47 protein-coding genes and 1 pseudogene (1 of these 48 cut by a window edge) are annotated in these 57671 nt (G+C 44.2%); 24 read left to right on the plus strand and 24 right to left on the minus strand.

The genetic code is table 11. The features are described from left to right. Both R7M92_RS04965 and R7M92_RS04970 read left to right on the plus strand, forming a co-directional pair. A protein-coding gene (locus R7M92_RS04965) for an MBL fold metallo-hydrolase (RefSeq protein ID WP_175413494.1) crosses the window boundary here: on the plus strand, positions 1-360 show its 3' portion. 468 nt of this gene lie to the left of the window's left edge; the window shows 360 of its 828 coding nt (coding positions 469-828); the start codon falls outside the window, past its left edge; the stop codon is at positions 358-360. 250 nt (positions 361-610) lie between these two features. After that, positions 611-1012, plus strand: coding sequence for a VOC family protein (locus R7M92_RS04970; RefSeq protein ID WP_005388788.1), 402 nt, complete (start codon positions 611-613; stop codon positions 1010-1012). Between the two features lie 238 nt (positions 1013-1250). Here R7M92_RS04970 and gcvP read toward each other — a convergent pair whose 3' ends face one another. The 3 genes from gcvP to R7M92_RS04985 form a co-directional block, all read right to left on the minus strand. Next, positions 1251-4115 carry an aminomethyl-transferring glycine dehydrogenase gene (gene gcvP / locus R7M92_RS04975; RefSeq protein ID WP_017820968.1) on the minus strand — a complete coding sequence of 955 codons (2865 nt, stop codon included), beginning with the start codon at positions 4113-4115 and terminating at the stop codon, positions 1251-1253. 126 nt (positions 4116-4241) lie between these two features. Beyond that, the gene (gene gcvH, locus R7M92_RS04980; RefSeq protein WP_005376432.1) at positions 4242-4622 is read right to left on the minus strand and encodes a glycine cleavage system protein GcvH; all 381 of its coding nucleotides are present in this window, start codon (positions 4620-4622) and stop codon (positions 4242-4244) included. A 53-nt stretch (positions 4623-4675) separates the two neighbouring features. Next, positions 4676-5971 carry a serine hydroxymethyltransferase gene (locus R7M92_RS04985; RefSeq protein WP_005376430.1) on the minus strand — a complete coding sequence of 432 codons (1296 nt, stop codon included), beginning with the start codon at positions 5969-5971 and terminating at the stop codon, positions 4676-4678. A gap of 379 nt (positions 5972-6350) precedes the next feature. On the opposite strand from R7M92_RS04985, the gene R7M92_RS04990 reads away from it, so the two are divergent. Continuing rightward, complete coding sequence (locus tag R7M92_RS04990) at positions 6351-6974, plus strand: helix-turn-helix domain-containing protein (protein WP_005376429.1); 624 nt, start codon at positions 6351-6353, stop codon at positions 6972-6974. A gap of 260 nt (positions 6975-7234) precedes the next feature. Continuing rightward, on the plus strand, positions 7235-8353 hold the full coding sequence (gcvT, locus tag R7M92_RS04995) for a glycine cleavage system aminomethyltransferase GcvT (RefSeq protein ID WP_318132850.1): 1119 nt from the start codon (positions 7235-7237) through the stop codon (positions 8351-8353). Positions 8354-8423: 70 nt separating this feature from the next. Here the strand turns inward: gcvT and vdeR are convergent, their stop codons facing one another. Then, positions 8424-9152 (minus strand): efflux transporter transcriptional repressor VdeR, encoded by a 729-nt coding sequence (vdeR, locus tag R7M92_RS05000; RefSeq protein WP_005376423.1) that lies wholly within the window; start codon positions 9150-9152, stop codon positions 8424-8426. Positions 9153-9312: 160 nt separating this feature from the next. Between vdeR and R7M92_RS05005 the strand changes: the two genes are divergently transcribed. The 4 genes from R7M92_RS05005 to R7M92_RS05020 all read left to right on the plus strand — a co-directional run bounded on the left by R7M92_RS05005 (position 9313) and on the right by R7M92_RS05020 (position 15392). Next, a complete protein-coding gene (locus tag R7M92_RS05005; RefSeq protein WP_318132852.1) occupies positions 9313-10386 on the plus strand; it encodes an efflux RND transporter periplasmic adaptor subunit in 1074 nt (357 codons plus the stop codon). Continuing rightward, a complete protein-coding gene (locus R7M92_RS05010; protein ID WP_318132853.1) occupies positions 10386-11447 on the plus strand; it encodes an efflux RND transporter periplasmic adaptor subunit in 1062 nt (353 codons plus the stop codon). The genes R7M92_RS05005 and R7M92_RS05010 overlap by 1 nt, the downstream gene beginning before the upstream one ends. Continuing rightward, positions 11447-14506: an efflux RND transporter permease subunit gene (locus R7M92_RS05015; protein ID WP_238844351.1), complete on the plus strand. Its 3060-nt coding sequence runs from the start codon at positions 11447-11449 to the stop codon at positions 14504-14506. The genes R7M92_RS05010 and R7M92_RS05015 overlap by 1 nt, the downstream gene beginning before the upstream one ends. A gap of 175 nt (positions 14507-14681) precedes the next feature. Then, on the plus strand, positions 14682-15392 hold the full coding sequence (locus R7M92_RS05020) for a hypothetical protein (protein ID WP_062730997.1): 711 nt from the start codon (positions 14682-14684) through the stop codon (positions 15390-15392). A gap of 82 nt (positions 15393-15474) precedes the next feature. On the opposite strand, the gene fruA is transcribed toward R7M92_RS05020, so the two are convergent. The 3 genes from fruA to fruB are packed head-to-tail and all read right to left on the minus strand — an operon-like array spanning position 15475 to position 19347. After that, positions 15475-17214, minus strand: coding sequence for a PTS fructose transporter subunit IIBC (gene fruA / locus R7M92_RS05025; protein ID WP_318132856.1), 1740 nt, complete (start codon positions 17212-17214; stop codon positions 15475-15477). Between the two features lie 18 nt (positions 17215-17232). Then, entirely contained in the window at positions 17233-18204 is a 972-nt protein-coding gene (pfkB, locus tag R7M92_RS05030) for a 1-phosphofructokinase (RefSeq protein ID WP_213867694.1), read from the minus strand. A gap of 9 nt (positions 18205-18213) precedes the next feature. Then, positions 18214-19347 (minus strand): fused PTS fructose transporter subunit IIA/HPr protein, encoded by a 1134-nt coding sequence (gene fruB, locus R7M92_RS05035; RefSeq protein ID WP_318132858.1) that lies wholly within the window; start codon positions 19345-19347, stop codon positions 18214-18216. Between the two features lie 374 nt (positions 19348-19721). Here fruB and cra point away from each other — a divergent pair, with 374 nt between their 5' ends. Beyond that, the gene (gene cra / locus R7M92_RS05040) at positions 19722-20702 is read left to right on the plus strand and encodes a catabolite repressor/activator (RefSeq protein WP_213867696.1); all 981 of its coding nucleotides are present in this window, start codon (positions 19722-19724) and stop codon (positions 20700-20702) included. A gap of 17 nt (positions 20703-20719) precedes the next feature. On the opposite strand, the gene R7M92_RS05045 is transcribed toward cra, so the two are convergent. Further along, the gene (locus R7M92_RS05045; protein ID WP_170890110.1) at positions 20720-21673 is read right to left on the minus strand and encodes an endonuclease/exonuclease/phosphatase family protein; all 954 of its coding nucleotides are present in this window, start codon (positions 21671-21673) and stop codon (positions 20720-20722) included. Positions 21674-21899: 226 nt separating this feature from the next. On the opposite strand from R7M92_RS05045, the gene R7M92_RS05050 reads away from it, so the two are divergent. After that, on the plus strand, positions 21900-22433 hold the full coding sequence (locus tag R7M92_RS05050) for an RNA-binding S4 domain-containing protein (RefSeq protein WP_005376400.1): 534 nt from the start codon (positions 21900-21902) through the stop codon (positions 22431-22433). Positions 22434-22539: 106 nt separating this feature from the next. Here R7M92_RS05050 and R7M92_RS05055 read toward each other — a convergent pair whose 3' ends face one another. The 7 genes from R7M92_RS05055 to R7M92_RS05085 all read right to left on the minus strand — a co-directional run bounded on the left by R7M92_RS05055 (position 22540) and on the right by R7M92_RS05085 (position 29074). Continuing rightward, a complete protein-coding gene (locus R7M92_RS05055; RefSeq protein ID WP_054576009.1) occupies positions 22540-23358 on the minus strand; it encodes an EAL domain-containing protein in 819 nt (272 codons plus the stop codon). Between the two features lie 92 nt (positions 23359-23450). Then, the gene (locus R7M92_RS05060; RefSeq protein ID WP_213972744.1) at positions 23451-24371 is read right to left on the minus strand and encodes an amino acid ABC transporter permease; all 921 of its coding nucleotides are present in this window, start codon (positions 24369-24371) and stop codon (positions 23451-23453) included. A gap of 81 nt (positions 24372-24452) precedes the next feature. Continuing rightward, positions 24453-25271, minus strand: a complete 819-nt coding sequence (locus tag R7M92_RS05065) for a transporter substrate-binding domain-containing protein (protein WP_318132860.1) — start codon at positions 25269-25271, stop codon at positions 24453-24455. A 9-nt stretch (positions 25272-25280) separates the two neighbouring features. Then, entirely contained in the window at positions 25281-26078 is a 798-nt protein-coding gene (locus R7M92_RS05070) for an amino acid ABC transporter permease (protein WP_318132861.1), read from the minus strand. Beyond that, positions 26078-26812 (minus strand): amino acid ABC transporter ATP-binding protein, encoded by a 735-nt coding sequence (locus R7M92_RS05075; protein ID WP_053307675.1) that lies wholly within the window; start codon positions 26810-26812, stop codon positions 26078-26080. The genes R7M92_RS05070 and R7M92_RS05075 overlap by 1 nt, the downstream gene beginning before the upstream one ends. A 162-nt stretch (positions 26813-26974) precedes the next feature. Continuing rightward, positions 26975-27631, minus strand: coding sequence for a lysoplasmalogenase (locus tag R7M92_RS05080; RefSeq protein ID WP_005376394.1), 657 nt, complete (start codon positions 27629-27631; stop codon positions 26975-26977). Between the two features lie 294 nt (positions 27632-27925). Continuing rightward, positions 27926-29074, minus strand: a complete 1149-nt coding sequence (locus R7M92_RS05085; protein ID WP_318132863.1) for an iron-containing alcohol dehydrogenase — start codon at positions 29072-29074, stop codon at positions 27926-27928. Positions 29075-29280: 206 nt separating this feature from the next. On the opposite strand from R7M92_RS05085, the gene R7M92_RS05090 reads away from it, so the two are divergent. Then, the gene (locus tag R7M92_RS05090; RefSeq protein WP_064354760.1) at positions 29281-30162 is read left to right on the plus strand and encodes an AraC family transcriptional regulator; all 882 of its coding nucleotides are present in this window, start codon (positions 29281-29283) and stop codon (positions 30160-30162) included. A 277-nt stretch (positions 30163-30439) separates the two neighbouring features. Then, a complete protein-coding gene (locus tag R7M92_RS05095) occupies positions 30440-33601 on the plus strand; it encodes a chitinase C-terminal domain-containing protein (RefSeq protein ID WP_318132865.1) in 3162 nt (1053 codons plus the stop codon). A gap of 97 nt (positions 33602-33698) precedes the next feature. On the opposite strand, the gene glgC is transcribed toward R7M92_RS05095, so the two are convergent. From glgC to R7M92_RS05115, 4 genes are all read right to left on the minus strand, one after another. Beyond that, entirely contained in the window at positions 33699-34916 is a 1218-nt protein-coding gene (gene glgC / locus R7M92_RS05100) for a glucose-1-phosphate adenylyltransferase (protein ID WP_238967198.1), read from the minus strand. Positions 34917-35453: 537 nt separating this feature from the next. Beyond that, positions 35454-37202 carry a formate--tetrahydrofolate ligase gene (locus R7M92_RS05105; protein ID WP_151515605.1) on the minus strand — a complete coding sequence of 583 codons (1749 nt, stop codon included), beginning with the start codon at positions 37200-37202 and terminating at the stop codon, positions 35454-35456. 236 nt (positions 37203-37438) lie between these two features. Next, complete coding sequence (locus R7M92_RS05110) at positions 37439-38743, minus strand: inosine/guanosine kinase (protein ID WP_005376376.1); 1305 nt, start codon at positions 38741-38743, stop codon at positions 37439-37441. A gap of 233 nt (positions 38744-38976) precedes the next feature. Beyond that, positions 38977-39447 carry a CreA family protein gene (locus R7M92_RS05115; protein ID WP_005397614.1) on the minus strand — a complete coding sequence of 157 codons (471 nt, stop codon included), beginning with the start codon at positions 39445-39447 and terminating at the stop codon, positions 38977-38979. Between the two features lie 145 nt (positions 39448-39592). Between R7M92_RS05115 and R7M92_RS05120 the strand changes: the two genes are divergently transcribed. Continuing rightward, the gene (locus tag R7M92_RS05120; protein ID WP_318132868.1) at positions 39593-40102 is read left to right on the plus strand and encodes a flavodoxin; all 510 of its coding nucleotides are present in this window, start codon (positions 39593-39595) and stop codon (positions 40100-40102) included. Between the two features lie 195 nt (positions 40103-40297). After that, positions 40298-40966 (plus strand): HAD-IA family hydrolase, encoded by a 669-nt coding sequence (locus tag R7M92_RS05125; RefSeq protein ID WP_025767794.1) that lies wholly within the window; start codon positions 40298-40300, stop codon positions 40964-40966. A gap of 430 nt (positions 40967-41396) precedes the next feature. On the opposite strand, the gene R7M92_RS05130 is transcribed toward R7M92_RS05125, so the two are convergent. Further along, positions 41397-42827, minus strand: a complete 1431-nt coding sequence (locus R7M92_RS05130; protein WP_318132869.1) for a methyl-accepting chemotaxis protein — start codon at positions 42825-42827, stop codon at positions 41397-41399. A 314-nt stretch (positions 42828-43141) separates the two neighbouring features. Between R7M92_RS05130 and R7M92_RS05135 the strand changes: the two genes are divergently transcribed. The 3 genes from R7M92_RS05135 to R7M92_RS05145 all read left to right on the plus strand — a co-directional run bounded on the left by R7M92_RS05135 (position 43142) and on the right by R7M92_RS05145 (position 45326). Continuing rightward, a complete protein-coding gene (locus tag R7M92_RS05135) occupies positions 43142-43315 on the plus strand; it encodes a hypothetical protein (protein ID WP_213910708.1) in 174 nt (57 codons plus the stop codon). 81 nt (positions 43316-43396) lie between these two features. Beyond that, positions 43397-43999 carry an ACP phosphodiesterase gene (locus R7M92_RS05140; RefSeq protein ID WP_318132872.1) on the plus strand — a complete coding sequence of 201 codons (603 nt, stop codon included), beginning with the start codon at positions 43397-43399 and terminating at the stop codon, positions 43997-43999. A gap of 67 nt (positions 44000-44066) precedes the next feature. Beyond that, the gene (locus R7M92_RS05145) at positions 44067-45326 is read left to right on the plus strand and encodes a DEAD/DEAH box helicase (protein WP_165439108.1); all 1260 of its coding nucleotides are present in this window, start codon (positions 44067-44069) and stop codon (positions 45324-45326) included. Positions 45327-45353: 27 nt separating this feature from the next. Here the strand turns inward: R7M92_RS05145 and R7M92_RS05150 are convergent. Next, a pseudogene (locus tag R7M92_RS05150) lies at positions 45354-46141 on the minus strand (EAL domain-containing protein). 187 nt (positions 46142-46328) lie between these two features. Further along, the gene (locus R7M92_RS05155) at positions 46329-46961 is read right to left on the minus strand and encodes a hypothetical protein (RefSeq protein WP_005376385.1); all 633 of its coding nucleotides are present in this window, start codon (positions 46959-46961) and stop codon (positions 46329-46331) included. A gap of 183 nt (positions 46962-47144) precedes the next feature. On the opposite strand from R7M92_RS05155, the gene R7M92_RS05160 reads away from it, so the two are divergent. From R7M92_RS05160 to R7M92_RS05170, 3 genes are all read left to right on the plus strand, one after another. Continuing rightward, entirely contained in the window at positions 47145-47387 is a 243-nt protein-coding gene (locus tag R7M92_RS05160) for a DUF2164 domain-containing protein (RefSeq protein WP_042520836.1), read from the plus strand. Positions 47388-47561: 174 nt separating this feature from the next. After that, the gene (locus R7M92_RS05165; protein ID WP_005390157.1) at positions 47562-48101 is read left to right on the plus strand and encodes a cytochrome b; all 540 of its coding nucleotides are present in this window, start codon (positions 47562-47564) and stop codon (positions 48099-48101) included. Continuing rightward, a complete protein-coding gene (locus tag R7M92_RS05170; RefSeq protein ID WP_017634178.1) occupies positions 48098-48667 on the plus strand; it encodes a YceI family protein in 570 nt (189 codons plus the stop codon). Before R7M92_RS05165 ends, R7M92_RS05170 begins: the two co-directional genes overlap by 4 nt. 137 nt (positions 48668-48804) lie before the next feature. Here R7M92_RS05170 and focA read toward each other — a convergent pair whose 3' ends face one another. Next, entirely contained in the window at positions 48805-50256 is a 1452-nt protein-coding gene (gene focA / locus R7M92_RS05175; RefSeq protein WP_318132874.1) for a formate transporter FocA, read from the minus strand. Positions 50257-50557: 301 nt separating this feature from the next. Here focA and R7M92_RS05180 point away from each other — a divergent pair, with 301 nt between their 5' ends. Both R7M92_RS05180 and R7M92_RS05185 read left to right on the plus strand, forming a co-directional pair. Further along, the gene (locus R7M92_RS05180; protein WP_005376369.1) at positions 50558-51463 is read left to right on the plus strand and encodes a LysR substrate-binding domain-containing protein; all 906 of its coding nucleotides are present in this window, start codon (positions 50558-50560) and stop codon (positions 51461-51463) included. A 227-nt stretch (positions 51464-51690) separates the two neighbouring features. Next, entirely contained in the window at positions 51691-52173 is a 483-nt protein-coding gene (locus R7M92_RS05185) for a DUF1097 domain-containing protein (RefSeq protein WP_318132876.1), read from the plus strand. Positions 52174-52326: 153 nt separating this feature from the next. On the opposite strand, the gene R7M92_RS05190 is transcribed toward R7M92_RS05185, so the two are convergent. Further along, entirely contained in the window at positions 52327-53961 is a 1635-nt protein-coding gene (locus tag R7M92_RS05190) for an ATP-dependent endonuclease (RefSeq protein WP_132936453.1), read from the minus strand. A 268-nt stretch (positions 53962-54229) separates the two neighbouring features. Here R7M92_RS05190 and R7M92_RS05195 point away from each other — a divergent pair, with 268 nt between their 5' ends. Beyond that, positions 54230-55972, plus strand: coding sequence for a bifunctional metallophosphatase/5'-nucleotidase (locus tag R7M92_RS05195; protein ID WP_115386643.1), 1743 nt, complete (start codon positions 54230-54232; stop codon positions 55970-55972). A 622-nt stretch (positions 55973-56594) separates the two neighbouring features. Next, complete coding sequence (locus R7M92_RS05200; protein WP_062730983.1) at positions 56595-57614, plus strand: TerC/Alx family metal homeostasis membrane protein; 1020 nt, start codon at positions 56595-56597, stop codon at positions 57612-57614. The last annotated feature ends 57 nt before the right edge of the window (positions 57615-57671 follow it).

A 57671-nucleotide genomic window follows, 5' to 3' on the forward strand; every position in this document is an offset into this window, starting at 1 on the left:
GGACATGAGTTTAAGTTCTATCTCACACCTGGCCACACGGAAGGTGATTATTCCTTAGACTTCACTGTTGAAGATAATGGCGAACAATATCGTGCTTTTATCGTTGGTGGGCATAGCGTAAGTAGCAATGATCCAGAAGTTATTGGCCAGTTCCTGACTAGCATGGAGAAAATTCGAAAAATTTCACTACAGGCACCTATTGTGAACGTTAACCTTTCGAACCATCCACATAAAAATTTCCTTTTTGAAAATAGGAAGAAGCTCGGTACAAGCGGTAACCCGTTTATCAGTGAGGCAAACTTCTTCATGTTCCTTAAGCAACAAGAAGATTTAGCTAAGGGAAAACTAGAAGAACTATAATACCGTGGTATACGAGCAGCCTTCGTTATTAGGTTAGAGATTTGCTCTTGAGTTATAGCTAAGGCTTTGATGAGTTGCTCAATCAAGATTCGACACTTGTGGTAGCTGTATTGTTTGTAGGTTCTAGTGGCAAAGGCGCTGTGCGTAAACATTCGTATTGTGTGCCTTAAACATTTGCAAGGCGTTACGTGCTTTCTGGAAAAGTCTCAAAATAGCGTACAATTAGCGTTTTGACACAGCGGAAATCATCATGGCCAAAACTGTTCAGCAGCAAATCGGAAACATTGCTCTAGTCGTTGAAAATTACGACGATGCTATCGAGTTCTATACTCAAAAACTTCAATTCACTCTGGTTGAAGATACCAACCTAGGTGGTGGTAAACGCTGGGTTCAAGTTTCTCCTCCAAACTCCAATGGTACAAACCTACTTTTAGCTCAAGCGAGTACACCGGAACAAACGCATGCAGTAGGAAATCAAACAGGTGGTCGTGTTTTCCTGTTTCTGCAAACTAATGATTTTTGGCGTGACTACGAGTTGATGAAGAAAAATGGTGTTGTATTTAATGAAGAGCCTCGTGTGGAAGAATACGGGACAGTGGTGGTGTTCCAAGATCTCTATGGTAATAAATGGGACTTACTGCAACTGAACTAGAAACTATATAGCACCTGCATAACATAGGTTCATGAGGAGTTTCCAACAAGCTTTTAAGGCTCTGAGATATTAGTGCTAATTCAAAGGTTCCCAGAAGTCACTGTATTTCTAAATCACTTTTGTGCAAACAATAACTAGCCATCATTCCTTCTCGATGTATCAACAAATGTTAGGGCGGCACACCAAAAACAAAGGCGAACCAATCGGTTCGCCTTTGTTTATTTAGAGACTACAAAAATTAATCTTCGTAGTTATCGATGCTTGGGCATGAACAGATTAGGTTACGGTCGCCGTATACGTTATCCACGCGATTTACCGTTGGCCAGTACTTCCAAGATTTGGTCGCTTTAGACGGGAAGCAGCCAATCTCGCGAGAATAAGGGCGGTCCCAATCTTCAGCTGAAAGATCAACTTGTGTGTGTGGCGCGTTAACAAGTGGGTTGTTATCCAGTGGCCATTCACCGTTCTTCACTTTCTCCATTTCTTCGCGGATAGCGATCATCGCATCACAGAAGCGGTCCAGCTCTTCTAGATCTTCCGATTCCGTTGGCTCAACCATTAGCGTGCCCGCTACAGGGAACGACATAGTTGGTGCGTGGAAACCGTAGTCCATTAGACGCTTCGCGATGTCTTCTTCGCTGATACCTGTTTCTTCTTTCAGCGGACGAATGTCGATAATACATTCGTGCGCTACGCGGCCATTTTTGCCACGGTAAAGAACAGGGTAGTGTTGGCGAAGTGTTTCCATCACGTAGTTTGCGTTCAGAATAGCTACTTTTGTAGCATCTGTTAGGCCAGCTTCGCCCATCATTGCGATGTAAGCCCAAGAGATAGGCAGGATAGAAGCGCTACCCATATCTGCTGCTGATACTGCGAAATCTGCGCCTTCTACACCGTCTTCAATATGCCCTGGTAGGAAAGGAGCTAGGTGAGATTTCACACCGATAGGACCCATACCCGGACCGCCACCACCGTGCGGGATGCAGAAGGTTTTGTGTAGGTTTAGGTGAGAAACGTCTGAACCGATGAAGCCTGGTGATGTTAGACCAACCTGGGCGTTCATGTTAGCGCCGTCTAGGTAAACCTGACCGCCAGCGGCATGAACCATTTCACACACTTCTTTCACTTTCTCTTCGTAAACGCCGTGCGTAGAAGGGTAAGTGATCATAATGCTTGATAGGTTGTCTTTGTGTTTCTCGATTTTCGCTGCTAGGTCGTCGATGTCGATGTTGCCTTCTTCATCACACTTAACCACAACCACTTTCATTGACACCATAGATGCTGTCGCAGGGTTAGTACCGTGCGCAGAGCTTGGGATCAAACATACGTTGCGGTGACCTTCGCCACGGCTTTCGTGGTAGCGTTGAATCGCGATAAGGCCTGCGTACTCACCCGATGCACCAGAGTTTGGTTGTAGTGAGAATGCGTCATAGCCAGTGATTTCACATAGCTTTTCTTTAAGGTCTTTTGCGAGTGCAGCGTAACCAGCTGCTTGTTCTGCTGGTGCGAACGGGTGGATCGAACCAAACTCAGGCCAAGTTACTGGGATCATCTCTGCTGCTGCGTTCAGCTTCATCGTACAGCTGCCCAGTGGGATCATGCCGTGCGTGAGTGAGAAGTCTTTGTTCTCTAGCTGTTTTAGGTAACGCATCATCTGTGTTTCGCTGTGGTGCGTGTTAAACACAGGGTGTGTTAGATATTCTGTTGTGCGGCGCAATGCTTCTGGAATGGCTGCAAACTCGTTGCCTGCGATTTCAGTTGATAGTGCTGCGACTTCTTCTTTCACACCGAATACTGCGAATAGGGCTTCTACATCTGCCACGGTTGTGGTTTCGTCGAAGCTCACACCTAGCTGAGTACCCAACTTACGTAGGTTGATGTCTGCGGCTAGTGCTTTCGCGTATAGGTCTTCAGTTTGTGCACCTGTGTTGATAGTGATGGTGTCGAAGAAGCTGTTGTGAGCAAGCTCGAAGCCGCCTTTAGTTAGGCCAGCGGCTAGGATGGCTGTCATATGGTGCGTACGACGAGCAATCGTGCGTAGACCTTCTGCGCCGTGGTAAACCGCGTAGAAAGACGCCATGTTCGCTAGCAGTGCTTGAGCAGTACAGATGTTTGATGTCGCTTTTTCACGACGGATGTGCTGTTCACGCGTTTGCATTGCCATACGCAGTGCTTGGTTACCGTTGGTATCGATAGAAACACCGATAACACGACCAGGCATTGTACGCTTGTGCTTATCACGCGTTGCCATGAAAGCAGCGTGTGGACCGCCGTAACCCATCGGCACGCCAAAACGTTGTGCTGAACCGATTGCTACGTCTGCGCCCATTTCACCTGCAGGTTTAAGCAGGGTAGAAGCAAGAAGGTCCGTTGCTACAGTCACTAGTGTTTTGTTTGCTTGCGCTTTAGCGATGATGTCCGTTAGGTCACGAACTTCACCTGTTGTACTTGGGTATTGAACTAGTGCGCCGAACACGTCTTGCTCTGGTAGTGATTCTAAAGAACCAACCAAGACTTCAAAGCCGATGAATTTCGCACGAGTTTTTACCACTTCGATGGTTTGTGGGTGAACGTCGTCAGCAACGAAGAATACGTTGCTCTTGCTTTTACCCGCACGCTTACAAAGTGTCATCGCTTCTGCTGCTGCCGTTGCTTCATCAAGCAATGACGCGTTCGCGATTTCCATACCAGTAAGATCCATCACCATTTGTTGGTAGTTTAGAAGTGCTTCTAAACGACCTTGTGAGATCTCTGGTTGGTAAGGGGTGTAAGCAGTGTACCAGCCCGGGTTTTCCATCACGTTGCGTAGAATCACGTTCGGCGTGAAGGTGTTGTAGTAACCCTGACCAATGAATGTACGTTTAACTTGGTTCTGATCGGCGAACTTACGCATGGCTGCCAGCATGTCTGCTTCGCTTTTCGCTTCTGCCAAGCTCATTGGTTGCTCTAGGCGAATTTGTGCTGGTACGGTTTCGTCGATAAGCGAATCTAGGCTAACTGCGTTGATCGCTTCCAACATTTTCTGTTGGTCAGATTTGTTTGGTCCATTGTGGCGAGCAACGAACTCGTTTTGTGTGCTGAGGCTTTGAAGTAATTCAGTCATTGTCCTTTACCTACTCCTTGGTTCGGGTAACGGATTTGCGTTACTGATAAATTAAATTATACGTCCGAACCTAGAAAAAAAGCTGTTCTCTAAACAGGCTAGGGAACAGCTTTCGTCACATCCTAATTACTCTTCTTCGATAGAGTTTAGGTATTCGTCTGCGTCTTTCAGGTTATCTAGTTCAGATACATCAGACATCTTCACTTTTACGATCCAGCCACCTTCGTACGGCTCTTCGTTAATTAGCTCTGGGCTGTCTTCTAGTTCTTCATTGATTTCTACGATTTCACCAGTGATTGGTGCGTAGATGTCTGACGCTGCTTTTACAGATTCAACGAGAGAGAAGCTTTCACCTGCTTCAACTTCGTCTTCTACGTCTGGTAGGTCAACGAATACCACGTCACCTAGCATTTCTTGTGCATGCTCAGAAATACCAATTGTTACTGTGCCGTCACCGTTGTCACGTACCCACTCGTGGCTATCTGCAAACTTCAGTGTTTTGTCCATTGCTTAATCTCCGAATAACTTGTCAGGAATTATTATGATTTCAAAAAAATCGTTTACTGGTATAGAGGAAAGCGACTGCAAAGTTCTTTTACTTCTTTGCGAACGCGTTTTTCAACTTCTGCGTCACCTTCAGGGTTGTTCACTAAACCGTCCAGTACGTCACCAATCCAATTACCGATGAGTTTGAATTCTTCAGCGCCAAAGCCGCGGCTTGTACCCGCAGGCGTTCCTAAACGGATGCCCGATGTAATCATAGGCTTCTCTGTATCGAATGGGATGCCATTTTTGTTACATGTGATCCCAGCACGCTCTAGAGCTTCTTCTGCTTTATTGCCTTTCAACCCTTTCGGACGAAGGTCAACCAGCATTAGGTGCGTGTCTGTGCCACCAGTTACGATGTCGCAACCGCGAGTTTGCAATACTTCCGCTAGGACTTTTGCGTTATTGATCACCGAATCAATATAAGTTTTAAATTCAGGGCCAAGCGCCTCACCAAATGCGACCGCTTTGGCTGCGATAACGTGCATCAGTGGGCCGCCTTGTAGGCCAGGGAATACGGCTGAGTTGATTTTCTTAATGATGTCTTCGTGGTTAGTAAGAATCATACCGCCGCGAGGGCCACGCAATGTTTTGTGTGTTGTAGTCGTAACAACGTGTGCGTGTGGCAGTGGGCTAGGGTGTGCGCCTGTTGCGATAAGACCAGCGATGTGCGCCATGTCGACCATAAGAATTGCATTTACTTCGTCTGCGATTTCACGGAATTTTGCAAAGTCGATAGTACGTGGAATGGCGCTACCACCTGCGATGATCATTTTAGGTTGGTGCTCAAGTGCTAGCTCACGAACATCTTCGTAGTTGATTTCCAGTGTTTCGCGATCAACACCGTATTGAACTGCGTTAAACCATTTACCAGAAAGTGCAGGGCGTGCACCGTGCGTCAGGTGACCACCTGCGTCTAAAGACATACCAAGAATGGTGTCACCAGGTTGAAGCAGTGCCAGTTTTACTGCGCCGTTTGCTTGCGCGCCTGAGTGTGGTTGAACGTTTGCGTATTCACAATTAAAAAGTTTTTTTGCGCGTTCGATAGCAATGGCTTCCACTGTATCTACGTGCTCACAACCACCATAGTAACGGCGACCTGGGTAACCTTCAGCGTATTTGTTTGTTAGGCATGTGCCTTGAGCTTGCATTACCGCTTTAGAAACAATGTTCTCAGAAGCGATAAGTTCGATTTGTTCGTTTTGGCGAGCGGATTCCGCTTGAATTCCAGCAAAGACAGCATCATCTGTCGCAGAGAGGTTGGTAGAGAAAAAGTTTTCCAAGCTGTGGTTAGGGTAACTCTTATTCATGGTAGTTGACCTTCCAAATCTGAAAATGAACCCGCAATAGATGAGTTATGATTTGCGGTTGTGGTTCATTTGTCCTCAAAAACAGCTGAACTGCGTAGCAGAACAGAGTGAACATCCGGCCCTAAATTTGGGCAAAAACTCCGTTGGATTGCGTGTTTCCTTTACCAATCTCTTACGGAAATATGCATCTCTACATCTAACAAGTTGGTAACATAGCGCCTGTGACGGGAACAATCAACCAAAAATTTCCTATAGGAAACAAGATTTCAAAATTTGTTAACAAGAGCACGCTTTAATTCACTTGGTGGACTTCTATCCACTATGTGCTTCATGCACAATGCGAGTAAGACAAAAAATATGGATATCTATAGAGGGATTTATGGCAGAAAGTATTTACGATGAATACCCATCGATGACGTTGGCAAAAGAGCAACATGACCAAAATATCGAGCCGTTAAAACTGGGCCAGCGTATTAAGGATATCCGCTCGAAACTCGGTATCACATTAGAAGAGGCCAGTCAGCGAACCGGGCTTGCTCGATCTACACTGAGCAAAATAGAAAATGAGCAGATCTCCCCGACGTTTCAAGCGATGCAAAAATTGGCACTTGGCTTACAAATTGACATGCCGCAACTATTTGAGCCACCTAGAAAAAAGGTAGCGACAGGGCGTAGGGATGTTACCAAGAAGAATGAAGGTAAACCACACCCAACACAAACTTATGAACATGAACTGCTCGCGACACAACTTTCCAATAAGAAAATGATGCCGTTTAAGAGCCAAATTCGAGCTCGTAGTTTTGATGAATATAAAGACTGGGTTCGTCATGATGGCGAAGAATTTCTGCTTATCTTATCTGGTGAGGTCATGTTCTATTCTGAGTTTTACGAACCTGTTGTTTTAAGCGAGGGAGACAGCGTTTATTACGATGCAAATATGGGACATATGTTGACCAGTGTTAGCGAGGAAGATGCGCTCATTTTGTGGGTGACAGCCAAATAGTGATAAATACTTGTAAATTTCCTATAGTGAAAGCAAACGATTGCTGTTGGTGGTCGTTATGATGAAAAGGCGCTTTTTTGATGAGAACTTGCTCATTAAAGCGCTTTTTTTGTACGATTTGTTGTGATTAAAATGTTAAGAGTCACACTTTTGCAAGTCGATCTACGTCTTGTTCGTGCAAAATAGAATGAGCCATGTTTATTATTGGAAACACATCGAATGCCGATAGCATTCTCGGGTCTATCTAAATGGAGACGAAAATGACTCAAGAACTACTGAAAACACCACTACACGCACTTCACGTTGAAGTTGGTGCCAAAATGGTCCCGTTCGCGGGTTACGATATGCCTGTTCAGTATCCTCTAGGCGTAAAGAAGGAACACTTACATACTCGTGATGCGGCAGGTCTGTTTGATGTTTCTCACATGGGACAGCTTCGCCTAATTGGTGACGGTGCAGCTGCGTTCCTAGAAACATTAGTCCCAGTGGATATTGTGGCTCTTGAGTCTGGTAAACAGCGTTACGCTTTTTTCACTAATGAAGAGGGCGGCATCATGGACGACTTGATGGTGGCTAACCTAGGCGATCATCTGTTTGTGGTTGTGAACGCAGCATGTAAAGCGCAAGATATCGCACACCTACAAGCGCATTTACCATCTGGTGTTGAGCTAGAAATTATCGAAGACCGAGCTCTACTTGCAATCCAAGGCCCTAAAGCGGCGGCTGTATTGGCGCGTTTTGCACCAGAAGTTTCTGAAATGCTGTTCATGGATATTCGTAAAGTCGATATTTTAGGCGCCGAGTGCATTGTTTCTCGTAGTGGTTATACAGGCGAAGACGGTTACGAAATCTCGGTTCCTGCTGACAAAGCGGAAGAGCTAGCACGTAAACTGACTGCGGAAGATGAAGTTGAATGGATTGGCCTTGGTGCTCGTGATTCACTTCGTCTTGAGTGTGGCCTTTGTCTATACGGTCATGACCTAGACACAACAACAACACCTGTTGAAGCGAGCTTGCTATGGGGTATCCAAAAAGTTCGTCGTATTGGTGGTGAACGTGAAGGTGGTTTCCCTGGCGCAGACATTATTCTTAAGCAGATTGAGACTAAAGATGTGGCGCGTAAGCGTGTGGGTCTAGTAGGTCAAACCAAAGCGCCAGTGCGTGAAGGTGTTGAACTGTTTGATGCTGACGGCGTTAAAATTGGCGTTGTAACCAGCGGTACGGCGGGCCCGAATGCAGGTAAGCCAGTCTCAATGGGGTATGTTCGTGCGGATTTGGCGGCGATTGGTACTGAAGTGTTCGCTGAAGTGCGTGGCAAAATGCTACCAATGACAGTTGAAAAAATGCCGTTCGTACCACAACGCTACTACCGTGGTTAAAACGAATTGAAACAAAAATGCCGAGCTTTGTAGCTCGGCATTTTTATGTCTTCTTTTCGCTTGTTTGCTTTTAGTTTACTGCTTCATCAATAGTACAGCACATATCAATAACGATATCTTCAAGCTTTTCCGGATGAATCATCTCTTCTTTTGGGATCCCAAATTGAGAGGCCATAATGGTATTAAACAATTCCCAATGCTTGATCAGCAGTTTTTCGCGATTATCTGCAATATCCGGCCATGTTTCTTGCATCATTGGTGCGAGACTGACAGCACCATGTGCGAAGATCAACATTTGCCACTTTGATTCCCACTGATCAAACTGTGCATTAGGGTTTTCGCTGTTGTACTGCTCGAAAATTCCGGTAAATATCGCAGCGAACTCATCTTTTGACTTTAAGAAATACTGCAGCAGAGCACCGTCATCGCCTTGTCGAATGGCATCGGCGATCATCTGTACTGGATGAGGATTGACGAGAGCAAATGCTAGCATGCGAACCATAAACAGATAAATTTTTCTATTCGAAGGTGTGTTCTCCGGCATTTCATTGATGAGTTCAGCCATATAGCACTGCATGAACTCGTCCATTGCATCGCTAACCGCTTGCCAGATTTTCTCTTTGCTGCCGAAGTGGTGACGGATCAAACTATGTGAAACACCAGCCTTTTCACTGATATTGCGCAGCGAGACACGCTCGTAACCAAGTTCACAAAACATATCTGCTGCCACTTTAAGGATCAGACACTTAGTTTGTTCTGCTGCTTCAGCACTTCTACGCCCCTGCTTTCTTTCATTCATAGTTCGAATTTTCCCGAATATTAATCACGCGCTTACTTTTACCAGAAACCGAACGCTTTGACTAATTAATTTGCTATCCACCTGGAAAATATGTTGATCAATTTCAAATTCTGCTTATACTGCACGGTTGTGTAATATATAAAACCTACGGAGAAAGCGGGTGCGAAAACAATATTTAAGGCGCACTTTAGTTGGCGCAGTGGTGACATTAAGTCTTTCTGGGATGCTAACTGGGTGTAATAAAGCCATTTCTGAGCCGTCTGAACCTTTAATCAAACCTGTAAAATTACTGGCGGTGAAAGACCTAGAACTTGAAGACTCGCACGCCTTTTTAGCGCGTATTGATGCAACACATCGCGCGCAGCTTTCTTTTCAGGTTGGTGGAGAGGTAGATGAATTACGTGTACGCATGGGTCAAAAGGTCCAAAAAGGTGAAGTGCTCGCAACGTTAGACCCTAAAGATCTTCAGCTTGCGTCAGATGCCGCTCAAGCGCAGTACGCGTTAGCGAAAACACAATGGGACCGCGCGAAAAACCTTTACGGAAAAAAACTCATTAGTACTGATGAGTACGATCAGAAAGAAACTCAATATAAAGCGGCATTGGCGAACTACGAACAAGCTAAAACCGATTTGAGCTATACCAAAATTCATGCACCGTTTGATGGCATTGTGTCATATACCTATGTCAACCCGTTTCAGGTAGTAGCAGAGAAGCAGGAGATCTTGAATCTCATTGATAACACGACGTTGGATGTGTCGTTCACCTTGCCAGTAAGTTATGCGGAATCTGTATCACTTGAGTCACTGCAAAACTCCGATATGTGGGTGACGATGGATAGCGAGCCAAGAAAACGTATTCCTGGGCAATTTAAAGAAATTTCGACGCAGCCAAACATCGATACCAATAGTTATGAGGCGATCGTGACCATCACTCGACCAGAAGATCGCAATTTGCTGACAGGTATGACAGGGCAGGTACACATTGCTAAACAACATGTATCGGACGCGATGACGTTACCTCAGTCTGCTTGGGTCAACAAAAATGGGACGCAAGGTGAAGTTTGGGTAATGGACAGAAGCACGCAGCAGGTCAATAAAGTCACTGTGTCACTTGACGCAGCAGGTGGTGTGAAAGCCGGGCTTGATAACAATGATTACGTTGTTATTGCTGGTGTTGAGAGACTGGTTGAAGGACAAGTGGTGAAAGCTTGGGTTCGTGAGGGAGGCATTTAATGAAACGTTCTCTACTTACGATCTCTGCGATTGCACTTGCAGTTTTAACAGGGTGCAAAAATGAAAACCAAGCTATAGTCGAGCAGTCACTTTTTGTGTCGACTATCTCGGTGGATGCACCAGTACAAAGTCAACATCGCGCGTTCAAAGGCATAGTAGTGCCTGCAGAGCAAACGCCAATGGCATTTCGCCGCGCTGGGGAAGTTCAGCACGTATTGGTTAAAGCGGGTGACGTTGTGAAGCAGGGGCAAATGATCGCAAAGCTAGATGATAGCAAAGAGAAGCAAGCCGTGAATGACGCAGAAGCACAATACACACTTGCAATTCGTCAGCTTAAACGCGGTGAAGACTTGCATGCACGTCAAATGATTTCAAAAGCGGAACTTGATGAGCTAACCGCCAATAAAGAGCTAGCTGAGGCTACTTTCTATAACGCGACCAATCAATTGAATTACACCCGTTTATTCGCCCCGTTCGCCGGTAAAGTATCCGATGTTTTCAAAGAACGCTTTGAGCGTGTGGCAATTGGTGAACCCGTGTTAAACCTATACCAAAACGATTTGGTTTACGTGCGTATTGAGCTTTCCGACAATGTTTTAGCGATGGTAGACCCAAACTCAGACAGCATGAGCTACAAGCCTAGAGCAACCTTCTCCGGCATCGATGGCAGATTTGCTTTGGACTATTTAGAGCACACAAGTGAACCCAACGCTGAAACTCAAACCTACGAAATGTACTTGACGATGCCACAGCTAAAAACAGAGATATTGCCGGGAACCAGCGTAAGCCTTTTGGTCGATATGGTGAAGGCGGGCATTACCTCTATCGATGGTTACAGTGTGCCTGTCACGGCGCTTCAAGCAGGCAGTGAAGGGAATGAGTTCTTTGTGTGGAAAAAAGAAGGTGACATTGTCACACGGGTGCCTGTCATGATTTCTCAAGTGAATGGCAATGGAGCCATTGTGTCGTCAGGTGTTAGCCAGGGCGATATTCTGATTAATTCAAATCTGCGTAAATTACGCGAAGGTAAACATGTGGATGTTGTGGAGAATAACCAATAATGAACATTGCTGAGTATTCAATAAAAAACAAAGTCATCAGCTGGTTGTTCATTATTATCCTTGCTGTTGGTGGTTTAACGTCATTTTTGGAGCTGGGACGATTAGAAGACCCGGCATTTACGATCAAAGATGCCATGATCATCTCAACATACCCTGGCGCGACGTCAAAAGAAGTTGAAGAAGAGCTGACGTATCCTCTAGAAAAAGAGATTCGAAAACTCCCTTATATCGACAAAATTACCTCTACGTCTTCTAATGGTATGTCTCAAATAACGGTGAGCATGGAAATGGACTATGGTCCTGATGAACTGCCGCAAATTTGGGATGAGATGCGCCGTAAAATTAATGATTTACGACCATCATTGCCTCAAGGTGTTCAGTCTTTACAGATCATTGATGATTTCGGTGACGTTTATGGCGTGATGTTAATGCTCACTGGTGACGATTACGACTATGTAGAGCTGAAACGTTATGCGGATTACCTGACCCGTGAAATCGAGCTTGTTGATGGTGTTGGTAAGGTAGACATCACGGGCGATCAGCAAGAAATGCTATTCGTTGAGATCTCACTTGATCGCCTTGCTGCACTGAACTTAGACATGAATGTGGTTTCGAGCTTGTTGAACCAGCAAAACAATGTGGTTTCAGCTGGTGAAGTGATGGTCAATGGCGAAAGCCTTGTTATTCGCCCAAGCGGCACCTTAAACACTGTAGAAGCACTAGAAAATCTGATCATTCATGGCCGTGACACAGGAAATCTAATTCGTCTAAAAGACGTAGCAACGATTTCTCGCGGTATTCAAGAGAAGCCAGGCAACGTCGTACTCTTTAACGGTCAAAAAGCGATTAATATCGGTATCTCGTTTGCATCGGGTGTGAACGTGGTTGAGGTTGGTGAACGTTTGGATGCGGAGCTCGCGAGCCTTGAGTCTATCAAGCCTGCTGGCATCGATATGAACTACTTTTACAACCAAGCCAATGAGGTGGATGAATCTGTTAAAGCGTTTGTAATTAGTCTAGCGGAGGCAGTGGCGATCGTAATCATTGTGTTGCTGTTTACTATGGGTTTACGCAGTGGTGTCATCATTGGAGTTGTGTTGTTATTGACGGTATTTGGTACCTTCATTTTGATGAATTACAACAACATCGAACTGCATCGTATTTCTCTTGGAGCGTTAATTATTGCCTTGGGTATGCTGGTTGATAACGCGATTGTTGTCGTGGAAGGCATATTGGTTGGCCTAAAGAAAGGGCGTACCAAAGTTCAAGCGGCTGTCGATATTGTAAAGCAAACACAATGGCCTTTGCTGGGCGCAACTGTTATTGCAATTACGGCTTTTGCACCTATCGGCTTGTCACAAGATGCGACTGGTGAGTTCATGGGCTCTCTGTTCTGGGTGCTGTGTTTCTCGCTATTCTTGAGCTGGATTACGGCGATTACGCTAACGCCATTCCTAGCCGATCTTCTATTGAAAGAAGAAGACAAGAACGCAGATGCAGAAGATGAAGACCCATACAAAGGTTGGCTGTTCGTCGCGTTTGGTGCGTCTCTTAAACTTGCGCTTCGTTTCCGTTGGTTAACGGTAGCAGGCATGGTGGCGCTGCTAGTTGGTGCTGTGGTTGCGTTTGGCAGTGTGAAGCAACAGTTCTTCCCGCCGTCAAACACGCCGATGTTCTACGTTGATATGTGGATGCCAGAGGGCACTGACATTCGCGAGACCATCAAGAAAGCGGAAGAAGTTGAAAGCTACATTCGTACTCAAGACAACATTGACTTTGTATCAGCGTCGATTGGTCAAGGTTTGCAGCGTTTCGCTCTGACTTACCAACCAGAGAAGAGTTACGAAGCCTACGCTCAGTTCCAAGTTCGTACTACGGACCGTGAGAACATGTTTGAGCTGTTGCACAAGTTGGACGACAACCTAGCGAAGACGTTCGACAAACCAACGTTCCAGTTCAAGTTGATGGAATTCGGCCCGTCACCAGCGTCTAAGATCGAAGCGCGTATTACTGGCCCTGATCCACAAGTTTTACGTGACTTGGCGGTGCAAGTTGAAGACATCCTTCATACCGACCCTGGTGCCCGAAACATTCGTCACGATTGGCGAGAGCGCACCAAGGAACTTGTACCCGCTTTCAATGAGTCTAAAGCTCGTCGCTTAGGTATTTCGAAAGAAGATCTTTCAAGCACACTGCAAATGGCGTTTGGTGGTAGCACCTTAGGTTACTTGCGTGATGGTACACATACGTTGCCAATTATGACACGCCTTCCTGAAGAAGAACGCGTAGATTTTGAATCACTACAAAACGTGACCATTTGGAGTCCTTCGTTGCAAACGTATATTCCGGTTGATCAAGTGATTGATGGCGTTCAACTGGATTGGAGTGAGCCGCTAATTCAGCGTCGTGACCGTAAGCGTACGTTAACTGTTCTCGCGGACCATGATGTGTTGAGTGACGACACGGCAGCAAGCTTATTTGCTCGTGTACAGCCTAAAGTGATGGCATTGCATGTTCCAGAAGGATACGAAATCACATGGGGTGGTGAGTACGAATCATCCAAAGATGCACAAGAAGGCCTATTCGGTTCATTGCCGATGGGTTACTTGTTGATGTTCATCATTACTATTTTATTGTTTAACTCAATCAAAAAGCCGTTGGTCATTTGGTTCACCGTTCCGTTAGCGATCATTGGCGTTGCTTTTGGTTTGCTTACCACGAACATGCCGTTCAGTTTTACAGCATTCCTTGGTTTGTTAAGCCTAAGTGGCATGATTTTGAAAAACGGTATTGTGTTGCTTGACCAAATTAACCTTGAGTTGGAGTCAGGTAAAGATCCTTACCTCGCGATTGTCGATAGTGCGATAAGCCGCGTTCGTCCGGTAAGTATGGCTGCCCTAACAACTATCTTGGGGATGATACCACTGGTCTTCGACGCCTTCTTTGGCTCGATGGCAATAACGATTATGGCAGGTCTTGGTTTTGCTACTGTACTGACACTGATAGTGGTGCCAGTGATGTTTGCAATTCTGTTTAGGGTAAAACCGACCACTGCATAGGGACTCCTGGCTATTTGCCAGCTTCCTGCCTAGCCCTGAAGGTTTTCTTCGGGGCTTTTTTGATCTTACTAATATATACCAAACCATTCATTTGCTTGATTTTAATGATTTTCTTACGATTACAATGCAAATCATGCGTATACTGATGTAACGACACATCAAAGATTGAGATTACATGAATAAGCGCATATTAAACGGACTCTTCTTCGTTGGTTCTTTCACCTTGGTTGGCTGCACCGCGACGGATAGCATGCCGACAGAAACCAAACAACCTGCCCCTAAAATCAACAGTGTTAGTGCTGAAGTCATTTCCAGTTGGATTGATAGTAAGGTTTTAGCCCCTGAAGGGCTGTCGCTCGAGCAAGACAATCTACGTTATCTATCGGGTAGCGCCGACCTAAACAGCGACGGAAAGACAGAACACATAGTGTTGCTTCAAGATCGCTATTTCTGTGGTAGTGGTGGCTGCTCTGCATATATGTTTGATAATGAGGGAAACGTTATTAATCGAATGTCGGTAACTCGCACGCCTATTGTACTAGCCAACAGTTACAGTAATGGTTGGCAGGACTTTATCGTTTGGAGTAATGGCTCATATCGACTCATGAGTTACAACGGTGAGTCTTATCCAAGTAACCCGTCACTAGAGCCAAAGGTGGATCGAGACGCTAACCAGCAGGCGGCAATCGCAAATGTAATGGCGACAGAGCTTTATCAGCAAGACGGCTATGACATTCTGCCCGCAGAATCAAAAACCTTGTGGACGCCAGCTAACGTTTACCACTTTACCTTCAAGCACTACGGTGACCCGCATAGCGCTTATCAAGCAACGGTGGATATGAGCAGTGGGGAAGTAGACATTGTAGCCGTTCCGGCTGTGGAATAAAAAACACCTCCCTTAACCGGAATTAAAGGGAGGTGCTAAATGCCAAATTCGAGGGTGGCATTGTTAACCGGAGTCGCTCTAATTAAGCTGCGACTTCTTGTTTCGCTTCTGCTTTGCTTTTTAAGAATGCGTAAGTAAAGCCAGTTACCGCTGTACCTGCTGCAATAGCCACTAAATACATTAATACTGGTGAAATTGCGTTAGGAATTAGCAGCACGAATAGACCGCCGTGTGGTGCCATTAATTTCGCACCGAATAGCATCGATAGGGCACCAGTAAGTGCGCCACCTGCCATACAAGATGGAATCACGCGCATTGGATCTTTCGCAGCAAATGGAATTGCGCCTTCAGAGATGAAACAAAGGCCCAAGACAAATGATGCTTTACCTGCCTCACGTTCATTTTGTTCAAATTTGTTCTTCGCAATGAAGGTCGCTAAACCCATACCTAGCGCAGGAACCATACCTGCGGCCATGATTGCCGCCATTGGCGCGTAAGTTTGTGAAGCCAGAAGGCCAACACCAAATGCGTAAGCGGCTTTGTTTACCGGGCCTCCTAGGTCGAAACACATCATTGCGCCAAGGATAATACCCAGTAGTACTGCACTGTCAGAACCCATGTTGTTTAGGAAGTCAGTCAGGCCGTTCATGATGCCTGAAACTGGGCCGCCTACGATGTAGATCATCACAAGACCAGTGAACAATGTTGCCACAAATGGAATGATCAGAATCGGTTTAAGCGCCTCCATAGATTGTGGCAGTTTCACCTTATCTGCGAGGAGTTTCGCTGCGTAACCAGCAATGAAACCAGCCGCGATACCGCCAAGGAAACCTGCGCCAGTAGAACTTGCTAGCATACCACCAACAAGACCAGGAGCCAGACCAGGACGGTCAGCGATTGAAAACGCAATATAGCCAGCAAGTACAGGAATCATCAATGCGAATGCAGAGCCACCACCAATGTTCATCAAGGCTGCTGCTAGTGTGCCTTCTTCTTTAAATGCTTCAATACCGAACACGAAAGATAGAGCGATGATCAAACCACCTGCAACGACGACAGGAAGCATGTGCGAAACACCCGTCATTAGGTGTTTGTAAGCGCCTTTTTTCTCTTCGGTGGTAGATGAAGAGTTAGCTGAACCAGAATGCTGATACACAGTGGCTTGCTCGAATGCTTTGTCCATCTCTACGGCTGTTTTTTTCAGAGCTGGACCTGTTTTCGTGTGGTACATCTTTTTGCCGTTAAAGCGATCAAGTGGCACTTCAATATCCGCAGCAATGATCACCAGATCGGCATCTGCAATTTCTTGCTCAGTCAGTTGGTTTTTAGCGCCAACTGAACCACGAGTTTCCACCTTGATTTGATGGCCACGACGCTTGCCTTCTTCTTCTAAAGCATCTGCCGCCATAAAGGTATGCGCAACGCCAGTAGGGCATGCCGTGATTGCAACAATCTTCTTTGATGCTGATGTTGCTTCAGCAATGATAGGGGCTGCAAGTGTGGTTGCTTTTTCAAGTAAAGTGGCGTTTTCAACCGCTTGCTGGAGAAACGCAGTTGCGTCTTTTGCTATTTCGCTAATTTCCGCTTGGTAAACCTTTTTTCCTACAAAACGAGAAGTGTCGACGCTAGTATTTGCCGCAATGACAATGACTTCGGCTTGTTCAACGTCAGCTTCCGTCAATAGTGTTGGTTCAACCACACTTGATTGACATTCTATTTTGGCATTCCAGTTTAATTTTGCGGCGGCTTGTTCTAGTAATCCTGCCGCAAGGATGCTATTTGCTACACCGCTCGGACAGGCAGTAATAATGGCAATATTCATACGATAACCTTCTGTTCCTTAGTTTTGTTCTAAGTTTGTAATAGGGTAAAGCGCGCTAACTTCAGTTTGTCGCTTGATATTTTCCAGTTCTTCCTGACTGGTTAGCCCTACGCCAACTTGACTAACTGCCAAAGCAGAAAGTGCCGTAGCGAAGCGCAATAAATCGTTTTTAGGCATCAGTTGCATGTGGCCCCAACACAAGCCAGCGACCAGCGTATCGCCTGCGCCAACGGTGCTCACTACATTCATTCGTGGTGGTTGAGCACGTAACCATTCGCCTTGGTTAAGCCACATCACGCCGTCTGCACCCATAGAAACTACGATGTTCTCAATACCTTTATCGCTTAGCGTTTGCGCTGCTTCTTGGCATTGTTCTGGCGTTGCTAGATGTTCGCCAACAAAATCACCAAGTTCTTCATCGTTAGGTTTAATCAACCATGGGTGAGCATCAATACCTGACTTCAATGCGGCTTTGCTACTGTCGAACAACACCTTTTTGCCTTGTTGATGCAGTGCTTCTATCCATGCAGCGCATTGTTCGGCGGTTACGCCTCCAGGTAAGCTACCTGCAAGTACAAAGTAATCATGCGTCTCCGCTAGACGAAATAGTGTCTCCTCAAAGCGAGTAATTTCGTCGGCCGCTACTTGAACGCCAGGGAAGTTGATATCACTGACGTTGCCATTGGCCTCAACCAGCTTAACGTTGATACGAGTGGCACCCTTTACTTCCACAAATTCATTCTTAACGTTGATGTCATTGAAAAGCTGATGAAATAGCTCAGGGTTATCTTTACCGAGAAAGCCGGTAACCGTGACGTCTGCGCCTAAATCGCTCAATACTTTTGCTACGTTGACACCTTTACCAGCAGCGTGGAGATTGCTTTGCTGTACTAAGCTCACGGAACCAACGTTTAGTTCATTTACTGAACCTGTTAAATCCAATGCTGGGTTGAGCGTAATAGTGACAACCTTATTTGTTTTGTTTGTCATATCGGATCCTTAACCTTCACCAAGGCCAGAAGCGATTGCATTTCCGATAGACTCCAAGGCTTGCGGTGCATCAGGGCCTTCCGCAGTAAATTGAAGTTGATGACCGTGCTTAACGCCAAGCGCAATGACTTTCATTAGGCTCTTCGCGTTTACTGTTTTGCCATCACCGTCTAGGTTGGCAACGCGAATAGTGGATTCAAATTTTTTCGCTTCCGCCACTAACATTGCACCCGGACGAGCATGTAAACCATGAGAGTTTTTGATTTTAAATACAGCGGTATTGCCTTCTTCTGAGGATGCGGCTGTGACTTCTTCACCTTTAAATAAAGCAAGAATCTGTTCTACTGATGCATCTAAAAGCTTGCCGTGCTCATTGTTAAACACGATATTAGAAAGCGTTTTTAGGATAGGCTGGTGAGCATTGTTACATGCCGCAAACGCGACAAGTGCACGCACTTTTTGACCTTCATATTCGCAGTCGTTTGCCGTCGAGACAAATGACACGCCTGTGCGAGTGACATGTTTGTCACTGCCAATTAACCACAGGCCATTACCTAAGTGAGTTGGTTGTTTGGTAACGAGATCAGCAACGAATTCGTTATCAGCACATCCCGTATTTTTTAACAGACCACCAGCAACAGCACTCATCTGTAGCATGTCGCTCGCAGGGAACATGAGTTGAATTAAAGAAGCGTCAAAGTCTGCTTCAAGCTGAACATCACCGTGCAGTAGGGCGATGATCTCGTCTTCGTTTTTTGCATTACGCAGACGCTCTTCTACGCCATCTGCGCCTAACACTTTGGTGAGCTGTTTAAGAATGCCAAGGTGCTCATCAGATTTAGCTGCGATACCGATAGCGACGAACACAGTATTGCCATCACCCCAGTCGACACCTTGTGGGAAGTGATGCACAGCAACACCCGTTGTTTTCACCATTGAGCGAGTGTCAGTCGTGCCATGTGGGATAGCAATACCGTTCCCCAAAAACGTAGAGTTTTGGTTTTCACGGTTTAGCATGCCTTCAACGTAACCGTGTTCAACTAGGCCTTTATCAGTCAGGCTATGAGCAATACTCTTTATTGCTTCAAACTTATCTGTCGCTGATTGCGAGAGGGTAATGTCGTTCTTATTTAGCTTAAGCATGGTGCTTCTCCAGCCTTAAGGTATCAATTTAAAAATGTATTCTGTGTGAGAATTTGAACGCCGCTTCTTCTGAGCGCTTACTCAATCCTCAAACCTTTTATCTTTCAAGCTAAATCGATTCAGCTTGTTGGTAAATTTTTTAAAAGACTCAGAAAAACTGTTTTAAAAACTGACGTTAACAAACGAGCCTTTGCCGCTGTCCTATAGCCTAGCTCACAAATTGGTTTGTTGCGTGTTCGGGTGATTTACGTCAATTTTTAAGTTTTGCTGAATCCTTTCAGCTTTTATACTGAATCGGTTCAGCTTATAATTCAACTTATCGAAAGATCGTTGATGTATTAATATGATCGCGCGCACAGAATAAGGTTTAGAATATGACACTGGATGAAATAGCCAAATTAGCGGGTGTTTCTAAGACAACTGCAAGTTATGTGATTAACGGAAAAGCGCAGAAATACCGCATCAGCGAGAAGACTCAGAAAAAGGTGATGGCCGTTGTAGATGAGTACAATTATAAGCCAGATCATGCGGCGTCTTCCTTGCGGGCAGGTAATTCACGCTCATTTGGGCTTATCATCCCAGACTTAGAGAACACCAGTTATGCGCGTCTTGCAAAGCTGATAGAGCAGAACTCCCGGAAAGCGGGATACCAAATTTTGATTGGCTGCTCTGATGATGATCCTGATACAGAGCAAAAGGTGGCGGAAGCATTAGTCAGTCGTCGCATTGATGCGTTGTTTGTGGCAAGTGGTATGCCCACTGCAAACGAGTATTATCTTAAGTTGCAAAATGCTGGTACGCCAGTTATCGCGCTAGACCGTCCAATGGATGATGAGCACTTTTGTTGTGTCATCAGCGAAGATTTTGATGCCGCACTTGAACTCACTCAGTCAGTACTGTCAGAGGATATTAAGTCCATTGGCTTAATCGGTGCATTGCAAGATCTTCAAGTCTCAAAAGAGCGTGAGCTCGGTTTTCTATCTGCTTCTCAACAAGGTTGTAAAATGGCAACAGTGGGTTATGGACAACACTTCTCCCGGGAAGAAGGCAAGAAAGTCTTAGAGAGGTGGTTAACAGAGAACGCATTGCCAGATGCCATTGTTACAACGTCATATACACTGTTAGAAGGTGTGTTGGATGTAATGCTAGAAAAACCAGAACTGATGGGAAAGGTGCGTTTAGCAACATTTGGTGATAATCGACTGCTGGACTTCTTGCCTGTGAAAATCAACTCTTTGCCTCAACAGTTTGAGTTGATCGCGGACAGCGCAATGGAGTTAGCACTCAACGCTTCCGCCAAGCGTTACAAGCCTGGCGTAGAACTTATCCCGCGTAAAATTGTGAAACGTCACTAAGTAACTAAATAGGTTGCTCAAAGCTTTACTTCAGCAGTCAGCGCCACAAATGCGTGGTCGCTGGCGTTTTTATCTCTGTCATAAATCGGGTTGATCAGATGTTGGTTAGACACCTGATAGTCAACAACCTCGGCAACCGATATATCTGATAAGGTGTCAAACTCTTGTGAGAGCAAGATATAGTCGAGTACATTCCCAGTGGAAAAATGATAATGCGTGGCTGGGCGTTCATCCTTCAGGGTGTCACTTTGCAATAACCAACCATCTTTGAGTTGTAATTCAGTGACGCTGTCACCAGTATTGGATACCAATGCGCTGTTAACGCTGATAGGAGTGATAGGTTGATTCATATCGCCCATTAACACTGTCGGCATTGGTTCTTTTCGATACCTCTTTTGCATCGCGTCTCTTAACATCGCTGCTTCCCAGCCTCTTTGCTGGGTGGATAACCAGCGCCCAATAATCGTGCTAGACGTTTCTGGTTGTTCTGAGTCGGCCGGGCGTTGAGATTTCAGGTGCGTTACGTAAACGGCGATATGACCAAGTACAGGATGTATTACTTGGGCATAGATAGGTTTGCGACTGAACTCTGGAGCAACACTTACTCCAAAAGGCTCAAGCGTTGCTAAGTCAAACTCTACCGCTTGTACTTTTTCTATTGGAAACCGAGAGGCGATTGCCACAACAGGGCTTGAGTAAATGTACTCATCCTCAACATGTGGGGTGTCAACGGTCGCAAAGTAGGGGTAGCCGATGGTTGAAAAAAATTCCTGGGTCTTCTCGATACTGAACACTTCTTGTAAGCCAATCACGTCGCCTTCCAGTTTTTCAACTTGACGTTGCGTCCACGAAAGTTTGTCTCGCCATTGCTCTAACGAGTATATGTTCTCGAAATCATAGTAGGCGTTAGGCGGTGCGACAAAATTAAACAAGTTCGCAGTGACAAAGGTAATTCTACTTGGTTGAGACAAAGTATTCGCTCTTTTCAACAATAACTTAGAGAGTATATACCTTCAGGTTGCGTAATTGCAGCCTCGTTTGAAGTTGGCATTGACGTAACAGCTTGCGAATGGTCAGTTAAATAGGTCAAGACGTGCTCAAAAGCCACAAAGAACCTGCGATAGAGCATTGGCTGAGGTTTCTATTTTGGGGCATTGCGTTTAAACTTCAGAGCATCAAATATGAAGAGTAAATAACATGACCCAAGATTACGACCACGAAGAGTATTTAGAAGGCGAAGAGATTGAGATCGAAGCGATTGGCATCGATGTTGATGCGCATCCAATCGAACTGTACAAGCTTTTTAAAATCGCAAACTTGGTCAGCGGTGGCGGCGAAGCAAAACATATCATCGAGGAAGGCTACGTCGCGGTGAATGGTGAACTAGAAACACGTAAGCGCCGCAAGATGTATGATGGTGACTTTTTTGAGTTTAACCAGGAATATTATGTTGTGGTTTGCGATGCGCCAGTAACCGAACCTGAAACGGCAGAGCAAAAAGCAGAAAAGAAAGCGAAAAAAGAAGCACAGTCTTCTCGTAAAGATAAGTCTCGTCAAAGTAAGTCACCTAAAGCCTCTGGGCCTAAATCAACAGGCCGTAAAGCGGCACATAAAGAGCGTAAAGCGCAGAAAGAAGCGTTGTCTCAGTCTGCTAAGAAAGGCAAAAAAGAAGACAAACCGCAAGCCACTCGTGATCCGAAGAGCGGACGTAATTCTATTGATTTTTTCTAGGGAAATGAACGCTTAACTAAATAAGTGACATCTGAGTAAAACTAAAAAGCGCCGAGCATATTATATCGGCGCTTTTTTGGTTTCACTGTGCTGTAAGTGGGCAGTGTTAATGCACTGTCGTCTCGATGTTTAGGCTATCTGTCCAGTGATGAATGGCGCAAGGCTTTCCTAAGTAAAAGCCTTGGTAATAATCCAAATTAAGTTGATACATAGCTTGTAGCTGCACGTCTTCTTCAACCCCTTCTATAATGACTTTTGCTCCCATATGATCCGCTAGATCAACGGCGCTATGTATGGAAAAGGTTTCTCCGGCGCAGTAGTCTAGCAAATAGGAACGATCGATTTTGATGATGTCAGGGCAGAGCTGCTGAACACGTGCGATATCAGAATGTTGGGCGCCAAAATCATCGATAGCAAAGATAAAACCATTCGCTTTCATTAACTGTACGGCTTTGATTAATAAATCCGTATCTCCGCATGACTCTTCGACTACTTCAAAAACTACGTCTGTTGGGCTCATACCAAGTTCGGAAAGGCGTTTGTAAAGCAGGCCGTTATCTTTAAAGCCCATGTCTTTGGTTAGTGTGAGTAGCGTTTGAGGCATGACGTTAAGAAACAGTTTGATCGGCGTCCCCGCGAAATAGCGTGCAAAATTTCGAATGTGCATTGCTCTGGATAAAAACTCTACACATAAGCGAAAGTAGGGATCAAGACCATTATTGGCCAGAAACACGTCAGGACGAATTAGGGAACCATCAATGCCACGAATACGCAGTAAGGCTTCCATACCAATAATACGTTGGCGTCTATCAAAAATTGGCTGATAAACACTGTGAAAAGTGAATTGATTGAGAACTACGTAATATTCACCAAGATTATCTTGTTTTATGTATCGCTCGTAGTCGGATTGATTCTTTAACTCCATGAAAAACGCCGAAAATTTAGCATCTTGTCAATGTAACAGGGTGCAATTCTGATTTGAAGAATCAAATGTGCCTAATTACATATGCGGTTGAGTTAATTTGAAATGGCTTCCGATTTTGCTTCAATATGGCGAAAAATAAGTGACAGACCAAAACAAATTAAGAAGTAAGCAAGGCCGACAATCAACCAAATTTCAAATATATACCCTGATGAATTTGCCATCTCTGTCCCAACAAACGTCATTTCTTGTATCGAAATCAGTGAAACAATAGAGGTGTCTTTCACCAAAGAGATGGTTTGACCGGCAAGTGCAGGTGTGATTGATTTAAGCACCTGTGGCGCGATAACAAATCGGTATTTCACCCATCGAGACAAGCCCAATGAGTCAGCCGCTTCCCACTGACCTTGGTCGATACTTTGTAAACCACCGCGCACAACTTCTGCAATGTAGGCAGAAGAGAGTAAGCCGACACATAACACGCCAGAGGCAAGGTTTTCCCAAAGGTTCGAAGGCCCAAACAGAAAGTGCTGTAGCGCATTTGGTTCGCCGTTGTAGTTTCGTAGAAGATCTTCCAAACCAAGTAACGGGATCAATTGGTTAGAAATGAAAAAGTAGAAAATAAAAACAAATACCAACGGAGGGATGTTTCTCACTAACTGGATAAACGCATTGGCAGGTGTGCGCAACCAAACGGAACGAGAGAAGCGTGCTAAGCCTAACAAAGTGCCAAACGCTAATGCGAAGCTTATGCCCCAAACACTGAGCCTTAACGTCGAAATCAAACCTTGGAAGAAGTAGGGCAAACCACCATCTGCTCTAGGCGTGAAAAGTAATTCAAGCGCCTCTTTCCACTGCCACAAATAATGCACACCAATAGTGGACCGATGGTACAGCCAAACACCACCGATACCGCACATGACAAGTAGTACCCAGTCTAGTGTGTTTAATTGCGGTAAAAGGTAGCCTGTGCTGGATTTCGCGGGTGCTGTGCGAGTGGTAGTGTGTTCGCCCAAAAATTTGACTCCGATAAGTTATGGAAAAGTAAAATGGATGATTGGAGAGTATAGGCTCGCGGCGTCCACGAGCCATTTAGATTACTGGCCTTGCGCGACTTGATCTTGCCAATCTAATGTCGAGAACCAGTATTCATAACGTTGTTTTAACCATCCATCTTGGGTTCTTGCTTCAATCCATTTATTGAAAAAGGCCTTTTTATCTTCTTCCCCCAAGCGAACTGCAAAGGCTTCGTTACCTTTTGATAGTCGCTCAGAGAATGGAAGGAATAGTTTGTCGCTGTGTTTCACTGTCTCATGTTCTGGTTTTGGGCTAGAAGCAATGACTGCGTGGGCGTTACCATTCAGTACCTCTTGGAACGCTTGCGCGTCGTCATCAAATTGCAGGATCTTCGCTTTCGGGAAGGTTTCTCTGGCGACTTGAACGGTGAATGCGCCACGACGGGCCGCTATTTTTATGCGTCGTGAGTCAAAATCTGAGAATTCGCTAAAACCAGAGGCGAGTTCTTTGTTTGCTGCTACTTGAACGCCTGAGTGCGAGTAGGGCTCAGTAAACAAGACGCTTCTGGAACGCTCAGGCGTAACAGACATGCCACCGATGATCACGTCGAACTTTTTCGCCAGTAGTGCGGGAATAATGCCATCCCACGCAGTCGGTACGAATTCCACTTTCAAACCTGAATCTTCTGCTAAGCGTTTGGCAACATCGATTTCAAAACCGATTAACTCACCTTGCTTGTTACGCATTGCCCAAGGTACAAATGTTGACATACCAACGCGCAAAGTGCCTCGTTCTTTGATTTGATCTACATTGGGTGTGGCGACATCTTCTTTCGCGATTGTAGGCATAGCGATGGCTAGCCCTAATAATGCAGTAATGGTCGCTTTGAATAACTTCATGTTATCTCCTTATAATTTGCGCCAACTGGCTCCGAGTTTGTGTTCTAGCCATGCAGACAAGCCAGAAAGTGACAGAGTGAGAGCAAGATAAATTGCTGCCACGGTGAACCAAATTTCGAACGGCATCGCCGTCTCTGAGACGATGTTGCGTGCCTGTGTTGTTAGATCAAAAATCGCCATCACGCTTACAATGGAAGAGTTTTTGATCAAAGAAACCACTTCATTGGTTAATGGCGGTAATGTGCGCTGTAAAACCTGAGGAAAAATTACGTCTTTGTAGGTGTAAAACGGTGATAGTCCGAGAGTTTGTGCTGCTTCGAATTGCCCTTTAGGAATACTGTTTAAACCTGCACGGAATATTTCCGCGGTGTAGGCACCTTGGAAAAGGGATAATGCCAAAACGGCGGTACTGAATCGGTCCAAACCAATCACGGGGCCAAACACGAAGTAGAGTAAATAGATTTGCACCAACAACGGCGTGTTACGTATTACTTCGACATAAGTGGTACCAATAACATTGCCGACTTTCGAATCGCTAAGCCTTAGTAACGCGGTAACCAACCCTAATACTAAGGTAAAAAATAGACTAATAGCCGAGATGTTAAGCGTGACCAATAGCCCATCAATTAGTTCTGCCGGCCACCATTCGCCATCTTCATAAAAAGCGATGTAATCAGGTACGCGCTCCCATTGCCATTGATAGCCCATAGCGTCGGCACCAGAGTCCAACACCCACACAATCGCGATGAAGAGGAACGTCATTTGCAGTAAAGCTTGAAGGACAGGTTTGATTACGCGAACTATCATCAGTAACTTAAAATTTGGTTCAAAAATGCTTGGGTTCGTGGATGCTGTGGTGTCTCAAATAAGGCGACTGGAGAGTTCATTTCCACGATTTGGCCTTCGTCCATAAATACCACGCGGTTCGCTACTTTTTTGGCAAATCCCATTTCATGCGTGACGCAAATCATCGTCATTCCGCTTTGAGCCAGCTCAACCATGACATCCAACACTTCGTTGATCATTTCCGGATCAAGCGCTGAAGTTGGCTCGTCAAACAGGAGTAAATCCGGTTCCATACACAAGGAGCGGGCAATCGCGACGCGTTGCTGCTGACCGCCAGAAAGCTGGATTGGATACTTACTCGCTTGCTCTTCAATATTGACTCGCTTTAGGTAATGTTTTGCGCGTTTTTCAGCTTCTTGTTTTGATAATTTGAGTGTGCGAATCGGCGCTAAGGTGAGGTTTTCCAGTACAGTCAAGTGAGGAAAAAGGTGAAAGTGTTGGAACACCATGCCGATTTTACCGGGCTTGAGAGATTTTGCGTGAGAAGGCTGGTCGAACACATGAAGCTGGCCTTCTTGAATCGATTCAAGATGATTGATGCAACGAATGAGCGTTGATTTTCCGGAACCTGAAGGGCCACACACCACGACGATCTCGCCAGAATGCACGGAGAAGTTGATGTCTTTTAGAGCGTGGTAATCGCCATACCACTTATTTACGTCGCTAAACTCAACGACGGGAGTATTCTCTTTCAAAGGGGCACGCTATAACGGAAAAATATCCTTTTACAATAGCAAGTTGTGCGCGTAATTTCATTAAGAATAAGCTAATGTTTAGGCGATGATTTTAAGACTCTATTCAGATCGCTTACAAGATACATCCATGTTTCTTTAATGTTGGTGCAGTCTAGAGTATGACTAACTCAGTTCAACGAGATACGGATAACGAACAACAATCGCAACAACAGACATAACCATTAATGTCTGTGCAGAATAGTAGGTCACCATGACAACTTGTCGTGAAAATATTGACCGTCCTCCAAAGCGTTCGAAAGCCAATACGATGCCAGAGATAATAAAGATAAAGCTTCCGAGCACTGCAAAGGAGGAGGATTGTGTTTTCCCACTCAAATAATACTCGATCGAAGCCCAGCACATAGTCATCAGTACCAATATATAACTGGCAACTGGCCGTTTCTCTTTACCGAGATCCGGTCGGAACAACCAGTAGACGCATATACCGAGTCCGAACAAGGCAATTGGGAGCCAAGGTGTAAAATGCCACGCTGACATGATGGCAAAACCATAACTATAGGAGAGATGGGCAGAGCAAAAGAGCACTAATCCTGTAATGAACTTGTCTCTAGGGAGCATTAATAACACGTCACCAAGCAACGAGAGCGATAAGCCAATCAAAATCCAATGCGCATATGGCATTGGGTAAGCCGGGGACTGAATTAAAATACCAAGCATACAGAGCACTGGTAATGGTTTAGAAACGTAAAAGAGCCATTTAGAGCCTTTACGGATACTGATGATATGTATGAATGCTAATACGACAACAACTAGCCACATAAAGTGTTTTCTCGAACAGACAAAATTATGTAGTACATCACTACAACAAATCAAAACTTAATTAACGAGTTAACTCGTTCTTTGATCTCAATTATTTTTATTTGTGTAAAGCTGGACAGTTGTCTCTTTACTAACCAACACGGCCGATTTTTTGTCTGGAGGGAATCGTTGTTTTTAGAAGCCTCCTCGTTTTGAACGTGATGTGGCTTACAAAATAGCATAAAAAAACGGTATTGTGACTGTTAAGTCACAATACCGTTAAACCCTAGGAAGGGCAGTGAAGAGTTGTTGCAGTTATGAGACAGCTAACTCTAAGATTTCTCGGCTACGTTCAAGTGTGATCGCCTGGTTTTCACCTAAAACAGTCATGCCGTGTTTGTTTAGTTGATCAATGATGGCATCGATAGCTTGTTCACGGCTCTCACCATAGTTTTCGAGCTTAGTTGCGACATCAAGTTGATGATAAAACGCTTCGATAGATTCGATTGTGCGCTCTGCTAAATCCTCACCTGCTTCAAGACCAAATACGTTGCGGCCCATTTGTTCTAACTTAGGGCGCTTAAACTGCATTTGGTTACGAAGTAACGACGGTTGGACAATTGTAAGAGAACGCGCATGATCAACGCCCCATAGAGCCGTTAATTCATGGCCGATCATATGTGTCGCCCAGTCTTGTGGAACGCCACTACCAATTAACCCATTCAATGCTTGGTTAGCAGACCACATTAAGTTTGCGCGCCACATATCGTCGTCTCGTTCCGCAAACTGTTCTCCGAGTGTTTTTAAAGTTTTCAGCAGTGTTTCTGCGTAACCATCTTGAACCATTGCACCGGTAGGAAGCGTCAAGTATTGCTCACATACGTGCACCCATGCGTCAACAATGCCGTTGATAAGCTGGCGTTCTGGCAGTGTTTTCATTACATCTGGGTCTAACACGGCAAATTTTGGCTGCACTGCTGGAGACATGAACGGAAGTTTGTCTTGAGTTTCTTTTTTAGTGATAACTGCGCCCATGTTTGACTCTGAGCCTGTTGCTGGCAATGTCAAAATTGCAGCTAGAGGCGTCGCTTCAGTGACTTGGTGATTACCAATCATGATATCCCAACCATCACCATCATACTTTGATGCCGCTGCTACGTATTTGGAGCCATCGATGACTGAACCACCACCTACCGCTAAAATAAAATCAACACCATGCTCTTTTACCATTGCGACTGCTTTATCGAGTGTTTCTTTGGTTGGGTTTGGTTCAACACCTGAAAACTCTAGCCATTCATGTCCCTCAAGAGCTTCTGCTACTTGGTCGTACACGCCATTTTTTTTGATGGAGCCACCACCGTATACCACTAAAACTTTTTGGTCGGATGGGATAGCTTCTTTGATTGCTGCGATTTGTTTTTGACCAAAGAAAATCTTGGTTGGGTTTACATAAGAAAAGTTCATTATTAGCCCTCTTGCTTCCAGTGAAGGAGATTGAATACATGCATATTAGTCCTGATTAACGATCGTTAACAGGTCGATTTCTGCAAATAATTTGCCTATTTCTACAAAATTAATGCTCTTGAGCTAGAAAGTTAAAGTCGAGAGGAAGTATAGTGCTCGAAACGATAATAGAGACCAAACTCGTTGGTCATTGATGGAGCGCTCTAATGCACACTCTCGCAGATATCATGCAGCAATATGTTGAAAAGCAGGGGCTGCATGACCTAGAAGGTATGAAGAAAACAGCGATAGATGGCGTATGGTTTTATCGCAGTAGCAAAGGGAATCATCGCCAGCCGTTTGTCTATCAGTCCGGCATCATCGTATTGGGTCAAGGGCATAAGAACATTCATATTGGTGATACACCAGTGCAATATGGGCCCGATGATTACCTTGTTGTCGGGGTTCCCATGCCACTAGAGTGCGAAGCGTTTGCGACAAACAATGAGCCTTTACTTGGCATTTCGATAGATATTTCGCCAACGCTTCTTCATAAACTCGTTAAAAAATTAGAGGCTGAAAAATTCAGTAATAAGTGTCTGGATGCTACCCGTTGCGGCCTTAAGTCGGTACGTATGAATGAAGGTATGTTGGATGCGTGCAAACGGTTAATGAAAGCAATGTGTAACGAGCTTGATGTCATCATGCTTGGCGAGTTGCTTCTTGAGGAAATTGTGTATCGTACTTTGGTGAGCAAAGAGGGGTATGTTTTATTTGACCTAGCACATCAAGAAGGTTCTTACGCGAGGGTAGCTAAAGCACTAAATCGTGTACATCAAGCGTATCACGAACAGTTGAACGTACAAGCATTGGCTGAAGAAGCCAACATGAGTGTGTCTGCTTTCCATCAAGCATTTCGCAATGTCACGCTTGAATCTCCGTTGCAATATATTAAGAAAGTTCGACTTAACAAAGCGCGCGAATTGATCCAGTTAGAGGGGCGACGTGTTAATGATGCAGCGAGAATGGTTGGGTACACGAGCCCATCACAGTTTAGTCGCGAGTACAAGCGGCATTTTAATGAAACGCCAAGGTCAACAAAGGCTTAGTGATCTTTATTTCAAAATGGCGACTTTTTTTACCTTTTTTATTAATTTGCGAGTGACATATTTATTTAAGTTATAAAATTAGTTACTGGTGCCAAATAATAGGTACGTTGTTGCAATCATTTAGTGGATTGTTGCGAGGCGGTGTGGAAAACTCGTAAATAGATAGTGTGAAATCACCAACTTGTACTTAAGTTATTTTACGTCGAAATAAAAGTATAGATGCGCTTCGTTTAGCGCATTTAGTATTGTTTTAACAATAACTTAAGGAAGAGCGATTATGCACCTTAAAAACGGCAACGCAGTGAAAAACGTGTTCACACTAAGCACACTCACCGCTTCTTGTCTTATGGCCTTCAATAGCTACGCAGCAGTTGACTGTGCCCCTCTAGAAACTTGGCAATCATCAAAAGTTTATAACGGTGGCGACCAAGTTCAGCATGAAGGTAATGCTTATAAAGCGCGTTACTGGACGCAAAACAACAATCCAGCGCAATCTGGTGAGTGGGGCGAGTGGGAAACACTTGGCGCTTGTGATGGCACTGGACCGGTTGATCCACCTCAGAATGAAGTCCCGACGGTTACTCTGACATCGCCTTCTGCGTCGGCTTCTGTGACTGCGGGTGATGTTGTTAACCTAGCTGCAGATGCGGCAGATACTGATGGGACTGTTAGCAAAGTAGAGTTCTTTGTTGATGGTGTATTAGTTGGTCAGGCAACGTCTGCGCCGTATGCTGCATCGTGGACAGCAACTGAAGGACAGCACGAGTTCTCTACCAAGGCCTATGACGATGCAGGTGCCGTTAGTACGGCAAGTGTTGTGACGTTAACTGTGGCATCAGCTCAACCTGGTAATGAAGCGCCGACAGTGGATGTCGTGCTTTCTGCGAACTCTATTGACCTGGGTGGTTCCGTAACACTGACTGCAAATGCTACGGATGCGGATGGTACCGTTGCTAAAGTTGATTTTTATGTTGCAGGTGTGCTTGCTGGCACTGCTACAACAGCGCCATACACGCTGGATGTAACCCCTTCACAAGCTGGCTCATTAAGTGTTTATGCGAGAGCAACCGATGATGCTGGAGCAACAGCAGATTCTGCAATTGCGACGTTAACAGTAAACGGCGGCGCAGTGACATCTAGTTGTCGTCCTGATGGTCTTTATCAAACAACGGGTGTAGATGTTCCTTACTGTTCTATTTATGACGAAGAAGGCCGTGAGAAAATGGGGGCTGATCACCCACGTCGTGTAATCGGCTACTTCACCAGTTGGCGATCAGGTGACGACCCACAATCGACTTACCTTGTTAAAGACATTCCTTGGGAACAACTTACTCACATTAACTACGCGTTTGTGAGCATTGGTTCTGACGGCAAAGTAAACGTTGGCGACGTAAATGATCCTAACAACCCTGCTACAGGTAAAACTTGGCCAGGCGTTGAGGTAGATCCCGCTCTTGGTTTTAAAGGTCATTTTGGTGCACTAGCAACTTACAAGCAAAAACATGATGTTAAAACGCTAATCTCGATTGGTGGTTGGGCTGAAACGGGCGGTCACTTCGATACGAACGGCGATCGTGTAGCTGATGGTGGCTTCTACACCATGACGACGAATGCGGACGGTTCTATTAATCATGCTGGTATTGAGAAGTTCGCAACTTCAGCCGTTGAAATGATGCGTCAGTACAAGTTCGATGGTCTGGATATCGACTATGAATACCCGACGTCAATGGCTGGTGCTGGTAACCCTTACGACAAAGACTTCATGGAACCACGTCGTCAGTATTTATGGGCGTCTTACCAAGAGCTGATGAAAGTATTGCGTGAGAAACTTGATGCGGCATCCGCGCAAGATGGTATTCATTATATGCTGACTATCGCAGCACCATCTTCAGGTTACTTGCTACGTGGGATGGAAACCTTCGATGTAACTAAGTACCTAGACTACGTAAACATCATGTCTTACGACTTGCATGGGGCTTGGAATGATCACGTTGGTCATAACGCGGCTTTATTCGATACAGGTAAAGACTCTGAGTTAGCGCAGTGGAACGTATACGGCACTGCTGCATACGGTGGTATCGGTTACTTGAACACAGACTGGGCTTACCATTACTTCCGTGGTTCTATGCCAGCAGGTCGTATCAACATTGGTGTTCCTTACTACACCCGTGGTTGGCAAGGTGTTACTGGTGGCGAAAATGGCCTATGGGGCCGAGCGGCACTACCAAACCAAGCAGAGTGCCAACCGGGCACAGGTGAAGGTGAGAAGAACAACTGTGGTCACGGCGCTATTGGTATCGACAACATGTGGCATGATACCGACCCTAAAGGAAACGAAATGGGCGCTGGTTCTAACCCAATGTGGCATGCTAAGAACCTAGAAAACGGTATTTGGGGCTCTTACGCAGCTGCTTACGGTCTCGACCCAGTCAACGATCCTTCAGATAAGTTTGTTGGTACTTATACTCGTCATTACGATAGCGTTGCTGTGGCACCTTGGTTGTGGAACGCAGAGAAGAGCGTATTCCTATCTACGGAAGATAAAGCTTCTATCGAGGTGAAAGCCGATTACGTTATCGATAAAGAGATCGGCGGTATCATGTTCTGGGAACTAGCAGGTGACTACAACTGTTACGTACTGGATGCAAATGGTAATCGTACGGCAGTAGATGCAACTGAACAAGCTTGTGCGGCGGGTAATGGTGAATACCACATGGGTAACACTATGACCAAAGCTATCTACGACAAGTTTAAGTCTGCGACGCCTTACGGTAACAAAGTAGCGACTGGTCCAACACCAACTGAAGCAGTAGACATTACTGTTAGTGTTGGCGGCTTCAAAGTTGGCGACCAAAACTATCCAATTAACCCGAAAATCACGTTTACGAACAACACTGGTCAAGCGATCCCTGGCGGTACTGAATTCCAATTCGATATCCCAGTATCTGCGCCGGACAACGCGAAAGACCAATCAGGTGGTGGTTTGAAAGTGATTGCTTCTGGACATACTCGAGCAAACAACATTGGTGGCTTAGATGGCGTAATGCACCGTGTGTCGTTCTCTCTACCAGCATGGAAAGACTTGCCAGCGGGCGGCACTTACGAGCTTGATATGGTTTACTACCTACCAATCTCTGGTCCTGCTAACTACTCAGTGATTTCTGGTGGTAAAGAGTTTGCGTTCAAGTTTGAACAGCCAGATCTACCAATTGGTGATCTCAATGCGGGCACGGGTGGTGGTACCACTGAACCAGGTACGTGTGATACGACAGGTTTAGTGACATACCCAGCTCTGCCACAAACGGATTGGGCAGGTAATCCAAGCCACGCTAACCAAGGTGATAAGATCATCCACAACGGTGTGGTTTACCAAGCGAACTGGTGGACAGCGGCTGAACCGGGTACAGATGGTAGCTGGTCGACGGTATGTAACATCTAATTATTATGGATTATTTGTTATAGCCTAATGTTTACAGGCACTTAAACAAAAGCGCACGATGATTATCGTGCGCTTTTTTGTTGTGATAGTTTGTCGTTTAATCAAATTGGTAACTTTCGGGTATGACGACAATACCTTTGTCTGAGATTTTAAATCGCTTCGCATCTTCAAGTTTGTTGATGCCAATTTGAGTATGTGGCGGAATACGAACATGTTTATCAACTATGCAGTTGACCAACTGACTTCCTTCACCAACTTCTACATCATCAAAAATGATGGAATCGACTACCGTTGCACTATCTTGAATGCGTACATTAGAGGAAATAATGGAGTGCTGTACCGAGCCTCCGGAATTGATGACACCGGTAGCAATGATGGAGTTAATAAAAATGCCTTCATTACCCGTGGCCGACGATACAGTACGAGCTGGTGGAAACTGCGGCTCGTAAGTACGAATCGCCCAATTGGACTGATAAAGGTTCATTGGCGGCACAGGTTCTAGTAGATCCATATTCGCTTCATAGAAGGAATCAATGGTACCCACGTCGCGCCAATAGCAATCTTTATCGACGCGCCCTTTACTGCCACAGAATTGATAAGCGTAAACGGATTCGGTATCAATCAGCTTAGGTATGATGTCTTTTCCGAAGTCATGGCTTGATGAATCGAGTTTTGAGTCTTCTTCAAGCGCTTCTTTCAAAACATTCATATCAAAGATATATATTCCCATAGAAACAAGGCTTCTGGTCGCGCTTCCAGGAAGGGTAGGTGGGGTTTCAGGTTTCTCTATAAACGAAGTAACGAGCCCGTTTTCTGCGGTGCCCATTACACCGAATGCTGAAGCATCCTCTACGGGAACATCCATACAGGCAACAGTGAGCTTAGCACCTTTCTCTTTATGCTCTTCAAGCATTGCGGCGTAGTCCATTCGATAGATATGATCGCCGGATAACACAACCACATACTTTGCATCATTTCGCGATAGCAACCACATGTTGTGATAAATCGCATCGGCGGTTCCTTCATACCATGCACCACCCTTGCGCATTTGTGGTGGAACAGCAGTAATGTACTCGCCTAGCTCTGGATTGAATATCGACCAGCCGTCTCGTAAGTGTTTTTGAAGTGAATGAGATTTATATTGGGTTAAAACAAGGATCTTGCGTAAACCCGAATGTAAACAATTGGTTAGTGTGAAATCTATAATTCTATATTTTCCGCCAAAAGGTACGGCTGGCTTGGTTCTGTCATCGGTGAGTGGGCTGAGTCTAGACCCCATCCCTCCTGCTAAAATTACGGCGAGTGCGTCTTCCATAGTATTCCCTTTCCCTTTTCTGACATGCATCAAAACGGTGCTAACCTGAAGGAGGTGGTATGCAACGCAGAGGTTTTGAAAAGCATGTGCTAATGTGCTTATTAGTGAAAAGTCTACTACAAGAATCGCGCCATAGAATATCTCCTTAAAAATCAAGGAGGTTAAAATTTCACTGTAAGACAACTGCACCATATTAGTGAAGCGCTAAATAGCCCGTGCATCAAATTGGCGCAAAATTGTAGAAAGGAGAGGTCAACAAGTATGGATTTACAATGTAAAGTGGCGACAAAACAAGAAGATAAATAGGGTTTTCTAGTTTAATAACTATGGCTAAACAAGGCTTAGGGTTAGCGTCTTAACTCTAAAGGTCTAAAACAGGCGCGTTGATGTAAGGCAAGAGAGCTTGTATCAACAATTCAAGAGTAGAAGGCCTGAGACAACTCTTTTCACAGTTGTTGAGAGTGAGTGGATAGGTAAGTAGACCACTCACTCAATGAATATGTTCACTATCACTGATAGCGATACGTTATCACTGCACTAAGAGAGACCGACGATATTTCCTTCATCATCAAGATCTAAATTCATAAATGCGGGTTTATCAGGTAAGCCTGGCATCGTCATCACGGTTCCAGATAATGCATAAATGAATCCTGCGCCCGCACACAAGCGCAGCTCGCGGATTGGGACGGTAAAACCAGTTGGTGCGCCTTTGACTGCGGAGTCCGTGGTTATAGATAGTGGTGTCTTCGCGATGCAAACCGCTAAGTTGTTAAAGCCTAATTGCTCAAAATGTTTGAGCTGTTCAGTCGCGATAGGAGTCATTTCTATATTGGTTGCTCCATAGCCCGCTTCACATACTGCCATGAGCTTTTCGAGTAATGATTGCTCTTTGTTGTATAACGGACAAAACTCTACAGGCGTGGTACACGCATCAATAACATGTTGAGCTAGTTCCGTTGCGCCTTGTCCGCCTTGCGAAAAAGCGGTGCTGATGGCTACTTTAACTTCGGGATTAAATTGGTGAATCAGATCTTCAAGAGCTTTAAGCTCTTTCACACAATCTTGTGGAAACTGGTTAATGGCAACGACAGCAGGTAAACCGTATTTATGAACGTTATTTATGTGCCATTTTAAATTTTCAAACCCAGCCTCCAATGCTGCTTGGTCCGGATTAAAAATGGAATCTGGAATAGCCATACCTGGTCGTAAATCGTAGTGTCCGGAATTCGCTTTGAGGCCGCGTAATGTTGCTACGATCACTACACAGTCCGGGGCTTTGTTGGCGGCAGCAGCTTTAATGTTACACGCTTTCTCAAATCCCATATCCGAACCAAAACCGGCTTCAGTTACCGTGTAACCTGACAGTTTGAGCGCAATATCGTCCGCGATAATGGATGAATTTCCATGGGCGATGTTTGCAAATGGACCTGCATGGATCAACGTAGGAACACCTTCTAGAGTTTGCATCAGTGTTGGTGCAATCGCCTCTTTTAGTGTTACTGCCATTGCTCCTGCAACTTGTAGATCTTCCGTAGTGACGGGGTTTCCGTTCAAATCGTACGCTACGACAATTTTCCCAATACGTTGACGTAAATCTTTTAAATCTTTGGCTAGTGCAATGATAGCCATTAACTCGGAAGCGGCTGAAATATCGAACCCTTCGTCACGCTCGAAACCATTGATGGTTTTTCCTGCATCATTGAGGCCAATTTTGACTTTACGTAGTGCACGATCATTATGGTCCATCACTCGTTTCCAAGTAATACTTGCCGTGTCGATTTTAAGTGCTCTTAACCCGGTGCGTGATTCAAAGGCATCATAACCCTCGCGTTGCTCATGGAACAAGCGAGCGTCAAGAGCGGCTGAAGCAAGGTTGTGCGCCGCTGTCACTGCGTGAATGTCACCAGTAAGGTGTAAGTTTAACTCTTCCATTGGAGCTACTTGAGAATAACCACCGCCCGCTGCGCCACCTTTAATACCGAAGACGGGGCCCATCGAAGGTTGCCTTATACATGCAATAACAGATTGATTAAGCTTTGCTAAACCTTGCGCCAGTCCTATCGTCGTAACGGTTTTTCCTTCGCCAAGAGGAGTCGGCGTGATCGCAGTGACGAGTACAAGTTTACCGTCATCATTTGCTTTGAGTCGTTCCAAACATTTTGGGTGGACTTTGGCTTTGTGCTTCCCGTGAGTGTCATACTCTTCGGGCAATAGTCCTACTTTTTCCGCGATAACATCAATAGAAGAAAGTGGTGTGTTTCGGCAAATTTCGATATCTGACTGCATGGAGAATCCCCAAAGTGGCACACAAGTAGCGTTGAAAAACTACCTGAGTTATAACGAGTATTATTGTGAGGCAAAGCTCTGCTTGGTGATGGTACTGTTTCGGTTAGGCTTGTAAAGAGTTTACTGCTTCGTATTGTGCGACATACTAACGAAATCTACTCGTTATAGTGCTAGATAAAAACAAAAAGGCCACCAAATGGTGACCTTGATATATTTTTAGCTTTAAAGCTGTCGTTTTAACGATCCCAATAAGTCTCTTCTAAGCTATCTTCTCGTTCAGGAAGCGCTCGCGATAGGCGAGGAGAGTGCTGCGTCAACACTTCATAGCTTACTCGGTTTGCGTATTTACAGATCTGAGAAAGCGAGGAGTAGGTTAAGCATCGTACTTCGTGCTTTTCTGAGTTAGGCACTTCTTTTTGGTGGAAAGAGTTTGCTGCCATGTCATGCAGTAAGGCTGAAAGGGCTGCATCACCTGCACCGTTAGTGTTCTTAATCTCTAGTGGTCCACCAAGGTAAGGGCCGATGTGAGAGTAGACCTTCATTGGGTTTTGACAGTCTTCTTTACGCATCGCACGACTAAACTCGTACTGGTTAAAGGCTTCGAGGGAGCTTTCAAGGATGTCGTGTGTGGTTTCTCGTTTTACTTTCTCGTCGGTGTAACCAGCCATATACAGACCATTTGGTCCTGCTGTACAAAGTACGAGATCAACCCATTCAAGTGCTTTATCAGCAGCTGCTAGCGGCTCTGTTTCACCTGTTAGCGCCGCACCTTCTTCTTCATTCATAGCGACAACAGAAATGTTTTCGCGAATGTATTCTTGCCACCACTGTGCGTTACCTTCGATAACGTACTTTGTCCCTAGCGTAAGTACAACAGGGACATCGTGCTTCTTAGCAAAGTCGATCGCTCTTTGTACCGCTTTAGGCATTGGATCTTCTTCTTTACCACGCATTAGGTAAGAAGAAACAACCAGGGCTGATGCTTTCTCAAAGATCTCTTCAGGAATGCTTTCCGGAAGTAGTTGATTCATATGACCTTCGTTGATAGCAAATGTACGCTCACCGTCTTGAGAAATTAGGGTGTAGCAGCGACCAATAGGGCCATCTACCGTTTGTAAATGGTTAAGGTTCATGCGTGAAGACGTACGGCAAAGGTAGCGGTAAGCAAAAGAACCGACTTGAATGTTCTTAGACATCACACCGAGCAAAACGGATTTGCTATCGGCTAAAACCGAGTAGTTGTGAAGAGTATTGCCAATCGTGTCACCTGGGTATTGGTGTGTGATCAGGCCTTGCTCAACCAGTTCTTCGTAAAGTGCATCTGCTTTGCTTTCTTCAAGAACGAGCGAATGTCCTTTACTCAGGTTGTATTTCTCTAAAAACGCGTCATCTACACGTGCTTCGATATCTACAATGGTTTGACCGACACCAACAATAGTTGGGCGATATAGCTTAGGTGCCTGTCGGATTTGGTTTACTAATGGATCTCGAGCGTGAGTTGGGAAGTAGTGTTTAGATTTACGCTGACCAGGAAACTTCATGCTTGTTCTTGAGTGAGAAAAAAAAGAGGCGGGATTGTATCACAAAAAAATGAAAATCGTGGTGATTTATTACAAAGAAGTCTGCTCGCTGAAAAAATCAGCGAGCTGAGTAAATAGCAACCAAAGCAGCTGCAATTTATGGCGCTTGTCGTATTGCAATGGGTTGTTTTTTAAACTTGTTGCTCAGCAGCGCCCGGAAAGAGCCTGCTCCGCGCTAACTAAATTTACCCGCGTTACTTTTTCACTTCAGTTGGCTCAACGTAAGCCTTGGTACCCCAAAGTGGGACTGTCGAAAGGCTATGCTTAAAACTACCATCGGTCTCTTTTGTTGTATAAGACAAGTAGAGTAAGGTTTGGTTATCGGCATCATAAATACGGCGAACCTTCATTGTTTTGAAGAAAATGCTTTTTGACTTCTTAAATACAATTTCACCGGACTTACTCTTATCTATTTTTGCAATCATTTCCGGTGTGATTTCGCCAGTCTGACGACATGATATTGAGCTATCACTTGGATCTGCTAAGCTGAAATCCGCTTCGATAGAGGCGATGTGACATGTGACACCTGTTACCACCTCGTCTTTCAACTCACCGACTTTGATGTCTTTCAAAGTAAACCAACCGAGCCCCACGTCAGCAACATCGTTATCTGAACAACCAACTAGAGTAGTAGCAAGCAATGCACTTAACAGCATCTTTTTCATTATTTTTGTCCTTAACTAGGAAAGATATTGATGAAATCTATCAGAGGTTTGCACCTAAAACAAAATTTAGCCACGGAAAGGTCTATGTGCGCTAGGTTTGTTGCGGGCTTCATGCTAATGTACTGCTCTAAACGAAGGTATCAAGATGAATGAACAACAGTTAGCCAGTATCGAGCGTAAAAATACATGGCTGTATGATCTGGTCGAAGTTGAATTTCCGACACCAGAGAGTTTGAAAGGGCGCGATGTCTATTTCAAAACGCTAGAAAAAGCAACGTATCAAGTAGTCGACAAAGACACACTACTGGAAAGTGACTCTGAATTTAACCCCGACGATATTTTTCTGGTCGATTTTCATCGACTGACCATTATGTTCTCTATCTTGCAATCTCAGCGCTGGGAACAGCAGTATGATAAAGATATGATCATTGAATATCTGACACAGATTATCCTCACGCCAGATTTTGAATTATATGTTGGTTTTAAATCTGGAGTCCCAATTGGTGCTGCTATTGTTAGCCATCTCGAAGGAAATACACTCATCTCTGATGTTGCTGTTTCTGAATCAAAATACAAAAGCTCGTTTGTGGCTGATCTGGCTAAAAGACTAAGCACCGAGCAAAAACTGTTAGGCTCAGTGGTTATCGAAAACTAACTTACACATCAATGTGCATAAAAAGTAAAGCAAGATGACGTTGGGTGATCTTGCTTAGAAAAACTGTAATTGCTCCCTTCTATTTCCATGAAATGCCAAGCTCGTCGTTTCAACAATCCCAAACTCAAATAAGATTAATCCAAACATTCTTAAAATCAGCTTGGGCTTGAGCCTTTAAGACGTCTGGAGATGGCTATGGCAATTACCAATATTAAGTGCGTGATATTTGACTGTGATGGTACGTTGGTCGACAGCGAAAGGCTGTGTTGCCAAGCGCTCGTCAATGTATTTAACCAGCATGGGGCTGAGTTAACGATGGAAGAGTGCGTTTCTCACTTTAAAGGAGGAAAGCTCGCTGACATCCTTTTAGATACTAAAGAATTGAAAGATATCAAAGTTCCAATTGATGTTTTAGAGCCGCAATACCGAGAAGAAGTCCAGTCTCTTTTTGTGCGTCACTTACAGCCAATGGATGGCGCAAAACGACTAATTCAGTTTTTGGATTCGCATAATATCGAATATTGTGTGGCGTCTAATGGACCTAAAGATAAAATTGAATACGCTTTGGAGTTAACCGGTTTACTCGATGCTTTCCGAGGGAAAGTGTTCTCGGCATTCGATGCGAATAGTTGGAAGCCTGAGCCCGATTTAATCATGTACAGTGCTATGAGCATGGGCTTTTTACCAAGTGACTGTCTTTATATTGATGACACGCCTAAAGGAGTTGAGGCGGGACTAAACGCCGGTATCAAAACGATACAGTTATTTAATGGTGAAGCTATCAATCGTGTTGATGACGAGCGTGTAATTCGCATTCATCATTTAGATGAATTAAAAGAGCAGCTGTGTGGCTGCTCTGTTTGACCTACTAATGGCAAACCGGACTCAAGCTGTGGATGTGCTTAAGTTTAGACTGTAGGTAAGGCGTTTGATGTAGACATTGGATAGATGAGAAGTTTTTTGTATGAAATCCGCAAGCAGCGCATGTGAATTTCTCGCCATCCGATGAAATGAGATATTCATCTCCTTGGCAGAGTGGGCAATTCAGGTTCTCTATGTCTTTTGTGTCTTTGTAATTATTCATATTGTTTTCCAGCAGCAAATTGGAATTGGCAAGATCAAGCATAGCGGAACGCTTTGTTTAAGAACATTATTTCATCCGGTACAGCGAGAACTTGAGATTCACTTCAAATATCCACTTGGATGTCGTAGAAAATATCGAAGGTAATAGTTGAACACGGTTTAAAGAAAAGGGCTCCCTAAGGAGCCCTTGTTGATCATAAGTTCCACAACGTTATGCGGTGCGGTAGCGTTGTAATATCTCACCAAGAGAAACGGAGGCTTGCGTGAGATTAGCGACGCCAGCGGTAGATTGCTCCGCCACTTCTCTGATTGTGCTTGATTGACTACGAATTTCTGAAAGTTCCGATGCAATATCGTTAGCAACTGCGCTTTGTTCTTCAGCAGATGTGGAAATCTGAATGCTCATGTCCATTAATGAGCGTGCTGACTCGGCAATAGAGGTAACATCATGGCCGATTTCATCAATAAGCTGGCTGCTGGTTTGAGCTTGCTGAACGGTTCGGTTGGTGATTGAAGCAATGTTCTGGCTCTCAATTTGAAGCTTCTCAATCATGGCTTGGATCTCTACTGTTGCCTGTTGAGTTCTGCTTGCTAATGTACGTACTTCATCGGCAACCACTGCAAATCCACGACCTTGTTCACCAGCACGGGCTGCTTCGATTGCTGCGTTTAGTGCCAACAGATTAGTTTGTTCTGAAATGGCGTTAATCGTTGTGATCACGTCATTAATCTGCGTCGTATTCTCGTTTAAATTGGTTACTGACGTAGAGGCTTGTTCAATATAGCTAGATAACGTCTCTATCTCGCCAATCACGTTTTGTACACGGCTTCTGCTTAGTTCGATCTTCTGGGCATCTTGGTCTGACTGCGTCGTTGCTTGTTGAGAAATACTTGATACCTCCTTTGCAGAGGCTGTCATTTCTTCCATTGCTGTCGCGACTGAATCAAGCGTTTGATATTGATGAGATATCTGGGTTTCACTCAACTGCATATCTTTTTCGAATGCAGAAGATGTCTCGCTCAACATCGTTGCATTATTTTTAACACTATTAACCAGTTCACTTAAGGTATCCATAGACTTGTCTAGCGCACAGCCGATGGTACCGAATTCATCTCGACCTGGATGGAAACCAAGACGAGAGGTTAAGTCACCGTCACCAATTTTTTCGGTTGTTGTATATAAAACCCACAGAGCTCCTCCGATAAACGTTGCCACCCAGTAAGAGAATAGGGCAAAAGGAATAACCCATAAGAAGCTGAGTAATAGTGACGATAGGGCTGATGATTTTAACGATTCGTATTGTGTGGACACATTTTGAGTCAGCTTAATCACTTCTCCAGAATGCAACTTGGCATAAGCGGTCACAGCCCCATCGACAAAAGAACTCTCGCTTACGCGGTTCGATTTCGATACGCCGTCAATTTCTGTAGCGCGGTTTGATTGAGCATCAACGATACCAGAAAGCTTCGCTTCGCTCGCCGAGATGGCTTGCTGCTCAAATTGTTGTATTTCATTGAAGTAGCGGCTTCCAGCCACTGAAGTGAGGGCTACTAAAAATAGTAGGAACATAACCCACATTTTGTCGTTGATAGACATCTTGATAAACAGCCTGTCTATCGTTCTAAACTCAACTTCTCTCATTTAAAGCTCCATTAGAGATAAAAGATATTGACCAAATCTATTGCTATATCGAAACAAAATATGCGAAGTTAATCAGCAAAATATGTAACGAATACTAAATTTAGTTTAAGAAATGAGATCTAAGGACGCCTATAACAGTATGTTATATCTTTAAATTGACATGAATGTTGATAAAAGAGTCATTTCTCTAAAGTGTTAAGTGGATATGAAACCTAATTGCAATCGTTTACTTTTGATTATGCTCATAGGTTTTTAAATCTTTACTTCTCGCTGTCATGAATGTGTCATATAAAGACTATAAAAAGGAGTTGCTGATGTGGATATGGCAAGAGCCAGGCCGTCAGCAAGTAAAAGCAAGAGAGCTTAAAATAAAGGAGGTCACAATGAGCGACCAATACCAAAACGATGAGAGCCTAGAGCTGCTAGATGCGCTTGAAATTGGCATTATCTTGTCGGAATACGTTGGCCCAGACAACGAAGCCGAATAGCGGAACACTCTCATCTCGTCGTAATTGACGTTATACTAGGTTCATGTCACACCAAGCCCTAGAGGCCAAAACTGGCGTCGAATGAACTTTCTAGCCCACCTGCATATCGCAGATCACAGTAACAGCCATTTATTGGGAAACTTGCTTGGAGACTTCGTAAAAGGAGATCCAAGCAAGCTGTATGATCGCGATATCTCAAATGGCATCAGATTACATAGATTTGTTGACCGTATTACTGACCATCATCCAATCGTCAACGAATGTAAGCCTCATTTCACTGGTGTTGCGCGACGTTTTGCACCTATCGCTTTGGATATGTTTTGGGATCATTGCCTCGCAAAACACTGGAACGACTTTCATTCCGTGCCTCTCGAACACTTTGTACAAACGGCATACGAGAGAGTAAACCGAGAGGTTCATGAACATTTGCCGTCACGTTTTTTGGTGCTCCACAGTAGGATGTGGCATGGCCGATGGCTTCAATCCTATCAAGATCTAGACAATATAGAATTTGCACTACATCGGATGTCGCAAAGAAGTCCTAGAATGGCAGACTTAATTACAACATTTAAAGTGATTGAAAGTGATTACACCGAATTAGAAGAGAAGTTCTCGTCACTTTATCGAGATGTTTTGCGCCAGTCGTATGATTTTCAGCAACAGCTTAATGCCTCAACTCAATGAGATAGAAAAGTAGTATGGCTTTAGGGGCTCTGGTAAACTCTGCGCTCCAAAAATAATGAGGTTACACATGTCTGTTAATTTTGCTGATTTAGGCATCGAACAAAAGCTAATCGAGACGCTAGGCAATCTAAATATCGTGACGCCAACACCAGTGCAAGAAAAGTCAATTCCACACGTCCTTGCAGGAAAAAACTTACTTGCTGCTGCACAAACTGGTACGGGAAAAACGGCTGCGTTTGGTTTACCTATCATACAAACCGTTCAGCAAAAGAAACTTAACGGCACACCTCAAGCATTGATTTTGGTTCCAACACGCGAGCTTGCACAGCAGGTATTTGATAATTTGAATCAGTACTCGGCAGAAACAGAACTTCGCATCGTGTGTGTTTATGGTGGTACAAGCATTGGCGTACAAAAGAGAAAGTTAGAAGAGGGCGCTGATATTTTGATTGCCACGCCAGGCCGCCTTTTGGATCACCTGTTTAATGGTAACGTAAACATCTCTAAAACCGATATGCTCGTGTTAGACGAAGCCGACCGTATGTTAGATATGGGATTTTGGCCTGACTTGCAGCGCATCTTCCGACGTTTGCCTGCTGAGAAACAGATCCTATTGTTCTCTGCGACATTTGAGAAGCGAATCAAAACTATTGCGTATAAACTCATGGAATCGCCAGTTGAAGTCGAAGTTTCACCAGCAAATACGACTGCTGAAACGGTAACACAAATGGTTTATCCAGTGGATAAAAAACGGAAACGTGAATTGCTAGCGTACTTAATTGGCTCGCGGAATTGGCAGCAAGTGCTTGTATTTACAAAAACGAAGCAAGGCAGTGATGAGTTAGCGAAAGAGCTCAAGTTAGATGGCATCAAAGCGGTTTCTATCAACGGTGATAAATCACAAGGTGCCCGCCAAAGAGCTTTGGATGAATTTAAACAAGGTAAGGTACGTGCTTTGATTGCAACCGATGTGGCAGCACGAGGGTTAGACATTCAAGAGCTAGAACAAGTCGTGAACTTTGATATGCCATTCAAAGCAGAAGATTATGTCCATCGAATTGGCCGCACTGGAAGAGCAGGAAAGTCAGGTTTGGCGGTTTCTCTGATGAGTAGAGATGAGGAGTACTTGTTGCAAGCTATCGAGAACCTGCTTGATCAACGCTTACCCCAAGAATGGCTGGCAGGTTTCGAACCAAGTCTTGTAGAAGAAGTTGAGCCTGAACAAAATGGGGGTGGGCGTCGTCGTAGTCGTTCATCTGAGAAGCGTAAGCTAAAAGCAAAATTGGCGATTCATAAGAATCGTGGTAAATCACGTAGCTCTCGCTAAACCGCGCAAACTTTTGTTCTTACATAGTCAGGCTGTTTTTGCCTCTTCATAGACGTCTAACGTCTGGGGGATAGCAAGTAGGTACCCTTGATACATATCGAAACCGAGCTTTTTCATTAAGCGAAGTTGATGTTCGGTTTCAATTCCTTCGATAACGGTTTAGAGCATAACGCTTTTGCGAGTGATAATGCATCGTTAAGCGCTTTAAAATCACCGTTTTCATACCTTAGCAATAAAGAGCGATCCATCTTGATTATATCTGGGCAAACGCTTCTCACTCGCTCAGTTGTCGATGCATTGACGCCATAATCGTCAATCGCTAATTTAAATCCTTCAAGACTTAACTCCCGAGCAGCTTGAGACAAAGAGAGTTCATCCTCCACCTTCAATTCAAGTAACTCCATGACGATTTGTTCATTCATCAAATGCGATTCATAAATGGTTTGTTTTAGCAGTCGGTTATAAGTGATGTCTTTAACTAGTATCTCTGCCGCTACCGGTAATACATTGAGAAACAATTGTTTTGTGTGAAAGCGAGACTGAGAGAAATTTTTGATATGGATTAGGCGACTTAAGCGTTCAACGTTGAGCAAATCTTGAGTGGGAGTCGCTTTGGATTGGAAAAACTGATCTGGTCTAACCATGGTGCCATTGGCATTGCTAATTCTTACCAGTGCTTCAAGGCCAACGATGGAAATATCGTTCTTATATATGGGTTGAAAGACACTGCGGAGAGTGAAGTTCGCGTATTTCGCAATATACTGCCCGTCGGCTTGTTTCCGGATGCAACTAAGTAGTTGCGAGATGCTCATCATTGTTACCACAACCTAAATCAATGTCTCAACATCAGCGTTATCGCGCTAATTTTTCTATTTCATTGGCAAGGAATCTAAGTGTGCTCATTAACTCAAGCAAGAACGATGGTAATGGATGGGTAGTTTTGTCGAGTGATATCAAACAAATTGATGAAATAATTGATAATCTCAGCACTTCAATTTGATGCTACCATTGCAGTACGGCATACAACTGCAAATATTTTCTGACTAACTGCTGTTTGTTCGAACGCCGTAAAGGATGCCCAAACTTAATGTAACAAGGGCTAATACCGAATCGAGTGTCCAACGATTGCGTGAGTTGCGACTCGCTGGTGTACAGTGTGATTCCTTGTTCTGTGTATTCGTTGATCTGATCGGGTAGTTCCCCCATCCACCAATGAAGCAATTCTCGGCTCGTTTTGCTGCGACTTATCCAATGATCGCAAACCAAAAAGAGTAGGTCATTAGGCTGTAAGGCATAGCCATATTCACTCTGCCATTCGGTAATTGATGAGAGTAAGTTTTCCCGGCAAGATTTTCCGGCACTGACCATATGGTGACTCAGAACCCAGACAGTGCCAATGTCGGATGAAATTCGATAGTGATGGGGAAGGTCTGGAGAATCCAACACTTCGATTGGCTTTATCACGCAGTTGTATCCAAAGTGACGAAAAGTATGTTCCATCCTTCTTGAAAACGCGAGACCAAGATGATGCTCACTCATGCCTTGGTTATGCACCGCAGGGTAATGTTTTTCACACAGCTTAAGACAGTCGTCTTGAAAATCATTAACACTTTGAATAACTAGGTCGAGTAGCAAAGAATATCCCTTAATAATTACAAAACGAACTGCAAAAGGTTAGCATAGTCTTTTGAGAATAGACTAATTTACTTCGGCAACTTCTTGATCTAAACACCAAATTTCTCACAAATGACCGTGTCTAATCTTTAATAGAGCAACACGAAAGAAGCAGAAGTTGAACAAAAATTTGAAAGGGAAAAAATGATAAAGCTAGAACGCGCACAAAAAGAGGCGTTGGCCACCGCCATTCAAGATTACATGCAAGACGAGCTAGATGTTGAAATTGGCCAGTTCGATAGTGAGTTTCTAATTGATTTTATTACAGAAAAACTAGGACCAATTTATTATAACAAGGGTGTTGAAGATGCTAAGTTACTGGTTGAACGCAGAATGTTAGAAGTTTCCGAAGAGCTGTATGAGATAGAACAAGAAATTAAGCTGTAAGTTTCAGTTTTACAAACGATTTAAAGTTCCTTCAAAAAATTCGAACAACTTGATAGATACGGCACCATTGGCTGGATGTAAATGATGGTAAATAATCTGTTTCATATGACGTAAATAGGTTAATGTAGTCTTTCTTGCTCAGCATTAACTTAGGAATATATCTAGGAACTTGAGATGGATACACTGGTAAAGAATTACAACCTTACTGCACGCGTGATGCATTGGTTATCAGCGCTGTGCATTATTGGTCTATTTGCAGTGGGTTTGTGGATGGTCGACCTTAGCTATTACAGCGAATGGTATCGAACTGCGCCGCATTACCATCGCTCTGTCGGTATTTTACTCGCTATTTTAACTTTGGCACGCATCGTATGGAAACATGTGACGGCGTCACCAAAGGTAGAAGGCAAACGTTACGAAGTGCTTGCTGCTAAAGCAGCGCATGGTGTCATGTACCTACTATTGGTCACCATCTTTGTTTCAGGTTACCTCATTTCAACGTCTGATGGACGCGGCATCGAAGTGTTTAATTGGTTCACCGTGCCAGGAGCGGGAGAGTTATTCCCAGGCCAATCAGATATTGCAGGTGAGATTCACTTCTATGCAGCTTGGGCAGTCATCCTGATTGCAGGTTTACATGCTATTGCTGCACTAAAACACCACTTTATCGATAAAGACAACACATTAAGAAAAATGTTAGGAGCTTCAAAATGAAAAAGTCACTTTTCGCTACAGGATTAGCTATCGCTATGGCACTGCCATTTGGTGCGCAAGCTGCAGATTATGTCATCGATACCAAAGGTGCTCACGCTTCAATCAACTTTAAAGTTAGCCACTTGGGTTACAGTTTCATCAAAGGTCGTTTCAATACATTTTCTGGTGACTTTTCTTTTGATGAAAACAACATTGCTGACTCAAAAGTAAATGTTGTTGTTGATACAACCAGCCTAGATTCAAACCATGCTGAACGTGACAAACACATTCGTAGTGGTGACTTCATCGATGCTGGTAAATACAGTGAAGCAACCTTTACGAGCACAAAAGTGGTTGATAAAGGCAATGGCAAACTAGATGTAACTGGTGATCTAACGCTACACGGTGTTACTAAGCCTATTACTATTGAGGCTGAATTCGTTGGTGCTGGCAGTGACCCATGGGGCGGCGAGCGCGCTGGCTTTGTTGGCAACACTCGCCTAGAGCTTGCTGACTTTGACATCCCAGTAATGGGTGCTTCAAGCTACGTCGATATGGAACTTCATATCGAAGGTATTAAGAAGTAATTAGTTCCTTTTAGATACACTAAAAGCGCTCTTCACTTGAAGAGCGCTTTTTTATTATCTTAATCACATCACTAACATCGATAAACCCGTCAGTGATAGCGATTGAAAGCCAATAGACGTTGTAAATGTTTAGCGAATTACGCTGTTTCTAACTCGCTTTTTTCCACTAGGTTTAAACGCTCACCAAAAATCGGGCGTAGTGCTTTTAATACTTCAGTACGAGTAACCACCCCGACCATCTGCCCATTTTCAAGCACAGGAAGCACTTGTGGCTTACTTACTTTGATACTTTTAGCGCGTTCTTCGAGAGACAAAGACGTCAAGCGAGTGGCAATACCCATACTGCTCGCTGGGTACAACTGCTCTTTATCGATACATAGGAATTCCACAACATCAACGAGGCGATCACCAGCGTCAATTGCAACCACATCTCGGCTCATGATGTCTACGACTTTTTGGTCTTTCACCGGAATGTAGTCCTCACACCATAGTTCTACCATCACATCGTGAGCAGAGAAGAAGCCAACTAATCGATTTTGTACGTCTACAACAGGTGCGCTAGTTACGTTGTTATCAAGTAACACATCCAGCGCGGCTGCAATTGGCGTTTCTGCACGAATGGTGACTGGTTTTTGGTTCATAATGTCTTTAACAAAAGAAGCATTTTTCATGGTGAAATCCTTAACTGACGACAGTGTTGTAGTTGTAGTGATAGAAGAAATATTCGCTGCTTTTAGTTCTGGTCGGCGAAAAATACACCAGTTTGAAAGGCCAACTAATACCGCTCCGCCGACGATGTTGCCAAGCGTGACAGGAATTAAGTTAGCGGTAATAAAGTGGCTAATGTTTAGGTCTGTGTATTGTGACGCGGGCACACCGACAGATACCCAAAAAGATTCAGGTGCAAAATTCGCGATAACAATACCAAGTGGAACCATAAACATGTTCGCAACACAGTGCTCAAAACCGCTGCTGACAAACATTGCCACAGGCAAAATTGTCATTGCTGCTTTTGTCATTGCATTTGCAGAACTAAATGTCAGCCAAATCGCTAGGCAGACCAACAGGTTACAGAGAATACCGAGTGCAAACGCTTGAATGAGAGTGTGGTGAAGTTTGTGTTGTGCGATGTTAAGCGCATTTAATCCCCATTGACCGCCATCCATCTGATAAAGACCAGCAGCAGTAACCAGCGCAAGTAGGAACATCGCACCAATAAAGTTACCAACGTAAACTTTGCCCCAGATCGAAAGCATCTTACCGAACGAGATTTGCTTATTGGCCCAAGAAATACTGGATAGGACGGAGCTGGTAAATAATTCACCACCGCAGATCACTATGAGGATCAATCCCATGCTAAATGCGAGTCCACCAGCTAGGCGGCTCAAGCCCCAACCAGCGCCCGTACTGCCGGTGGTCACCGTGATGTAAAACAAGAATGCTAACCCGATGAACGCGCCGGCCATAATGGCGAGGCTTAATGTCATACTGCTGGTTTTGTTTGCCTTACTTAACGCAAATTTTTCCGCTTCAACCATCATCTCTTTTGGAGAAAAATACTGGTGATTTTGAGAACTGGTCACCGCCATATTGACTCCTTAATTTGTAATCGCATAAAAAATCCTTGGTTATTAACTCAAAAATGAAATTGTTGTTTTTATTAAGAGCCTCAATGACTTCGGTTTCAAAACCATTGAGGCTTGCGGTGTTCCCGAACCGCGTACTCAGAATAGGGAGAACGGTTAGTAAGGTAAAATTGATAATATTTAGAAACCTCATCAAATTAATTGATAACTTTACGGGGCCAGGTAAAATGAACTCTATTGCTTATTGGGGCATGCTTTAACAATTGTGGGGATTGGGAAATACCCACTAATAATGGAGGACACTTTGCGCTACTCACTTAAGCAATTAGCGGTTTTTGACGCAGTTGCAGATACCGGCAGTGTAAGCCAAGCCGCAGAAAAATTGGCTTTGACACAATCAGCGACGAGTATGTCGCTTGCGCAATTAGAGAAGATGCTTGGCAGGCCGTTGTTTGAGAGGCAAGGCAAGCAAATGGCGTTAACCCATTGGGGGATGTGGTTACGACCAAAAGCAAAACGCTTGCTACAAGATGCATTGCAGATTGAAATGGGCTTCTATGAGCAACATTTATTGAGTGGTGAGATTCGTATGGGAGCGAGTCAAACCCCAGCAGAGCACTTAGTTCCCGACCTTATCAGTATCATTGATAATGACTTTCCAGAAATGCGTATTTCTCTCGGTGTACAAAGTACGAAAGGAGTGATTGATGGGGTATTAGATTACAAGTATGACTTAGGGATTATTGAAGGGCGCTGTGATGATAACCGTTTACACCAAGAAGTATGGTGTCGTGATCATCTTACTGTTGTCGCAGCTTCTCATCATCCTTTTGCGCGTAATCAGTCTGTTAGCCTTGCGCAGTTAGAGCAAGCGAAGTGGGTACTAAGAGAGCATGGCTCTGGCACACGAAAAACATTTGATAGTTCTATTCACCACCTTATTGAAGATTTGGATGTGTGGCGCGAGTACGAACACGTTCCGGTGTTACGTAGTTTAGTTGCTAATGGCCAGTACCTTACTTGCTTACCGTATTTAGATGTAGAGCGATATATAGAAGCAGGTCACCTTGTGGCATTAAATGTACCTGAGTTAAAAATGGAAAGGACACTTTCATTTATATGGCGTTCAGATATGGCAGAAAACCCATTAGTCGACTGCATTAAAAGAGAGGGACTGCGAATGATGAAAGGGAAGCCTTCAGTTCTTTAAAGGTTGATTAAATATGCCTACGAGATGAGTTGGTTTATTCCCTAAATCTGTTGATTTATCGGTTGCGTCAAACTTTTAATGTAAATTGTGAAAATAATAATATCTTATTGTGATCAATATCACCGATAAGCTGAGCTGATGTATCTAACATGTGTCCTTGATTTCAATGTATGAAGGCAGTTATTGAACCATATAGGTACGATAATAGCCGAGTAGGTATGACTACCATGACGACACTTTTAGCTATTTCTATCACTACTGGAATTTTATCTGGCGTATGGGGTTGGATCGCCATCTCTTTAGGTTTGCTTTCTTGGGCTGGTTTTTTAGGTTGCACGAGCTACTTTGCAGCGCCAACGAGCGGATTGAAAGGACTAGGCATCAGCTTAATCACCAATATGACAGGCGTATTCTGGGCAATGGTAATTATTCACGGTTCCACTTACGTGGGGTTGGAAATTATTGGCTATGTGATTACCGCTATTGTGGCATTCTTCATGTGTATTCAAGCTAAACAGGCTTGGCTCGCGTACATCCCTGGTACTTTTATTGGTTCATGCGCAACATTTGCGTCTGACGGAAACTGGCAACTTGTCATTCCATCGTTGTTGCTAGGTGGTGTGTTTGGCTATCTAATGAAAGCGACAGGGCTATGGTTGCATACGAAATCAACCGCTACTTCTTCTTCGCTTGCTGAGCAAGCACAGTAGTGAACCCCCGATCTTATTGGTATCCACTGTGTATTGAGTTTTATCCCTCTCAATACCCTTAATCAAAATTAATGATGTTTGATACAAGCACACCAAATTGGTGTGCTTTTTTTGTATTACAAGACAATACGCTGAGTGTAAAATACGTCTAACTCATGTATTGCCGTTGGCCATGGTAACAACGCGTTTAAGTGTCCAGCGCAGAAGAACAGGAATACACTCCATGCCTTTCTCTTCACAATGAGACACAATAGCCAAAGCTAAGTCCGGTTTTGCATGTTTTTTCAAAACACGATTTACGACTTTTTTAGCAGGGATAGGGTGGTCATGAGGAACTTTGATGATGTCCTTAAAGAAAAGTTCAAAACCATTGTTGTACAGAAAGTGCTCGATGTCTCGGTCGGGTAACTCCGTAAGTCGATGCCTTTCCTGATCATGGTCGAGCTGTGCTCGCACTGCATGCGCGTACTTTTTCCCTGCTGGGTCGCCATCGGTAACGACATGCCAATCAATACCAAACTCTTTTGCTACTTTGATGAGTGATTTTAGACCTGATTGAGCAAACTCAACGATTTGAACCCCTTCGGCAGCCAAGTCATACCCGCATTGACGAGCCAGTTCATGAAAAAGCCAAACTTCGGTTTCGCCCTCAACAAGTAACCAGCACCGCGCAAATAATGCTCCTGAACGATGAAAACGAATATGGAAACCAATTCGGCGCAACTCATCTCGACCAAACTTTGTTGAGTTTAAACTCTTAGCGATGGTTCTGTCTGATAGCCGAATTAAACGTCGAATTGAATACAGTGGAACAGAACCGAGTAACGTGCCACTGTTGGTGGTTAATATCTTTTGCATTGGCAACAATTGCAATAAGGACCACGCTCTCGCTAGATGAGTTGGATGCAGTCGACCTTCTGGATCTTCAATGATCAGTATTGGTCTCGCGCAGCGCCTTAAATCAGTGGGGCCCTTAGCTTGAAGATAGGCATTGAGTAACCCCATTAAAAGCAAGCGGCTTTGTTTGTCATTGGTTTCTTTCAAGAACTGACTCAAACCTTTATCAGAGGAAGGGCTTGTATAGAAAAGACCATCGCGAGGTTTGCGTAGGTTACCTTTACTGACACTTCTGAACGCAAAATAGTGCTCAACAAGCGTTTGCATTGAGTCGAGACTACTACGAATCTCACCTTTATTTACATGGCCAGGCATAGCCAATAAGCGTCGACAGGTATTGTTGATTCGTTTTTCAATCCGAGCATTTTTACCATCGCCGTTGACATGGTTTAAATCTGGGAAGCGTCGGGAGTCACGTAGTCGGATTACAGGATGAAGTGTCATTAACTCAATAGCGAGTTTCTCTGAGTGGTGAAGTTTTTTGGGTTTGCCGTTATGACCCAAAAACGCGTACTCTGTATTAATGCCGTGCTCATCGCGAGACGCACTAATACGATAGTAAATGACTTGCTCACCATCTTCGTTGGTGCACCATGTAGGCTTTATACGTCTGTAGCGTCCCGCTTTTACTTCGTTTTTATCCTGTGCTTTAAAACAAACAATGATCTGTAAGTGTTGTGTTTGTGGATGAGAAATTGAGTAGTCAACGTGAAAATCTTTCAGTTTGAATTGATACAATGAGCCATTGGCAGGTAATGCGATGGAAAGGGCATCGAGTAATGATGATTTGCCCCACGTGTTTTCACCGATAAGCGTGGTGAGTTCGTCAAAAGAGAGTGAAAGGCGTTTGATGCCTCTAAACCCGGAGATTTCGATGCGTTCTAGTCTCATCTCAATCCTCCTTGCAATTATTTGAATTATCGAGAGTTATTTTGCTACTCCTAAGCATATATGAATTCGAAATTTTTGAGTTAAGCTCAGTTCACAAAATTACGAGAGCCTCTTACTGAATAGAGACCGTTACAAGCGAGGCTTGCTTTCAAAGCCGGGGGACAGCATCGTGATCACTTAAACATGAAATCCTAAATCGCAGTTTCATAAAATTCATGATTCTGTCATGATTCACTTCTTATTATTATAAGGAATGAAAAAAGAGAAGATGAAGATGAATAACAATCATAAGCCAGTGAGAATCAAACTGGCACACATCAATGACACACATTCCTACTTTGAACCAACGTCATTACAGTTAAAGCTTAAGATAAACAATGAACTCACGCTAGAGCCTTATGTCAGTGCTGGCGGCTTTTCTCGTATCGCAACCCGAGTCGAGCAGTTAAGAGATGATGCTCAGCGCCAAGGTCACGGGATGTTGTTCCTCCATGCCGGAGATTGCTTCCAAGGCACGCTGTATTTCTCACTATTTAAAGGCAAAGCCAATGCCGACTTATTGAACGCATTAAAGATTGATGCAATGGCGTTAGGCAATCATGAATTAGATATGGGGAATGAGCCAGTTGCATTGTTTTGCCAACGTACTCAGTTCCCATTGCTTGCTGGCAACTGGGATTTATCCAATGAATCACTTAAAAAAACTCACCGTATCAGTGATTGCAAGGATGTATATAGTTACCAACCGGATACACAGAGCGCTCAATACATTGTTAAAGAATTCCATGGTGAGCGGGTCGCGATTTTCGGATTATCCATAGATAAAATGAGCGACATCGCAAACCCTGATGCAGACACGCCTTTTCACTCAGCAATTGAAACCGCCAAGGCGACCGTAAAACAAATCCATTCATCAGGTATAAAAAATATTATTCTTCTGAGCCACTTAGGTTATGAAGGTGATTTAGAGTTAGCTGAGAAAGTCGCAGGTATTGGTATAATTGTTGGTGGACACAGCCACCGGTTGCAAGGTGATTTTTCATCAATAGGGTTAGGACAAGACGATCCCTACGGTATCAAAATTAATGATACCTATGTGGTGCAAGCGGGTTTCCATGCTTTGACAATGGGGCACTGCGTCATTGAGTTTGATGAACACGGTAAAGCAACGATGTTGAGTGGACAAAATGAACTGTTGCTTGGTCGACGTATTTTTTGGGACTCGACGCTAAACCAACAGCTCGACCAAGGTGTATTCGAAACCGCGTGCGACTTCATCCATGGTCAACCGAATGTCGTGGTTTGTAAGAAACACCCGGAAACTCAAGCGATCCTGAGCGATAAGTATATTCCTCAGGTCAGGCAGTTACAGTCACAAGTCATTGCTAGTGTTGACACCAAAAAGCGTCATGTGAGAATTCCCGATGAATTTGGTGAGAGTGAGTTGGCTTCCTCCGTTGCCCGCTCATTTCTGCACTGTTTAAACAAACGTGGATATGACGTTCAATTTGCAATTCATAATGCGGGTGGCGTGCGAACCTCTTTGAACCCTGGCAACATCACAGTGGCAGACATTGCCGGACGACTGTTGCCTTTTGCCGTTCCTATCGGCTTTTACGATGTAAAAGGCAGCGCTATTCGCCGTGCACTTGAAGGCGCGATAAATAATGCACTCAACAATGGCGTAGAAGGCACTGGATCTGGCAGTTATCCGTACACTTACAATTTAAACTTCGAGTACCACGCAGATGCCCCAAAAGGTGAAAGAGTTCAATCATTAGTGATTTTTGATGGCAAACAATGGGTAGGTGTTCAAGATGATGTTTGGTATCGAGGGACTTCTTCTGCCTATACGATGAAAGGGAAAGAGGGGTATGACGCATTGCAGGAGATGAAAGGAGAAGGGCGTGTGACCAGTTTGTCCATGGCTGATTGTTTTATTGAACTCCTGACCGATGAGCCAAACTGTTTGAATCAAAGTCACAAACTTTACACAAAGCGACGTCGATAATAGATACTGGTATTGATTTTGCTGCTCTCCACTTACTACATGGGTTGATGAGGATGGCAGTATGTGGAATAAAGATTGGGCAGATACGGCAGTCGTGGTTGCCTGGATCGCAATTTGGTCAACACTGGTCTACTTTGTGCCTCTAAGCGGCTTTTGAATTGCTAAGAATGTGGATGTTACAAAAGGGAGCAGTAATGCTCCTTTTTTGTATCTATCTTCCCCGTTAGGGCTCTAACCAATGAAGAGTTTGTCTTGAGCCATTTGCTGCTTTTTGTCTGTTTACTAAAGTTCAGGTGGTTGAATCCATTTCTTTCTTTTTATAGTGCTTCCTGATTTTTGATAAGAATTTTATTTCGATAAGACAAGGCTTTTTTGTTGGAAAGCCTGACGCTCGGCGTTATTATGTCGGCGTTTGGGGAGTAGTTAGCGCAAGTTTACTTATCGTCATCTCGTTAAGCATCAGCTTATCCGGTAAGTAAAGGTGTTACGTGGTTCATTCACGTCAACACTTCAACGAGACCAACGCATTCATTGACTAGCAGCACATAATCGTTATGTGGCTGTTGGTTGTTATTGTCTGCGGAAGGTCACCAAACGAAGTCCTTCCGCCATGGGAGGAAATATGTCTCTTATCGAAAATACCACCCAATTGAGCCAATCGGTGCCTCTTCAAGAATCATTAGCGATGTATGGTGCTTTTGGTTTATTTACCCTTGTTCTTGTTACGCTTGATATCTATCAAACACGTGGTGGCGTTATCACGATGAAAAAAGCCATCGTTTGGAGTGTTTTTTGGTTCTTGCTTGCCTTTGTTTTTGCAGGTTCTATTTATTTATTCTGGGACTTTTACGCGCCACATAGCGCTTATACGAACGACAAAGCAACGATTTCATTCTTAACTGGTTACTTACTAGAGAAGTCGCTAAGCGTGGATAACTTGTTTGTGTTTGCCATCATCTTTGCACAATACAGTGTGCCGGAGCACTTGCGTCCGAGAGCATTGCTTTGGGGGGTGATAGGTGCGCTAGTTTTACGCGCTGTCATGATTGCGGTTGGTGCTCAGTTACTTTCACAGTATCACTGGGTATTGTACTTATTTGCTGCTTTTCTTATTTGGACGGGTGTTAAGCTAGCTCGCGACAAAGGCGAAGCAGAAGAGGTTAATCCATATCCGGAGCAGTTGATTCGAAAGGTATTGCCAGTTACAGATGACTACCAAGGAAATCGCTTAATCTTAAAGCAAGCTGGTAAGTGGGTGGCAACACCGATGCTGATCGTTGTTGGTGTCATTGCAGTAATGGACGTTATGTTTGCGTTGGATTCTATACCAGCTATATTCGCGGTAACACGAGAGCCATTTTTAGTCTTAGCCGCGAACGTATTTGCATTACTGGGTTTGCGATCGCTGTACTTTGTTCTTCAAGCAATGTTAGACAAGTTTGTATACTTAAAACCAGCATTATCAGTAATCATGATGTTTATCGGGGTAAAAATGCTATTGGTTGGAACAGAATATGAGATTCCGACAGCATGGTCTCTCACATTTTTAGTTGTTGTGATGACATCGGCAGTGGTTGCATCACTCCTAAAAAATAAAGCGAAGCGTCAAACTAGCGTTAATATTACTAATCAAAAAATATAAAGTAAGCACTAAAATCAAAAGAAATAACGAAAAATATTGTTAAATATATGTTGTTGC

This window comes from Vibrio sp. Vb2880 (assembly GCF_033337975.1).
GTDB lineage: Bacteria > Pseudomonadota > Gammaproteobacteria > Enterobacterales > Vibrionaceae > Vibrio > Vibrio alginolyticus.

Coding starts and splice junctions, on each gene's coding strand:
- R7M92_RS04970 (WP_005388788.1), top strand. CDS start 611: ATGGCCAAAACTGTTCAGCAGCAAATCGGAAACATTGCTCTAGTCGTT.
- gcvP (WP_017820968.1), bottom strand. CDS start 4,115: ATGACTGAATTACTTCAAAGCCTCAGCACACAAAACGAGTTCGTTGCT.
- gcvH (WP_005376432.1), bottom strand. CDS start 4,622: ATGGACAAAACACTGAAGTTTGCAGATAGCCACGAGTGGGTACGTGAC.
- R7M92_RS04985 (WP_005376430.1), bottom strand. CDS start 5,971: ATGAATAAGAGTTACCCTAACCACAGCTTGGAAAACTTTTTCTCTACC.
- R7M92_RS04990 (WP_005376429.1), top strand. CDS start 6,351: ATGGCAGAAAGTATTTACGATGAATACCCATCGATGACGTTGGCAAAA.
- gcvT (WP_318132850.1), top strand. CDS start 7,235: ATGACTCAAGAACTACTGAAAACACCACTACACGCACTTCACGTTGAA.
- vdeR (WP_005376423.1), bottom strand. CDS start 9,152: ATGAATGAAAGAAAGCAGGGGCGTAGAAGTGCTGAAGCAGCAGAACAA.
- R7M92_RS05010 (WP_318132853.1), top strand. CDS start 10,386: ATGAAACGTTCTCTACTTACGATCTCTGCGATTGCACTTGCAGTTTTA.
- R7M92_RS05015 (WP_238844351.1), top strand. CDS start 11,447: ATGAACATTGCTGAGTATTCAATAAAAAACAAAGTCATCAGCTGGTTG.
- R7M92_RS05020 (WP_062730997.1), top strand. CDS start 14,682: ATGAATAAGCGCATATTAAACGGACTCTTCTTCGTTGGTTCTTTCACC.
- fruA (WP_318132856.1), bottom strand. CDS start 17,214: ATGAATATTGCCATTATTACTGCCTGTCCGAGCGGTGTAGCAAATAGC.
- pfkB (WP_213867694.1), bottom strand. CDS start 18,204: ATGACAAACAAAACAAATAAGGTTGTCACTATTACGCTCAACCCAGCA.
- fruB (WP_318132858.1), bottom strand. CDS start 19,347: ATGCTTAAGCTAAATAAGAACGACATTACCCTCTCGCAATCAGCGACA.
- cra (WP_213867696.1), top strand. CDS start 19,722: ATGACACTGGATGAAATAGCCAAATTAGCGGGTGTTTCTAAGACAACT.
- R7M92_RS05050 (WP_005376400.1), top strand. CDS start 21,900: ATGACCCAAGATTACGACCACGAAGAGTATTTAGAAGGCGAAGAGATT.
- R7M92_RS05055 (WP_054576009.1), bottom strand. CDS start 23,358: ATGGAGTTAAAGAATCAATCCGACTACGAGCGATACATAAAACAAGAT.
- R7M92_RS05065 (WP_318132860.1), bottom strand. CDS start 25,271: ATGAAGTTATTCAAAGCGACCATTACTGCATTATTAGGGCTAGCCATC.
- R7M92_RS05070 (WP_318132861.1), bottom strand. CDS start 26,078: ATGATAGTTCGCGTAATCAAACCTGTCCTTCAAGCTTTACTGCAAATG.
- R7M92_RS05080 (WP_005376394.1), bottom strand. CDS start 27,631: ATGTGGCTAGTTGTTGTCGTATTAGCATTCATACATATCATCAGTATC.
- R7M92_RS05085 (WP_318132863.1), bottom strand. CDS start 29,074: ATGAACTTTTCTTATGTAAACCCAACCAAGATTTTCTTTGGTCAAAAA.
- R7M92_RS05090 (WP_064354760.1), top strand. CDS start 29,281: ATGCACACTCTCGCAGATATCATGCAGCAATATGTTGAAAAGCAGGGG.
- R7M92_RS05095 (WP_318132865.1), top strand. CDS start 30,440: ATGCACCTTAAAAACGGCAACGCAGTGAAAAACGTGTTCACACTAAGC.
- glgC (WP_238967198.1), bottom strand. CDS start 34,916: ATGGAAGACGCACTCGCCGTAATTTTAGCAGGAGGGATGGGGTCTAGA.
- R7M92_RS05105 (WP_151515605.1), bottom strand. CDS start 37,202: ATGCAGTCAGATATCGAAATTTGCCGAAACACACCACTTTCTTCTATT.
- R7M92_RS05110 (WP_005376376.1), bottom strand. CDS start 38,743: ATGAAGTTTCCTGGTCAGCGTAAATCTAAACACTACTTCCCAACTCAC.
- R7M92_RS05115 (WP_005397614.1), bottom strand. CDS start 39,447: ATGAAAAAGATGCTGTTAAGTGCATTGCTTGCTACTACTCTAGTTGGT.
- R7M92_RS05120 (WP_318132868.1), top strand. CDS start 39,593: ATGAATGAACAACAGTTAGCCAGTATCGAGCGTAAAAATACATGGCTG.
- R7M92_RS05125 (WP_025767794.1), top strand. CDS start 40,298: ATGGCAATTACCAATATTAAGTGCGTGATATTTGACTGTGATGGTACG.
- R7M92_RS05130 (WP_318132869.1), bottom strand. CDS start 42,827: ATGAGAGAAGTTGAGTTTAGAACGATAGACAGGCTGTTTATCAAGATG.
- R7M92_RS05135 (WP_213910708.1), top strand. CDS start 43,142: ATGTGGATATGGCAAGAGCCAGGCCGTCAGCAAGTAAAAGCAAGAGAG.
- R7M92_RS05140 (WP_318132872.1), top strand. CDS start 43,397: ATGAACTTTCTAGCCCACCTGCATATCGCAGATCACAGTAACAGCCAT.
- R7M92_RS05145 (WP_165439108.1), top strand. CDS start 44,067: ATGTCTGTTAATTTTGCTGATTTAGGCATCGAACAAAAGCTAATCGAG.
- R7M92_RS05160 (WP_042520836.1), top strand. CDS start 47,145: ATGATAAAGCTAGAACGCGCACAAAAAGAGGCGTTGGCCACCGCCATT.
- R7M92_RS05165 (WP_005390157.1), top strand. CDS start 47,562: ATGGATACACTGGTAAAGAATTACAACCTTACTGCACGCGTGATGCAT.
- R7M92_RS05170 (WP_017634178.1), top strand. CDS start 48,098: ATGAAAAAGTCACTTTTCGCTACAGGATTAGCTATCGCTATGGCACTG.
- focA (WP_318132874.1), bottom strand. CDS start 50,256: ATGGCGGTGACCAGTTCTCAAAATCACCAGTATTTTTCTCCAAAAGAG.
- R7M92_RS05185 (WP_318132876.1), top strand. CDS start 51,691: ATGACGACACTTTTAGCTATTTCTATCACTACTGGAATTTTATCTGGC.
- R7M92_RS05190 (WP_132936453.1), bottom strand. CDS start 53,961: ATGAGACTAGAACGCATCGAAATCTCCGGGTTTAGAGGCATCAAACGC.
- R7M92_RS05195 (WP_115386643.1), top strand. CDS start 54,230: ATGAAGATGAATAACAATCATAAGCCAGTGAGAATCAAACTGGCACAC.
- R7M92_RS05200 (WP_062730983.1), top strand. CDS start 56,595: ATGTCTCTTATCGAAAATACCACCCAATTGAGCCAATCGGTGCCTCTT.